Origin of the sequence: Halomonas sp. GD1P12, from assembly GCF_025725645.1 — a bacterium.
Classification (GTDB): Bacteria; Pseudomonadota; Gammaproteobacteria; order Pseudomonadales; family Halomonadaceae; genus Vreelandella.
Window position 1 is genome coordinate 2,153,772 of record NZ_CP107007.1, and the last position, 57,671, is coordinate 2,211,442.

Here is a 57,671-nt window from a genome sequence, read left to right on the forward strand (position 1 = left end):
TGGTTTCACCTGGCATGGCGCTCTCTTCATCGAGCGCCTCTTCCGGGTCGGCAGCCAGGGTATCTTCACCGGCCTGCACCTCTTCGCCGACCGTCGACTCGGCGCCTTCAGCGTCGAGCGCCTCGGCCTGTTCGAGCTCCTCAGCGGCCTGGCGCGCTTCGACGTCGTCCTCCATTTCACCGGCATCGGGCATGTCGGCGGCGTTCTCGGCGGCCAAGGGGGCCTCTTCGTTGTCGATGACCTCATCATCGGAGACGGCACTGTCCGTCGATTCCGGCTCGACGGTCGGCTCTTCCTGGCTATCACCGCAGGCGCTCAGCACGAGCGCCAGACTTGCCAGCAGCGGAATCCACAAGCGATTTACCATCGGGCGACTCTCCTTTGGTGGCCATGTGTAATGGCGCTATTGATGGCTCAATATGGGTTATCAGGGATGATCATTGGCGGACAGCAGCGTGCAGCCCTCGGGTAACAAAACGCTGAGCGCCAGCGGCACGACCTCGACACTAAAGCGTTCGTGATGACGGGCCTCGCCATCCAGGGTCAAGGGCCAGGGCGCATCGTCGGCTTTGGTCGTGACCGTGAGCTTCGTCGCGGTAAAGTAGCGTACGTAGCGCCCCTCGGCGGGAAAATTCTGCAGCTCGCCGATCAGCGTGGGCAGCTCCCATACCGATGAAAAATCCTTGACCAGCAGCACGTCGAGGCGGCCGTCATCAAGTCTGGCACGCGGGGCCAACACCTGGCCACCGCCGGACTGGCGGCCGTTACCCAGCGCCAACAGCAAAAGCGACTCGCTCTGCTCGTGCTCCTGCCAGTGCAGCGTGCCGCGATAGCTCTGGTGGCGCCAGGCTTTGAGCGCCCCCATCAGCGAGTAGGCCCCGCCTCCCAGCATGCGCTTGAGCATCTTGGGCGTGGTGGAGGTGATTTCGGCGCCGAAGCCGCCGGTGGTCATGTTGATATAGTAGCTAACGTCCGCCTCGCTGCCCTGCCCGGCGGTCATGCGCACCACGTCGATCGGTGCCCCCTCAAAAGAGAGCGCCGCCGACAGCGCCGGCCCCGGTTCCAACGGCAGCCCGACGGAGGTGGCGAAGTCGTTGGCGCTGCCCATCGGCACGATGCCCAGCGCCGGGCGACGGTCGTGAGCCACGCGCATCAGCCCGTTGACCACCTCGTTGACCGTACCGTCGCCGCCGGCGGCGATCACGTGAGTCATACCGTCATCGACGGCTTTTTCGGCGAACTCGGCGGCGTCACCGCCTTCCCAGGTCGCGCGCACCGTGATCTCTTTTCCCGCCTTCCGCTCGGCCAGGACCGCCTCGCGAAGCATCGGATCACCCGAGGATTTACCGTTCACGATCAGTAAGTAACGCTTTTGCGAGTCTGTCACCGGCGGTTTCCTTTCCATGGTTGGTTCGCCCTTTCAGGCCAGTGCCTTCTCCACCACTTCGAACACGTTGGAGGAGAGCGGCTCCCTGCTGATTCGTTTGAGCTCGTCGCGCATCAGCACCTTGCGTGGCTCATCGAAACGCTGCCAGCGCGTCAGCGGCGTGATCAAACGCGCGGCGATTTCCGGATTCAGGCGGTTGAGCTCGATGACTACGTCGGCCAAAAGCCGGTACCCCTGGCCGTCGAGACGGTGGAAGTTGATCCGGTTCTGGGTAAACGCGCCGATCAGCGCGCGCACCTTGTTGGGATTTTTGATCGAAAACGCCGGGTGGTCCATCAAATAACGCACGCGCTCGAGCACATCGGACTGCGGGCGCGTCACTTGCACCGTGAACCACTGATCCATCACCAGCGAATCGTGCGCCCACTGCTCGCCGAACGCCTTGAGTGCCGGGGTCGCCAGATCGTCGCGGTCGCTGTGTACCAAAAGCGTCAGGGCCTGGCGCACATCGGTCATATTGAGCCCCGCCTCGAACTGCGCCTGGCAGAGCGCGACGCCCTTCTCGTCCTCGATCGACATCAGGTAGGCAAGCGCGACGTTCTTCAGACTGCGCGTGGCGATCTGCTCCGGCGTCGGCGCGTAGGGTTCGTCCTGGGTGTTCGCTTCATACGTGGCGATGAACTCGTCGCGAAGCGCCAGCGCCAGCGACTGGCGCATGAATTCGCGGGCGTTATGGATGGCGTCGACATCGACGATGCGCTGCTGCTCGGCGATATAGGCTTCGGTAGGCAGTGTGAGCATCTCGGCCAGCACCGCCTTGTCGTTTTGCTCCTCGGTCAACAGCGCGCGAAACGCCTCGACCACCCGCGTATCCATGACCTTCTCGACACCGTTTCGATGCGCGGCGATCAAGTCGTCCAGCGCCAGCATCGACAGGCGCTGGCCGGCGTCCCAACGGTTGAAGCCGTCGCTGTCGTGGGTCAGCAAAAATGCCAGATCCTCGCGGGAGTAGGGGTAGTGCAGCGTCACCGGCGCGGAGAAGTTGCGTAAAAGCGACGGCACCGGCGCCTCGGCCACGTGTTCGAAGACGAACGTCTGCTCGTTTTCGGTCAAGTGCACCACGCCCTGCTTGCCAAGCGACTCACCGTTCAGAGTCAGCGTCAGATCCTGGCCGGACTTGGTGCCGACCAGGCCCATCAGCACCGGAATGTGCAGCGGCTGTTTGTCGGTCTGGCCAGGCGTTGCCGGCGTGCGCTGGCGAAGCGTGAGGTGGTACTCGCCGTGAACGTAGTCGTACTCGCCGAAGGCATCGATTTCCGGCGTGCCCGCCTGGCCGTACCAGCGCATGAACTGCGAAAGATCCTGGCCGGAGACCTCGGCCATGCAGCCGACGAAATCCTCGATGGTGGCGGCCTGGCCGTCAAAGCGCTCGAAGTAGAGGTCCGCGCCCTGGCGAAACGTCTCTTCACCGATCAGGTTACACAGCATGCGCACTACTTCCGCGCCCTTCTCGTAGATCGTCAGGGTGTAGAAGTTGGTGATCTCGATATAGTGGTCCGGGCGCACCGGGTGGGCGGTGGGGCCGGCGTCTTCGGCGAACTGGGCGGTGCGGAAAAACGACACGTCCTGAATGCGCTTGACCGGCGCGGAGTTGGTGTCCGCGGAGAAGCACTGATCGCGAAAGACGGTGAAACCCTCCTTGAGCGAGAGCTGAAACCAGTCGCGGCAGGTGACCCGGTTGCCGGACCAGTTGTGAAAATACTCGTGGGCGACGATGCTTTCGACGGTTTGAAAGGTTGCGTCGGTGGCGGTGTCCGGGTGGGTCAGCACCGCCGCCGAGTTGAAGATATTGAGCCCCTTGTTCTCCATCGCGCCCATGTTGAAATCGTTCACCGCCACGATCATGAACAGATCCAGGTCGTACTCGCGCCCGTAGGCCTGCTCGTCCCAGGCCATGGCGCGCTTCAGGGAGGCCATCGCGTGCTCGGTCTTGTTCAGGTTCTCCTCTTCCACCCAGATCTCGAGGGCCACTTCACGGCCGCTCAGGGTGGTGAAGCTGTCGCTCACCTTGTGCAGGTCGCCGGCGACCAGCGCGAACAGATAGCTTGGCTTGGGGTGCGGATCTTCCCACACCGCGAAGTGGCGCCCGCCTTCACAAGTGCCCTTCTCGACCGGGTTGCCGTTGGCAAGCAGTACCGGCTCGCGGGTTTCATCGCCGATGACGGTGACCTTGAACGTGGCCATGACGTCCGGGCGGTCCGGGTAAAAGGTAATTCGGCGAAAGCCCTGGGCTTCACACTGGGTGCAGTACATGCCGCTGGACTGGTAGAGCCCTTCGAGTGCGGTATTGCTTTGCGGGTCGATCTCGACCTCGCTTTGAAGACAAAACCGCGCCGGCACCTGAGCGATTGTGAGTGTTTCGTCAGTCAGCGCGTAGTCGTCAGGCGCAAGGACGCGGTCGTCGAGCGACAGTGACATCAGTTTAAGGTGTTCACCGTCGAGCACCAGCGGCGCGCTGTCAGCGGCGGTGGCGCTTCGCTCGATAAAAAGGCGGGCTTTGACACGGGTAGCAGCAGGGTCAAGATCGAACGTCAGCTCGGTGTGGGTCACGCTGTAATCGGGCGGCTGGTAGTCGCTTAGATAAACCGGCTGCGGATCGGACATGTTGCATAGCTCCTTGCTGGGTCATATCGCTGTTTTTGAAACATCCAGTATAGACGAGACGCGCTTTCGTGTTGGCGCGGCTCGGTCGACCCGGACGCGAATCAATTGCACGGGTCGGGACTTACAAGCCCTCTCTCATGGGCGCTAGTCGCGGAAGTTGTCGAACTGAAGCGGCAGGTCCGGGCCCTCTTCGCCACGCAACAGCGCCATGACGGCCTGCAGGTCGTCGCGCTTTTTACCGGTGACGCGCACTTTTTCGCCCTGGATCTGCGCCTGCACCTTGAGCTTACTGGCCTTGATGCGCTTGACGATATCCTTGGTTTGCGCCGCGTCCAGGCCCTGCTTGAGCGCCACTTCCTGACGCGCCTTGACGCCGGAGAGCACCGGGTCTTTCTCTTCCATGCAGCGGGCATCGATGCCGCGAGCGATCAGGCGGGCGCGCAGTACGTCGAGCATCTGCTTGAGCTGGAAATCCACTTCGGCCTCCAGCGCCACGTTGTCCCCTTCCAGGGCAAAGCTTGCGTCGACCCCCTTGAAGTCGAAGCGCGAGCCCACTTCGCGGTTGGCCTGATCCACCGCGTTGGCCGCTTCGTGGCGATCGAATTCGGAGACGATATCAAATGAGGGCATGGTGCGTTCCTTAACAAGAGGTTGCCCGCCATTCTAGAGCAGCCAGACGCCGGTTGCGATACGCCGGTCGTGATCCATTCGCCGCGATACACTTACCGCCGCAGCGACCGCCATACCCAACGCCGCCGCGATCCATTACCCTGAGCGAGCCTGACTATCGAAGGAAACGAACATGAGCGATCGCGAAAGCCGCCACAAGGCGTCGATGGAGAAACTCAAGGCCCGCGTGGATGAGAAAGTGGCCAGCGCCGATGAGGAGCGGGGGTTGATTCTGGTCAACACCGGTAACGGCAAGGGCAAGACCACCGCCGCCTGGGGCACGGTGACCCGGGCGCTGGGCTACGGCTACAAGGTGGGTGTGGTGCAGTTCATCAAGGGGCTCTGGGAGTGCGGCGAGCGCAACCGGCTGGAGGACGACCCGAACCTCCGTGTCGCCATCATGGCGACCGGCTTCACCTGGGAAACCCAGAACCGCGACACCGACACGCAGGCATGCCTTGAAGTGTGGGAAGAGGCCGAGAAAATGCTGGCCGACCCCGAGACCTACCTCGTCGTGCTCGACGAGATCACCTACATGCTTAAATTCGGCTATCTGGAGATCGGGCGGGTCAAGAAGGCGCTCGAAAATCGCCCCCGTGAGCAGACCGTGATCATCACCGGGCGCAACGCCCACCGGGAGCTGGTGGCCATGGCGGATACCGTCACCGAGATGCAGGAAACCCGCCACGCCTTCAACAACGGCCTGAAAGCGCGCCGCGGCATCGATTTTTGAGTCCTTGAGTCGGACTCATCGGCTAAACGCAAAACGCCGCCGGAAAGCCGGCGGCGTTTTCGAGCGGGCCCGGCGGGCCCGCGTTTCTCAGCGCGTCGCTTTAGACGTTACTGCTCATCGAACGGATTACGCAGCACGATGGTCTCGTTACGGTCCGGGCCTGTCGAGATGATGTCGATGCTGGTGCCCACCTGCTCTTCCAGGTAGCTGATATAAGCGCGAGCGTTGGCCGGGAGATCCTCGACCTTCTTGGCGCCGAGGGTCGACTCCTTCCAGCCCGGCAGATCGAAGTAGACCGGCTCGACGGCTTCGTAGCCTTCGGAATCGACCGGATTTTCCAGCACGTCGCCATCCTTGCTGCGATAGCCCACGCAGACGCGGATGTTCTCGAGCCCGTCGAGCACGTCGAGCTTGGTCAGGCAGATGCCGGAGACGGAGTTGATCTGCACCGCGTGGCGAAGCGCGACGGCGTCGAACCAGCCGCAGCGGCGCGCCCGGCCGGTGGTGGCGCCGAACTCGTGGCCGCGCTCGGCAAGATGCCGGCCGTGATCGTCAAAAAGCTCGGTCGGGAACGGGCCGGAGCCAACGCGGGTGGTGTAAGCCTTGGTGATGCCCAGCACGTAGTCGAGATACAAGGGCCCCACGCCGGAGCCGGTAGCGGTGCCGCCGGCGGTGGTGTTGGAGCTGGTCACGTACGGGTAGGTGCCGTGGTCGATGTCCAGAAGCGAGCCCTGGGCGCCTTCGAACAGGATGTTCTCACCGGCCTTGCGCAGATCGTGGACCTGGCTCACGGTGTCGCCGACCATCGGGCGCAGCTCGTCGGCCATCTGCATGGCGCTGTCGAGCACTTCCTGGAAATCGACCGGCGCTTCACCGTGGTAGTTCACCAGCACGAAGTTGTGGTAATCGAGCACTTCGCCGAGTTTCGAGGCGAAACGCTCGCGGTGGAGCATGTCGCCCAGACGCAGGCCGCGACGCGCCACCTTGTCCTCATACGCCGGGCCGATGCCGCGGCCGGTGGTGCCGATCTTGGCCACGCCCCGAGCCTTTTCGCGGGCCTGATCCAGGCGCACGTGGTAGGGCAGGATCAAGGGGCATGCCGGTGACAGGCGCAGGCGCTCGCGCACCGGCACGCCCTTGTCCTCGAGCTCGCGGATCTCCTTGATCAGCGCTTCCGGCGATAGCACCACGCCGTTACCGATGATGCAGGTCTTGCCCGGGCGCAGCACGCCGGAGGGAATCAGGTGCAGGACGGTTTTTTCACCGTCGATGACCAGCGTATGGCCGGCGTTGTGGCCGCCCTGAAAGCGCACGACCGCCGCTGCCGACTCGGTCAGCAGGTCCACGATCTTACCCTTGCCTTCGTCACCCCACTGGGTGCCCAGGACTACGACATTCTTACCCATTATGCACTCGTCTCTTGTGTCAGGGCCGTTGTCTGCCAACGACCGTCGATAAACTCGAGGCGGCGATCACAATCGTGCTCCGCCGGTTCACTGCGCTGCCCGGGCAGCGCTTGAATCACCCGCTCGCCCTGCTGGCGAAGCGACTCGATCGTCGCTTGTAGCGCCTCGTCGTCCGTTGACGGCGCCCAGATCAACCCCGGCTCCTTCGCGGCCGAGGCAAGCGTTGCCAGCTGCTTTAAATCCATCGAAAAGCCGGTCGCCGGGCGGGCCCGGCCGAAGGCGCGGCCGGTATCATCGTAGCGCCCGCCCTTGGCCAGAGCGTGGCCGTAGCCGGGCACGTAGGCGGCAAACATCATGCCGGTATGGTACTGGTAGCCCCTGAGTTCCGCCAGATCGAAATAGAGCGCCACATCGAAGTGGGCAAGCACCGTCCGGTTGAGCGCTTCGAGCTGATCGAGCGCGGCGGCGACCGACGCCGGGGCACCGGCAAAGCGCTCGCGGGCATCGGTCAGGATCGTGGCGTCGCCGTGAAGCTCGCCCAGCGCCAAAAACATGTCGGAAAGCACCGGGTCCTTGACATGAGCACTCACCTGACGCGAAAGCTCGCCCGGGGACTTGAGCGCCAGAGCGTCGAAGATTGCGCTCTCCTGGTCGCGGTCGAGGGCAGCAGCCTCGACCAGCGCGCGAAAGATGCCGATATGGCCCAGTGCCAGGTGGATCTCACTCGCCCCGGCGGCGGAAAGACTCGCCAGCGCCAGCCGGATGATCTCGCTATCCGCCTCGAGCCCGGCGTGGCCGAAGAGCTCGACGCCGACCTGAACCGGGCTGCGCCCGCCCTGATGCTGGTCGGCCTTGGCGCGTAGCACGTTGGTGCAGTAGCAAAGGCGCACCGGCCCCTGACGCTTGAGTGAGTGGGCGTCCATGCGCGCGACCTGCGGGGTCACGTCGGCGGAGGCGCCCATCATGCGCCCGGTCAGCTGGTCGGTCAGTTTGAAGGTTTGCAGATCGAGCTCGGTGCCGGTGCCGGTCAGCAGCGAGTCCAGAAACTCGACGGGCGGCGGCATCACCTGGTCGTAGCCCCAGACGTAATAGAGATCCAGCAGCGTACGGCGCAGCTCTTCCATACGGCTTGCCTGAGGCGGTAGCACCTCATCCATGCCGTCGGGCAGCAGCCAGCGGTCAGCGATGGTCATGTGAACAATCCTGCAAGACGATGAAGGCCCCGGGACTCGATGAAATCGTCGTTGGCACCCTGGCCAAAAACGCACCCGCGCCAAACGAGGGCCACAAAAAAACCGGGCGAACGCCCGGTTCAATTAAGTCTACCACGTTTGGCGGTCAGGTGAACCCCGCCGACTATCCGCCGGCGAGGCTCGACCCCCAACGCTTATTCGTCGCCCGCACCGGCGTTTTGGCTTGCGCCATTGTCCTGGTCGGGGCTTCGCAGGTAGCGGAAGAAGTCGCTATCCGGCTCCAGCACCAGCATGTTGCCATCGTCGGCGAAGCTCGTGCGGTAGGCGTCCAGACTGCGCCAGAAGGAGAAGAACTCCTGGTCCTGACCGTACGCCTGGGAGAAGATCGCCGCGGCTTCCGCATCGCCTTCACCGCGCAGGGTTTCGGCGCGCTCGTTGGCCTGAGCGAGCAGTACCTGACGGCGGCGGTCGGCGTTGGCGCGAATACGCTCCGCCTCTTCCTGGCCCTGAGCGCGCCACTCGCGGGCCTCGCGCTCGCGCTCGGAGCGCATGCGCTGGAAAACCGCCGCGGAAACGTCGTCGGGCAGATCGATTCGCTTGATGCGAATGTCGCGTATCGCCACGCCCAGCTCTTCACGCATGAGGTTGTCGAGCTCTTCGGTCGGACCGATCATCAGGTCATCACGGCGCTCGGCGATGATTTCCTGAAGGTTCAGTCGGCCAAACTCGTTACGCAGGCTCTCGTCCACGCGGGGCTGGATCAGGCGAATCGCCATCATCTCATCGCCGGCGGTGGCCTCGTAGTAGCGGGTCGGATTGACCACCTGCCACTTGACGTAGGAGTCGACGATGACCGCCTTCTGCTCGAGAGTCAGGTAGCGGCTGGTATCGGTGTCCAGCGTCAAAAGCCGGGTATCGAACTTGCGGATCGTCTGGGCGATCGGCATTTTCGCGTGCAGGCCAGGCTGAATGTTCTCCTCGACGACCTCACCAAAGCGCAGCTTCACCGCGCGCTCGGTCTCGTCCACTACGTAGAGGGTATTACTGGCAAGCCAGGCGATGGCGGCCAGGCCACCGACGATCAGCAGGGATCGGTTGTTAATCATTTAGCGGCCCTCCCTGCGAATGGTGCCATTGTTAGACGACGAACTGTTGCTGCTGCCCTGAGTGTTGCGCAGGGTTTCGAGCACCGACGGGTCGATCTGTTCATCGTTCTGGTTCGAGGTGCTGGCGGCACGGTTGCCACCGCCGCTGCCACTACGCAGCTGATCCAGCGGCAGGTACATCAAGGGCGCATTGTCGCTGACGTCCAAAAGCACCTTGGGCGTGTTGCCGTAGACCTCTTCGAGAGTGTCCAGATACATACGCTCACGCATGATCTCGGGGGCATTCCGATACTCGCCTACCAGTGCGGTGAAGCGGTTCGCCTGACCCTGGGCTTCGGCGACCACGGATTCACGGTAGCCCTGGCCCTGCTCGACGATACGCTGCGCCTGACCCTGAGCCGCCGGGATAATGGCGTTGGCATAGGCCATGCCTTCGTTGATCGTACGCTGGCGATCCTCGCGGGCACGAATGACATCGTCGAAGGCGTCGATGACCGGCGCCGGTGCGGAGGTCGATTCGATGTTGATGGTCTGCAGACGAATACCGGCACCGTAGGCGTCCAGATAGGTTTGCAGGCGGCTAGCCACGGAGCTGCCGAGAATCTCACGGCCCGAGGTCAGGATATCGATCATGTCGGTACCGCCCACGACGTGACGCAGCGAGGAATCCAGCGCGTTTTCGATCGAAAGCGACGGGTTACGCACGTTGAGCACGAAATCACGCGGGTTGGAGACCTGATACTGAGCGGATATCTCGACCTCGACGATGTTCTCGTCGCGGGTCAACATCGACTGGGTTTGCGATACCGAACGCACGCGGGTCACGTTGACCATACGCACGTCGTCGATCAAGGGCGGGTTCCACTGCAGGCCCGGCTCGACGATGCCCTGGTACTCACCAAAGCGAAGCACGACGCCGCGCTCGGACTGATCCACGAGATAAAACCCCATGGCCGCCCAAATCGCCAGTGCAAGTACGATCAACAGCCCCGGCAGCGCGAAGGAGTTGCGCGGCTTGCCGCCGCCACTTTGGCCGCCGCCGTTGCCGCTTTTCTTGCCGCTACCGCCGAGCATGCCGTTGAGCTTTTGTTGGAACTTCTTCAGCGCCTCGTCCAAATCCGGCGGTCCCTGATTGTTTCCGCCGTTATTGTTGCCGCCGTTGTTGCCCCCATTATTGCCGCCGTTACTTCCCCCGTTCGGGCCACGGTCATCCTTGCCACCGCGTCGGCCACCGCCACTCCAGGGGTCATGCTGGTTGCCACCACCAGGCTCATTCCAGGCCATACTTCGTCTCCACTAAGGTGTTCACCTGCACGCGGCCCCGCGTGAGAGCGAGGCCGCCGTGCTTATAATATTATTGCTTTAAAAAATCCTTGTGCCGTTTGCGTGGCGTCTATCGATACGCTACCACTCATCGGTCACTTGTAGCGACTCGGGCAAGTAGGTATTGGCACGCTCACCAAGCTGAGCCATTAGCTGATTGAAATCGCGCCTGGGCAGGCGAACATCCAACACCGAGCGGCCGTTCTCATCAAACGCTTCTTTGCGCACGGCGTTGAGCTCGTGAAGGCCCGCTCGAAGCTTACCCTGCTCCGGTGAGAGCGTCAGCGAAAATCCGATGACGTCGTCGGCCAGGCGCTGTGAAAGCGCTTCGTGCAAAAGATCGAGACCCTGGCCATTTTGCGCGGAGAGCCAAACCACTTCCGGGCGCCCGCTATCGTCGCGCTCGATGCGCGGGGCGCTGTCGAAGCGGTCGATCTTGTTCATCACCTTGAGCACCGGCACGTCGTCGGCGCCGATCTCCTTGAGCACGCGGTCCACCTGCTCGACGTTGAGCTCGCGATCCGGATCCGCCGCATCGATCACGTGAATCAAAAGCGATGCTTCGGCGGCTTCCTGGAGCGTTGCCTGAAACGCCTCGACCAGCTTGTGCGGCAAATGACGAATGAAGCCGACGGTATCGGCCATCACGATCGGCCCGACGTCGTCGATTTCCAAACGGCGCAGGGTGGGATCGAGCGTGGCGAAAAGCTGATCGGCGGCGTACACCTTAGCATCGGTGAGCACGTTGAAAAGCGTTGACTTGCCGGCGTTGGTATAGCCGACCAGCGAAACGCTGTGAATCTCGGCGCGAGAGCGCGCGCGGCGGTTCTGTTCGCGCTGGCTGCGCACCTTGTCAAGGCGCTTGTGAATCGCCTTGATACGACCTCGCAGCAGGCGGCGGTCGGTTTCGAGCTGGGTTTCACCCGGTCCGCGAAGACCGATACCGCCCTTCTGGCGCTCGAGGTGGGTCCAGCCGCGCACCAGGCGCGTGGACATGTATTCAAGCTGGGCAAGCTCGACTTGCAGCTTACCTTCGTGGGTACGGGCTCGTTGAGCGAAGATATCGAGAATCAAACCGGTGCGATCGAGCACGCGGCACTTGAGCTCGTGCTCGAGGTTACGCTCTTGCGAGGGACCCAGGCTGTGATTGAAGATCACAAGCTCCGCCTCGTGGGCGGCGAGCAAGGCTCTTAGTTCGTCGAGCTTGCCCGACCCGATGAACGTGCGCGGGTCAGGGCGCTGCCGGCTGGCCGTCAGCAGTGTCGCGGGTTCGGCTCCGGCAGAGCGTACAAGCTCGAGGAACTCACCCGGGTCTTCTCTGGCCTGTTCATCGTAAAAGTCAACGTGAACAAGCACCGCCGTTTCACCGGCGTCTGGGCGTTCAAAAAACAATCAATACCTCATGTCTTTCAGGCTATCCACCGCTTAGAGGTCCGCTTCAGGAGCGGCCGGGTCCTGGGCCGGCAAACGTACGTTGCGCGACGGCACCACGGTGGAAATAGCGTGTTTGTAAACCATCTGGCTCACGGTATTACGCAAAAGGATCACGAACTGATCGAAGGATTCGATCTGGCCCTGAAGCTTGATACCGTTGACCAGAAAAATAGAAACCGGAATACGTTCCTTGCGCAAGATATTCAGGTACGGATCCTGGAGGGACTGCCCTTTGGACATGCTGCTTCTCCCTAAAACTGTCTGGAGTGGGTTGTTAAATGGCGCGCCAGGGGCGCTACCGCAATCTTATTGCCCGAAAGGCTGGGTGTTACCACTAAATGCTACAACCGGGTATTAAAACCAGGCGTTACGAATGTCGTCGAGGGCTTTTAAAAACGCGCTCACGAAAACACTATCTTACGCTAAGCACCGCTTTCGCGCACGATTTTCAGCACCTTATCGTCAAGACCCAAAGCGCTTGAATCGATCCAGTGAAGTGACGGCCAGCTTCTCAACCAGGTTAGCTGACGTTTAGCGAGCTGGCGAGTAGCAATGATGCCGCGCTCGCAAAGCGTATGCTCGTCGTATTCACCTTCCAGGTGCTCCCAGGCCTGCCGGTAACCGACGCTCTTCATGGCCGGCAGGTCCTTGTGTAAGGTACCTCGCTTTCTGAGGGCGGCCACCTCGTCTATCAAGCCCTCGGACAACATTGTTTCAAAACGCCGCGCGATTCGCTCGTGCAGAACGCGGCGCTCGGCGGGCGCGAGACCTATCGACACCACGCGGTATGGAAAGTTTTCGACGCGCTGCTCGGCCCAGAGCGCGCTCATGGGCCGACCGGTAATGCGGTGCACCTCCAGCGCACGCAACAGCCTCTGAGGGTCGTTGGGGTGAATGCGCTGAGCGGAGACCGGGTCGACCTTTTCAAGCATCGCATGAAGGCCGCTCAAACCCAGCGCCTCGCGCTGCGCGTCCAGCTCCCGGCGCACGGTTTCATCCGCGGCGGGCAGATCCGCGACGCCTTCAAAAAGGCGCTTGTAGTAGAGCATGGTGCCGCCGACCAACAGCGGCACGCGCCCCGCCGCGGTAATTTGTCGCATCTCATTCAGGGCGTCGTCGCGAAAATCCCCCGCCGAATAGGGCGCTTCCGGTTCGCGGATATCGATCAGGCGATGCGGCGCGCGAGCAAGCTCCTGCTGACTCGGTTTGGCGCTGCCGATGTCCATGCCGCGATAGACCATGGCCGAGTCGACGCTGATCAGCTCGCAGCCCAGGCGCTCGTGTAGAGCGATCGCGGTGTCGGTCTTGCCCGCCGCGGTCGGACCCATCAAAAAAATCGCCAAAGGGCGTGTGTCGACCATGGCCGAAAGACTCCGTATCGAGGGCTACTGGCCGCGTAAAAAGAGCTTGTCCAGCGCCTTCATGCTCATTTGTGTCCAGGTGGGCCGGCCGTGATTGCACTGATCGCTTCGTTCGGTGCGCTCCATGTCGCGCAGCAGCGCGTTCATTTCATCGAGGGTCAGCCGGCGATTGGCGCGCACGCTGCCGTGGCAGGCCATGGTGGATAAAAGCGCGTGTAGCCGCGCCTCGACCTGGTGGCTCTGGCCAAAGCTTGAAAGCTCCTCGAGCACTTCGCGAATCAGTCCTTCCGGGTCGGCGCCGCTCAGCAGTGCCGGCAAGCTGCGCACCAGAAGCGTCTCCGGGCCTGCGATGTCGAGCTCCAGGCCCAGCGCGGCAATCGCCTCGTGCTCGCTCTCCGCGGTGGCCACCTCCTGACCGCTGGCGGCGAGCGACACCGGCACCAGTAGCGGCTGGGTATCCACCCCCTGGCGGGCCATCTGGGCTTTCATGCGCTCATAGACGATGCGCTCGTGGGCGGCGTGCATGTCCACCAGCACCAGTCCGTGAGCGTTCTGAGCCAGAATGTAGATACCGTGAAGCTGGCCCAGCGCGAAACCGAGCGGCGGCGCACTGGTCGGGTCGCTCTCCGGCATCGCCACCGGCGCTTCGCGCACCTGATAAGAGTCAGAGCGCTGCTCGGGAGACGGCTGCGGCGTGAGCAGGCTCTCTTCGTGATCCGGGTGCAGCGCCTGATAGCCCTGCATGAAGCGGCGCACGCGCTCGGCGCCGGGGTGGCGCGCGGGGCCCTCGCCGAGCGCCATGCCCTGCTGCTGCCAGCGCGGCGTTGGCTCATCTGGCGCGGCGGCATTACCGTCGGCCGTTGGCGACGCCTCAGGCGCCGGCGGCTCGTCGCCCTCGGCGCTGGCATCAAAGGGCTTCGAAGCCGCCAGGCAGTGGTGCAGGCTCGAGTAGAGAAAGTCGTGCACCATGCGCGAGTCGCGAAAACGCACTTCGTACTTGGTCGGATGGACGTTGACGTCGACCACGTCCGGGTCGAGCTCGAGATAGAGCACGAACACCGGGTGGCGGCCGTTGTAGAGCACGTCGCGGTAGGCCTGGCGCACCGCGTGGGCCACCAGCCGGTCGCGCACTACCCGCCCGTTGACGAAAAAGTACTGCTGATCCGCTTGGGCGCGCGAATGCGTGGGCAGACCCACCCAGCCGCTCATCTTGAGTCCGCCCGCCTCGCGCTCGATATAACGGGCGTGCTCGATGAAATTCTTGCCCAGAAGCGAGGCGATGCGCCGCTCCCGTGCGGCGGCGGAGTCGCCGGCGGGCAGCTGATGGACGGTTTTTTGATTGTGCCGCAGCACCCAGGTGACGTCGTAGCGCGACAGCGCCTGGCGGCGAAACGCCTCCTCGACGTGGGCGAACTCGGTCTTTTCGGTGCGCAGAAACTTGCGCCGGGCGGGGGTATTGAAGAACAGATCGCGCACCGCCACGCTGGTGCCCTTGGGGTGCGGCGCCGGGGCGACCCGCGCCTCCATGCCGCGCCCTTCGGCGACGACGCGAAAGCCGCGGGTCGGGTCGTCGCTGGCGTTGGAGACGAGCTCGAGGCGCGACACCGAGCTGATCGAGGCCAACGCCTCACCGCGAAAGCCGAGCGAACTCACGCCCTCCAGATCCTCGAGGCTCTCGATCTTGCTGGTCGCGTGACGGGCCAGCGCCAGCGGCAGATCCTCCTCGCCGATGCCGATGCCGTCGTCACGCACGCGCACCAGGCGCGTGCCGCCCTGCTCGATCTCGATTTCGATGCGTCGGCTGCCCGCGTCGATGGCGTTTTCCATCAGTTCCTTGGTCACCGACGACGGCCGCTCGACCACCTCGCCCGCGGCGATCTGGTTGGCAAGCCGCGGGTCGAGCACGTGGATCCGCGGGGTTCGACCTTGTTCAGACACTCATCACCTCACGTTCTCAAGCCTGGTTTTCACGCCAGGCTCTCAACTTACGCTCTCACTGCATTTTCTCAAGCCAGGTTCTCAGGAGCCGGGAATGCGCAGCACCTGACCCACGCGGATGACGTCGCCACTCAGGTCGTTGACCTGGCGGAGCTGGTTCACCGGCACGCCGTGGCGAAGCGCGATCGTCGAGAGCGTATCGCCGGACTGAATGCGGTACTCGTTGCCGGTCGGCGCGCGCTGGTTGTCGCGCTGCCAGGCAAGCAGACTCGCCGGCGGCGGGTTGCGCTCGAAGTGGGCGCGCAAGCCGCCAAAGATCGCCTGGGCCAGCGTGTGCTGGTAGGTCGGATCGCGTAGCTTTCGCTCCTCGTCCGGGTTGGAGATGAAGCCAGTCTCGATCAGAAGCGACGGGATGTCCGGCGACTTCAGCACCATAAAGCCTGCCTGCTCGACGCGCGACTTGTGCAGCCGGTTGATCCGCCCGAGCCGGTCGAGCACCTCACCACCGATGGCGAGCGAATCGTTGAGCGTTGCGGTCATGGTCAGATCCAACAGTACCCCGCGCAGCACCTGGTCCTTGTCGCGCAGCGACAGCGACCCGTCCACCCCGCCGATCAGGTCCGAGCGGTTTTCGCTGTCGGCAAGCCACTGGGCGGTTTCCGAGGTCGCGCCGCGCTGCGACAGCGCAAATACCGAACTTCCCTGAGGGCGCGGGCTGGAAAAGGCGTCGGCGTGAATCGACACGAAGAAATCCGCTTTCTGCTCGCGGGCGAGCTGGGTGCGCTGACGCAGGCCGATGTAGTAGTCGCTGTCGCGGGTCAGGACCGCCTTGAAGCCCTGGGTTGCATTGATGTCTGCAGCCAGGCGCTTGGCAATATCGAGTACGACGTCCTTTTCGCGGGTGCCGCTGGGGCCGATCGCCCCCGGATCTTCGCCCCCGTGACCGGCATCGACAGCAATGATGATGTCGCGACGCGGATGGGGCTGGGCGGGCTGGACCGCCGTGGGGGCGCGCTCGGCCACCGGCGCATCCGGCGGTGCGATCGCCTGGGCCTGAGCGGTGGCGCGCTGAGCCTGGATCTCCTGTTCGCGGATCATCGCCTCGATCGGGTCGATGGGGTTTTCGACCGCGCTTTCGCCGGGGTACTCCAGATCCACCACCAGCCGGTGGCCGTACTGATCGTTCGGCGCCAGCATGAAGTGGCGCGGGGTGATCGCCCGATTGAGCTCGAGCACGACGCGCAGCCCGCCGCCGTCGAGCCTTCCCGTACGTACCGCATCGATGGCGCTGTCATTAAGCGGCAGCGTCGAGGCGTCGGTGTCAAGCTGGGTGTCGTCGATATCGATGACCAGCCGTGACGGGTTGTCCAGCGAAAAGACGTCGGCGCTGGCGGCGCCGGAGAGATCGAACACCAGCCGCGCGTGGTCCGGCGCCGCCCACAGGCGCATGCTTTCGACCGTCGCGGCCTGAAGGGACGCCGATAGCGCCAAAGTGCCGAGCACGGTTGCCTTGAGCAGACGTTTGAATGGGCTACTCATTTCCATTGATTCACACCACTTTTGCGGTTTATCACGTAAACGCCTTCACGTTGGCGAGCACCTGCTCGCCCCACGGGCTCTTTGCCGTCAGCGTGGCCGTTCGTCCCTGGGCGGCCACGCTCAATTCGATGTGCACGTCGGCGCCGGGCAGCCAGCCGGCGCCGCGGCTGGGCCACTCGATCAAACAGAGCGCCTCGTCACTTAAAATGTCGCGACCGCCGATGAACTCGAGCTCTTCGGGGTCGCCAAGACGGTACAAATCGAGATGATACACGCGCCGGTCGTCGAACTCGTAGGGTTCGACCAGCGTGTAGGTCGGGCTTTTCACCGCGCCCTGATGGCCATAGGCGCGCAGGATGCCACGGGTGAGTGTGGTTTTCCCCGCGCCCAGCTCGCCTTCGAGATACACCCGCCCGCGCCCTTCGAGCGCGCGCCCCAGCGCCTCGCCAAAGGCGACATGGGCGTTTTCGTCATTCAACTGCACCTGCATGGAAGGCCTTCACGGGTTGATCAAAATGCGTGCATAGGATGCCAGATCGCTTGCCAGCAAGCCACGCTCGCCGTGCTCTTTTGCCGCCGCGTCGCCGGCCAGTGCGTGCACCATGACGCCCAGGCGCGTCGCAAGCTCGAGATCGTCGAACTGGGCGACGAGCGTGCCGAGCATGCCGCTGAGCACATCGCCCATGCCGCCACAGGCCATACCGGGGTTGCCAAACGGGCACACCACCAAGCCCCCAGGCCCCGCGATCAGGCTACCCGCGCCCTTGAGCACCACGATTCCGCCCCGGCTTCGCTGCAGCGCGCGTGCAGCCGCCGGCCGGTTGGCCTGCACCTCAGCGGTGGAGCAGCCCAAAAGCCTTGCCGCCTCGCCCGGATGGGGTGTGAGCACCCAGTTGTCGCGAGAAAGCCCCGGCCAGCGCGCCGCCAACACGTTGAGCGCATCGGCATCGACGACCAACGGCGCATCCGTCTTGAGCGCAGCCTGCAGCACCGCCTGCCCCCAGGCACCCTCGCCCATTCCCGGGCCAACCACGATGACGTCCGCCATACCCGCAAACGCGAGGGCATCGGCGCCGCCGGTCACGCTGCGGGCCATGACCTCCGGGCAGCGCGTCAGGCTTGCGCTAACGTGCTCGGCGGCGGTGGCCAGGCTGACCTTGCCGGCGCCCAGCCGCGCCGCCGCCTGGGAGGCCAAAAGCGCAGCGCCGCCAAAGCCCGGCGCGCCGCCCATCACCAGCACGTGGCCGAAAGCGCCCTTGTGCCCGGCGCGGGGCCGGGGCGCGAAGGCCGGCGCCAGCCAGCTCTCGTCCAGGCGCCAGGCGGCGGGCACGATATCGAAAAAGGCCTGGGCCTTGACCCCGAGCGCGCGAAAATCGATTTCGCCGGTGTAGCCCGGCGCATCGCCGGTGTGAAGGCCGATCTTGTCGCCGATGAACGTCACCGTGCAGTGGGCGTGCACCGCGGCGCCCTGTACCGCGCCGGTATCCGCCGCGATGCCCGACGGCACGTCCAGCGCCAGTACCGGTTGCCCTGCGCGATTGATGTCGTCGATCACCGCGCGCGCCTCGCCTTCGACCGGACGCGAAAGCCCGGTGCCGAACAGCGCATCGACGATCACCTCGCCGGTCAGCGCCATGCCTTCGCGGTAGCGCTCAAAGCCTACACCGGCGGCGCTGGCAAGCTCGGCGGCGCGGACAACGTCGTTTTCAAGCGACTCGAGCGCGCGGGTCGATATGCGCTGCACCTTGAGCCCGGCCTGCATGGCAAGCGCCGCGAGCACGTGGCCGTCGCCGCCGTTATTACCGCTGCCGCACACCACGGTGACGCTTTTCGCTTGGGGCCAGCGCGAGCGAAAGCTGTGCCAGGCGCTGGAAGCGGCGCGCTGCATTAGCGCAAAGCTTTCGATGCCGGCGGCGATGGTGCGCCGGTCGAGCTCGCGCACCTGGGCGGCCTTGTAAAGCGGGCGCAGGGCCTCGACGGTAAGCGCGGGGTTGAGCGTCTGACCTGAAATCGACACGAAAGCTCCTTATGCTATCGGTAAAGGGTCGGTGAACGGGGTCTGGCCCACAGTATTGATCGACACAGTATGGATCGAAATGCATGGCCGTGTCGTCAAAACGACTTATGGGGTAGCATAGCGCGCCCGCGCTTTGCCGTTTCATTCACCTGCCACACTCATCTACGTTGATCCACCATGGCGACACCCACCGCTTCACTCTCTGTCGATGAACTCGAACGTCTGGCGTCGCTGATCAAGACCTGGGGGCGCGAGCTCGGCTTTCAGCAGATCGGCATCACCGATACAGACCTTGGCGAGCACGAAGCGCATCTCGAGGCCTGGCTCGATAACGGCTATCAGGGCGAAATGGCCTACATGGCCAAACACGGCACCAAGCGTACCCGCCCCGCCGAGCTCGAACCCGGCACCCGACGGGTGATCAGCGCGCGCATGGACTACCTGCCGCCGGAGGTCGAAACCACCAGGGTGCTCGGCCAGGGTCGGCTTGCCTACGTCTCGCGCTACGCTTTGGGCCGCGATTACCACAAGCTGATCAGAAAGCGTCTGGCCACGCTTGCCAAGAAGATCGAGCAGGAGGTGGGCGCGTTTGGCTACCGGGCGTTCGTCGACTCGGCGCCGGTGATGGAGCGGGCGCTGGCGCAGAAGGCGGGGCTTGGCTGGTTCGGCAAGAACGCCATGCTGCTGAACCCGAAAGCCGGGTCGCTGTTTTTTCTTGGCGAGCTCTATACAGATCTGCCGCTGCCGGTCGATGCGCCTTTCGACACCGAGCACTGCGGGCGCTGCAACGCCTGCCAAACGGCCTGCCCTACCGGCGCCATCGTCGATGACAAAATCATCGACGCCAACAAGTGCATCTCGTATCTGACCATCGAGCTTCACGGCGCGATCCCGCTCGAGTTTCGCCGCGCAATGGGCAACCGGGTCTACGGCTGCGACGACTGCCAGCTGGTCTGCCCCTTCACCCGCTTTACCAGGGCGAGCGCGGAGGAGGACTTCGCCCCCCGCCACGACCTGGACCGCGCCTCGCTGATCTCGCTGTTCGCCTGGAGCGAAGAGGAGTTTCTCGACAAGACCGCCGGCAGTGCCATTCGCCGCATCGGCTTCGAGCGCTGGCTGAGAAACCTGGCGGTGGGGCTGGGTAACGCCCCCTGGAGCCGTGAGGTGGAAGCCGCGCTCAGGGCCCGGCGCGCCTACCCAAGCGCGCTCGTGCGCGAGCACGTCGCTTGGGCGCTCGCCGAGCAGCGACAAAAGCGCGGCGCGCGCATCGCCTCCGCCGTCTAGATTACTGCCCGGCGTCGGCTTTCAAGAACGTCTTGCGGTAGTGGGCAAGCTCGGCGATCGACTCCTTGATGTCATCCATCGCCAAGTGTACGTTCTTCTTGCCAAACCCTTCGAGCGCCTTCGGGTTCCAGCGCTTGGCCAGCTCCTTCACGGTAGAGACGTCCAGGTTGCGGTAGTGGAAAAACGCCCAGAGCGAAGGCATTTCGCGTTCCAGAAAGCGCCGGTCCTGGTGGATGCTGTTGCCACACATCGGCGAGGTGCCGGGCTCGACATAGCGGCTTAAAAACGCCAGCGTCTCGCGCTCGGCCTGGGCGGTATCCACTTGGCTTGCCTTGACCCGGGAGACGAGACCGGACTCGCCGTGGGTTTTCTGGTTCCAGTCGTCCATGCCGGCGAGCAGGCGATCACTCTGATTCACCGCGATCACCGGGCCTTCGGCGACCACGTTCAGGTCAGCGTCGGTGACGAGCGTGGCGACCTCGATGATGCGCTCCTTGTTCGGGTCGAGTCCGGTCATTTCCAGGTCGATCCAGACGAGCAGGTCGCGGCGCGGGGCAGTCGTGTCAGGCATGGTGTTCTCCAAAGCGAGGATCAGGGCGGCGGGGTCGTTACCCGCGCCACGTTAACAGGTACACTAATGCCATTGTACCGATCATCAGGTGGTCATGAGCAAACGTAAATTAAGCCGCCAGCAGCGCTGGCGGGTCGAGAAGATCCAGGCCGAGCGCGCCAACCGGGCGCAAAAGCGCGAAACCGACGATAGCGAAAAGCTCGCCGCCGGCGAATACGGCGCCGAGCAGCCCGGGCGCGTGATGGCGCATTTCGGTCGCACGCTCGAGGTCCGCGATGCCGAAGGCACCCCGGTGCGCTGCCACCTGCGCGCCAATCTCGAAGGCCTGGTCACCGGCGACCGGGTGATCTGGCGCGCCGGCCAGGAGGGCTCCGGCGTGGTGGTCGCCCGCGTAGAGCCTGAGAGCGTGCTCAAGCGCCCGGACGCCCGCGGGCTCTTGAAGCCGGTGGCGGCCAACATCGACCAGATTTTGATCGTTTTCGCCGTCGAGCCCGCCCCTCACCCCAATCTGATCGACCGCTACCTGGTCGCCGCCGAGGCGACCGGCATCGCGCCGGTGCTGGTGCTCAACAAGACCGACCTTTTACCCGATGACGGCGGCGAGCTCGGCGCGCTGCTGGAGCGCTACGCAGGCCTTGGCTACCCGGTGGTACGCACCACGACGGCCACGGACGAAGGCCTGAGTGCGCTTCGCGAACAGCTCAATGGCCGCACCTCGGTGTTCGTCGGCCAGAGCGGCGTAGGCAAGTCATCGTTGATCGATTTGCTGCTGCCCGAGGAGTCGCTCAGGATCGGCGCGCTCTCGGAGGATTCGCGCAAGGGCACGCACACCACCACTACCGCCAGGCTCTACACCATGAACGCCCGTGAGGTGGAGGATGGCGAGCTGATCGACTCGCCTGGCATTCGCGAGTTCGGGCTCGTTCACCTGAGCGAGCAGGAAGTGACCGACGGCTTCATCGAGTTTCATCCCTTTATCGGCCACTGCCGCTTTCGCGACTGTCGCCATCGCCAGGAGCCTGGCTGCGCTTTACTTGACGCCGTCGAGGCAGGCAAGATTCATCCTGAACGTTTTGCCAGCTACCGGCGCATACTCGATAGCCTAAGCGCCCCAGGCGCCCAATGACAGGAGCGGTTCATGAGTGCTGAACACCCATCCAGCGAAGCCAACGTGTTGCCCTTGATCGTCGAGCCAGGAGAGCTTGCGGCCAAACTGGACGCCCCCGGGCTTTTGATCATCGACGTGCCGGCCAACCCGGACAGCTACCGCCAGGGCCACGTGCCGGGCGCGGTGTATCTCGACTTTCGTTACCTGCTGCGCGGCGAGGGCCCGGTGCCCAACGACGTGCCGGACGTGGGCTTTCTCTCACAGCTGTTCAGCGCCCTGGGCCTGACCCGCGATACCCACGTAATCGCCTACGACGACGAAGGCGGCGGCTGGGCGGCGAGGCTTCTCTGGACGCTGGAGCTCATCGGCCACACCCGCTACTCGTACTTGAACGGCGGCATTCACGCCTGGCGCGACGAAGGCCTCGATGAGAGCCAGCAGCAGACTCTCCCCACGCCTTCCGAGTACCACGCCGAGATTCTCAATCCGCAGGTGCTGATCACCTGTGACGAGATCAAGGGCAAGCTCGAGGATCGAAATTTTGCGGTGTGGGATGCACGCTCCAGGGGCGAGTACGACGGCGAAAAAGGCAACAACAAGCACCTGGGCCACATTCCGGGCGCGGTGAACATGGACTGGGTCGACGCCATGGACCGAAAACGCGCGCTTCGCATTCGCGACTACGCCGAGCTTGTCACCGAGCTCGAGGCGATGGGTCTGACCCCGGACATGGAGATCGCCACCCACTGCCAGAGCCACCACCGCAGCAGTTTTACCTGGCTGGTCGGCAAAGCGCTCGGGTTCAACATTCGCGGCTATGCCGGCTCCTGGGGTGAATGGGGCAACCGCGACGACACGCCGATCGAAAAGTAGTGCCCGCCCCGCGCCGGGATGTTTGATCCTCTGACGAAAAGAACGCCACGTGACGCTATCTCAAAAAGCTTTTTCGCTGCTTCAGTACCCGCTTCCGCACCACGCGATCTCGCGGCTGACCGGCGCCTTCGCCCAAAGCGAAACGCCCTGGCTCAAGAACGCGCTGATCAAGGCGTTCATCAAGCGCTTCAACGTCGACATGAGCCAGGCGCTGGAACCCGAGCCGACGGCCTACCCCCACTTCAACGCGTTCTTTACCCGCGCGCTCAAAGCGGATGCCCGTCCGCTCGGCGACGGCCTTTTGAGCCCTGCGGACGGCGCGCTTTCGCGCCACGGGCGGATACAGGCTGGCCAGCTTTTGCAAGCCAAAGACCACACCTATTCGGCACAGACGCTTCTGGGCGGCGACGCGGTACTTGCCGAAGAGTTCATGGGCGGAAGCTTCGCCACGGTGTATCTGTCGCCAAGCGACTACCACCGCGTGCACATGCCCCTGACCGGCACGCTTCGCGAGATGATCTACGTGCCCGGGCGCATCTTCTCGGTCAATCAGGCCACGGCTCGCCATGTGCCGAACCTGTTTGCCCGCAACGAGCGGCTGGTGTGCATTTTCGATAGCCCCCAGGGGGCGTTTTCGATGGTGCTGGTCGGCGCGATGGTGGTGGCCGCGATCGAAACCGTGTGGGCGGGCCAGATCACGCCACTGGCAGGCACGCCGCAGCGCACCCGCTTCGAGCAACCGATCACCCTCGAGCGCGGCGAGGAGATGGGGCGGTTCAAGCTGGGCTCGACGGTGGTGATGTGCTTCGAGAACCCGGTCGATTTCGACGATCTGGCGCCGGAGACACCGGTCCAGATGGGCCAGCGTTTGGCCGATACGCCCGCTATCACGCCGGTCAGCGCCTGACACCCTCCAGAAAGATCGCTGCGCAGTGTCGGGCCCGGGCGTTGCAGCGCGCCTCGTCGATGGCCAAGTCCCGGCCGAGCAGCGCATTGATGTGCCACTCGCCCATTAACATGCCCATGAAAATGCCCGCCGCTTCCCGGGGCGCCTCGAGTGCCAACCTCCCCTGCTCGACCTGATCACTTAGATAGTCCGCCAGCGCCTCGCGGGTACGGTCCGGGCCGCGTACGAGAAACAGCTCGCCAAGCGCCGGGGCGCGCTCGGCCTCGAACGCAAGCCCGCGCATCAGCCGAATGACGCCGGGGTCGAACACCAGCATCAGCATGCGCCGGCCAAGTTCAAAAAGGACCTGCTCCGGCGCCTGGCGGTCGCGCCGCCCCGCCTCGATCACCGCCCAGGCGGTCTCGATATGGCGCTCCATCGCCGCGGTGAATAGCCCCTCCTTGCTGCCGAACTGCTTGTAGAGCGTGGCGAGCGACCCGCCGGCGCGGGCCACCACGTCGTTCACGCTAGCCCCGGCATACCCCTGTTCCAGAAACACGTCTCTTGCCGCATCCAACAGCCGCTCACGTCGTGCTACGCCCCGGGGGATCCGGGCATCACTATTTTCCTCTGCTTCCACTGTCCTTTCCGCTCCCATCGACTTGTTCTTTTCGCGACGCCTGGTCGGCACATTAAAGCTACCCGGCGCCACCGACAAAAAAACTGCGCTGATCTCGCAGCGCTGGATATGTAGTGTAGCATTCATTACACTATTGATCCTTATCCTTTCGGCACGCGGCCGAAACGTTCCAACTCAGGAGTAGCCATGGCTCAGGGCGACGTTCAAGGCGATACCGCCAACCTTTCCCACGGTGCGCCTACCGCGCAGGCCAAACCTAAAAAGCGCGGGCGACAATGGCTCTTGTTGGTCATCGGCCTGATCGCGCTGGTCGCGTTGGGCTGGTGGCTCGTCGGCTGGTGGCAGGTGGGCCGGTTCATGATCGACACCGACAACGCTTACATACGCACCGACAGCGTCGCAGTGAGCGCGGAGCTTTCGGCGCGGGTGGTCGATGTGGCGGTGATCGAGAACCAGGCCGTTGAGCAGGGCGATCTGCTCGTGCAGCTCGACGATGCCAGCTACCGCGACCAGCTCAACCAGGCCCGAGCGCAGCAGGCCGTGGCCGCGGCGTCGTTTGCCCAATCCCAGCGCCAGGTGGCGCTGCAGCAAGCCGCCATCGACCAGGCGCGCACTCAGGTGGATGCCGCCCAGGCCGACGTCGACCGTGCGCGCTCGCACCTTGCGCGCTCGTCGTCGCTGGCCGCCAACAACTACGGTTCGCGCCAACAGCGCGAGGACGACGAGAGCGCGCTGCGCGTGGCCGAGGCCAACCTGGCCAGCCGCCGCGCCGCCGTCGTTTCCGCCGAGCGCCAGCTGGCGGTGGCCGAAAGCGACGTTACCCGCGCCGAGGCAAGCCAGGAGGCCGCCGCCGCCGATCTGGCCTACGCCCAGCACCAGCTCGACAAGACCCGCCTCACCGCTCCGCGCGACGGCGTCATCGGCAACCTGCGGGTCAAAACCGGCGCGCTTGCACAGCCGTCGCTGACGCTGATGCAGCTCGTGCCCATCGAGTCGGCCTACGTCAGCGCCAACTACAAGGAGACCCAGCTCGAGCGCATCCGCCTGGGCCAACCTGCCGCCGTTCATCTGGACGCCTACCCGGACATCACCTTCGAAGGCGTGGTCGAGAGCCTGTCGCCGGCCACCGGCACCGAATTCAGCCTGCTGCCTCAGGACAACGCCACCGGCAACTTCAACAAGATCGTGCAGCGCGTGCCGGTGCGCATTCGCGTGACCGGGCCTCGTGAGTCACTCGGCCTTTTACGTGCCGGGCTTTCTGTGGTGCCCGAGATCGACACGCGTGATCTTGATCCCGAGCGCGACGATCGACAAACCAACGCCTCGTCCGACGTTCAAGCGACACCATGAGCACGACCTCCCCACCAGGCCGCCAGGGCGTCAGCGACATGCCGCCCTGGCCGCAGCGTATCGGCTTCATCGCCGCGGTATTTGGCATGTTCATGGCGATTCTGGATATCCAGATCGTCGCCAGTTCGCTCACCGAGATCCAGTCCGGGCTCTCGGCGAGCCAGGATCAGATCTCCTGGGTGCAGACTTCGTATCTGATTGCCGAGATCGTGATGATTCCGCTGTCCGGCATGCTGATGCGCATTCTCTCCACGCGGGTCGCCTTCACCCTCTCCTGTGCGGGATTTACCCTGGCAAGCCTGGGCTGCGCGCTGGCAGGCTCCATCGAGCAGCTGATCGTGCTGCGCGCCATTCAGGGCTTCATGGGCGGGGCGATGATCCCGATCACTCAGGCGATCAGTTTCTCGATCTTCCCGCGGCGGGTGATGGGCAGCGTGCAGGCGGTGATCGGCATGGTGGTGACCATGGCGCCATCGATCGGCCCGACCATCGGCGGCTACATCACTGAAACCCAGAGCTGGCACTGGCTGTTTCTGGCCAACGTGATTCCCGGCATTCTGGTGTGCTGGGCGGCCTGGAATTTTCTGGATATCGACAAGCCCAATCACGCGCTTGCACGCCGGCTCGACGTGATCGGGCTTGCCCTGATCGCGCTGTTTCTCGGCTCACTGGAGTTCGTGCTGGAAGAGGGCCCGGGCGAGGACTGGTTCGCCAGCCACGAGATCGTCCTGTTCAGCCTGCTCTGTTTGGTCACGGGCGTCTGGTTCTTTACTCGAACGCTGAGAAGCGCGCACCCGATCGTCGACCTGCGCGCCTTCGCCAACCGCAACTTCGCCATTGGCGCGGGCATGGGCTTTATCATCGGCATCGCGCTTTACGGGCTGGTCTACATCATGCCGCTGTTCTTCGGCTACGTGCGCGGCTATTCGAGCCTGCAGATCGGCCAGGTGATGTTCGTCACCGGGGTGACGATGTTCTTCTGCGCGCCGCTGGTCGGTAAGGCCACCAACCATCTGGACCTGCGCTTGTTGCTGTTCGCGGGCTTTCTGCTGGTCGGCGTCGGCACGATGATGAATGCGAACCTCACCGTGGAGTCCGGCTTTTGGCAGTTCTGCCTGCCGCAGATCGTGCGCGGCATGGGGTTGATCATGTGCATCATCCCCGCCTCACGCATTGCGCTCGGCACGCTGCCGGCCCAGGAAGTCGGCAACGCCAGCGGGCTGTTCAACGTGATGCGCAACCTCGGCGGCGCCGTGGGGCTGGCGCTCATGGATACGGTGCGCGACATTCGCGAGGACTTTCACTGGAATCAGCTGATTCCGGCCATCGATACCAGCCGCGAGGTGGTCGTGGCCGAAATCGCCAAATACGAGGCGATGCTCTCGGGCGCCGTCGCCGATGCCCACCAGGCGGCCATCGGACTGATCGCTCAGCGCGTCTCCCAGCAAGCCCAGGTGCTCGCCTTCAACGACATCTTCACCTGGCTGGGGCTTATCTACATCGTCACGGTACCGCTGGTATTTCTGCTCAAGCGCATCCGCGCCTGAGCTTTCAGCAGCGGGGCGTGGCGAACGCGAGCACCTCTTCCAGGCGGTGCTTGCCAAGCGCCAGCTGAATCAGCCGGTCGATGCCCAGCGCTACGCCGGCGCCTTCGGGCATGCCGTGTTCGAGCGCGGCTAAAAGCCGCTCGTCGATGGCCACCGGCGCAAGGCCGAGTCGCTCGCGCGCGGCGTTATCCTCGATAAATCGCGCGCGTTGCTCAGAGGCGTCCGTCAGCTCGTCGTAGCCGTTGGCAAGCTCCAGGCCCTCTACGTAGAGCTCGAAGCGCGAGGCGACCCACTCGCCGTCATCATCCTGGTGGCGGCGGGCCAGGGCCGCCTGGCTTGCCGGGTAGTCCATCACCACGCTGATTTCGTCACGACCAAGCGTCGGCTCGATCACCACGCTCATCAGTAGATCCAGACACGTATCGCGTGGCTCTGCCGCCAGATGCCCCGCCGGCATGTGGCCGCGCTGCTCGGCCAGCCGGCGCAGCCCATCGAGCGGCGCGGTGAACGGGTCCAGGCCAAGGTGACGCTGGAACAGCGCGCGGTAGCCGTAACGTGCAAGTGGCAGGTTGGGTGCGGGCAGCAGCGCCTTGATCAGCGCGGTCGTTTCCTCGATCAAATCGACCAGGGTGAAACCCGGGCGGTACCACTCGAGCATGGTGAACTCGACGTTATGGCGTGCGCCCACCTCGCCATCGCGAAAGCTTCGCGCCAACTGAAAGATCGGCCCGCTTCCCGCGGCCAAAAGCCGCTTCATGTGAAACTCCGGCGAGGTTTGGAGCCAGAGCGTGCGCGACTCCATGCCGGTCAGCGCGCGGGTCGAAAGCGACGCCAGATGCACGTCGGTGCTGCCGCCCTGACCGAGTACGGGCGTCTCTACCTCCAGCACGCCGCGCTCGGCAAAGAAGGCGCGTACTCGGGTCAGCAGGCGCGCACGCGCCTTGAGCGTTTCGATCTCCGCGCTGGGGCGCCACTCGATGGCCATTGCCGTATCCTTAAAAAATAAAAGCCACGCATCGGCGTGGCTTCAAGGTGAGGCTCGGCGAATGGACGACGAGCCGGGTAACATCACGCGCGCGAAACGTACTCGCCGGAGCGGGTATCGACTTTCAACACTTCGCCCTGGTTGATGAACAGCGGTACGCGCACCACGGCACCCGAGGAGAGCGTGGCCGGCTTGGAACCGCCCTGGGCGGTGTCGCCCTTCAGGCCCGGGTCGGTCTCGACGACTTCGAGCTCGATAAAATTGGGGGCCGATACGGCAATCGCTTTGTCATTCCACAAGGTAACGGTATAAGCCACCTGCTCTTTCAACCATTTGGCCGTGTCGCCCAGCGCTTTTTTCTCGACCGCGTACTGCTCGAAGGAGCCGTCGGTCTTCATGAAGTGCCACATGTCGCCGTCGGTGTAGAGATACTCCATCTCGAGTTCCATGACGTCGGCGCCTTCCAGCGATTCGCCGGACTTGAAGGTACGCTCCCAGACGCGGCCGGTCATGAGGTTACGCAGCTTCACGCGGTTGAACGCCTGGCCCTTGCCGGGCTTGACCAGTTCGTTGTCGACGATCGAACACGGGTCGCCGTCGAGCATTACTTTCAAACCGCCCTTGAATTCGTTGGTAGAATAGTTCGCCATGATCTCTCTCACTAATCGGTTGCTGAATAACGCATATCGACGCTGCGGTTAGGCACCTTTTTAGCGATGCCTTGAACAAGTGCGCGCATGATAACCCGAAGGAGGACTTTTTTGCAGGAGAACATGAGGATCCCGACCGCCCGCACCGACGACGGCCAGGATAATGCCCGCCCCCTTTGGCAGCGCCAGCTCTCACACGCGATTCGCGACCCCAGGGTTCTGCTCGAGCGCCTGGGGTTGGATGATCGGTGGCTGGCCGGCGCCCGCCAGGGCCACGCGCTGTTCGAGGTGCGCGTGCCCGAGGCGTATCTTTCGCGCATGGCCTATAACGCCCCGGCGGACCCGCTGCTGCGCCAGGTATTGCCACTGGGTGACGAAACGCGAATGTTCGAGGGTTTCGTTCAGGACCCGCTGGAGGAAGCCGAGCACCGCCCCGCCCGCGGCTTGATCCATAAATACCGGGGCCGAGTGCTCTTGATCGCCAGTCCCGCCTGCGCGATCAACTGCCGCTACTGCTTTCGCCGCCACTTCCCCTACGCCGAGAACTCGCCGTCGCGCGCTCAGTGGCAGGAAGCCCTCGACTACCTGCGCCAGGACGCCAGCATCCATGAGGCGATTCTCTCCGGCGGCGATCCGCTGGCGGCCAGCGACCGTCAGCTCGCTTGGCTTGTCGGCGAGCTCGAGGCGATCCCGCACCTCAAGCGCCTGCGTGTCCACACCCGCCTGCCAGTGGTGATCCCTGACCGCATCGATGACACCCTGCTCGCCTGGCTCTCGACCACGCGCCTGCAAAAAGTGATGGTGCTGCACATCAACCACGCCAACGAGATCGACCAGGCAGTGATCGACGCCTGCAAGCGGCTCACGCGCGCCGGGGTAACGCTTTTGAATCAAAGCGTACTGTTACGCGGCGTCAACGACGATATTCCGGTACTGGCCGCGCTCTCCGAGCGGCTGTTCGAAGCCGGCGTGCTGCCCTACTACCTGCATGTGCTCGACCCGGTGCAAGGCGCGGCGCATTTCGACGTGCCGGACGACGAGGCGCGCGCGCTGGTGGCTCAACTGCGCGCCCACCTACCCGGTTTTTTGATGCCACGGCTCGTTCGCGAGGTGCCAGGTGAAGTGAGCAAGACGCCGCTTTGAGGCGCTTCATGCGCTCTTGACTGCACCAAAACAGCGCCGTCGTTTTTTTTACGCACCAGCAAAGCGCGACCGCGTGGGTAGTGCTTCCAAGGACAAGCGCAACCCTAAACTCAAGCATCTGAATTAAAAGGATTAAAAAAAGGATGGCCGGCATCTTGTATTGAATTTAGCGTTGAATACGGGGTATCGGCAGCCAGCTGCCAGACAATCGAGTTTCCAATGGATCGCTAGGGTTCCGGCACCGTCATAGATACGCCCCGACGGTGTGACTGGTCCGAGAGCGATCGACCCTGCAAGCGCAGGGTTACACGGCGGGATAAAAGCCCGGGAGGATAAGGCACAGAAATGCGCCGATGCCCCCGATATTTTATTTAGCCGCTGGAGGCTCTCATGACCCGCTACGTTTCAATCGCCGCCGCTTCTGCTGTAAAAAACCCTTTTCCCATAAAACGTCTGCGCTTGACAGCTTTTCCCTCCGCCGTGCTGGCGACCACACTTGCGCTCTCCACCGTTTCTCCCCCTGCCGCAGCTCAGGAGCGCGATAGCTTCAGCGTCTGCTGGTCGATTTACGCCGGCTGGATGCCTTGGGCCTACGCCGATGTCGAGGGCATCGTCGATAAATGGGCGGATGAATACGGCATTACGATCGATGTCGTCCAGATCAACGACTACGTCGAATCGATCAATCAGTACACCTCGGGCAATGTTGACGGCTGTGCCATGACCAACATGGATGCCCTCACCCTTCCCGCCGCCAGCGGCGTGGACTCCACCGCCCTAATCGTTAACGACTACTCCGACGGCAACGACGGCATCGTGCTCAAGGGCAGCGACAGCCTGGCCGATATCGAGGGCCGCCAGGTCAATCTGGTGCAGTTCAGCGTGTCGCACTACTTCCTCGCCCGGGCGCTCGAAAGTGTAGGCCTGACCGAGCGAGATATCGAAACCGTCAACACCGCCGATGCCGATATCGTCGGCGTCTTCGCCAGCGCGACTACCGAGGCGGTGGTCGCCTGGAACCCGCAGCTCGGCACCATCGCCGACATGAACGATGCCAGCGTGGTGTATACCTCGGCGGAAATTCCCGGTGAGATCCTGGATCTAATGGTGGTCAACACTCAAACGCTTGCCGACAACCCGGCACTCGGCCATGCGCTGGTCGGCGCCTGGTACGAGGTCATGGGGCTCATTGAGCAGGGCGATGAAGCGGCCCTTTCGACGATGGCCGATGCCGCGGGCACCGATCTCGACGGCTACCGCGAACAGCTCGCTGCTACCTACCTCTACACCGACCCCGCCGAGGCGGTCGAGCTGATGGAGAGCCCGGCGCTGTTGGAGAACATGGAGCGGGTCGCCGAGTTCAGTTTCCGCCACGGGCTGCTGGGCGAAATGGCGCCGGACTACGACATCATCGGCATCGAAACTCCCAGCGGCGTCTTCGGCGATGAAAACAACGTGCAACTGCGTTTCGACCCCACCTTCACCCAGGCGTACATGGACGCTCGCTGAGCCGCCCCGACGTGCACCGCCCGGCGGCGGGTTGAAAGCCGCCGCCACTCTGGACTCACCCCTGGACGGACACTGCCATGAAGCGCCTTATCAATTTAACGCCTCCGCGAGGCGGCCGCTGGCTGCTGGGGCTGGTGCCTTTTGCACTGCTCGCCATGCTCTATATCAGCCTGTCGAGCGAGCGCCTGGCGAATAACCCCAATGATCGATTGCTGCCGGCACCCGCCACCATGGCCCAATCCTTCTACCACCTGGCGAGCGCCGAGAACGTCCGCACCGGCGAGATCACGCTCTGGACCGACACCTTTGCAAGCCTCGAGCGACTGCTGATCGGCGTTGGTATCAGTGCGCTGCTGGGCCTTCTAATCGGCATTCTGACCGGCGGGCTGCCGATCCTTCGCGCCAAACTCTCGCCACTAGTCACGGTGCTTTCGCTGATTCCGCCCATGGCGATTTTGCCGATTCTGTTCATCGCCTTCGGGACCGGTGAAGCCTCGAAGATCGCGCTCATCGTGATCGGCGTCACGCCCTTTCTGATTCGCGACCTGCAGGGTCACGCACTGCGCCTGCCCGATGAACAGCTGATCAAGGCCCAAACCCTGGGCGCCAGCTCCTGGCAGGTACTGCTGCGCGTTCTTCTGCCGCAGCTGACACCGCGGCTTCTCAACGCCACGCGCCTGGCGCTCGGCACCGCCTGGCTGTTTCTGATTGCCGCCGAAGCCATCGCCGCGCAGGAAGGGCTGGGCTATCGCATCTTCCTGGTACGCCGCTATCTCTCCATGGACATCATCCTGCCTTATGTCGCCTGGATCACGCTGCTCGCCTTCGTGCTCGACCAGCTGTTGGCATGGACCTCAAGGCTCGTTTTCCCGTGGTACCACGCCGGTGAAGGAGACAAGTCATGAGTCTTTTAACCGCCAAGCGACTGGAAAAACACTATGGGCACCACGTGGTGCTCGAGAACCTCAACTTCGAGGTCGATGAAGGCGAATTCGTCACTCTGGTAGGCGCCTCGGGCTGTGGCAAGACCACCTTTCTCAAGATGCTGCTGGGCACCGAAAATGCCTCGAAGGGCGAGCTTGCCCTCGATGGCTGCCCGATTCCCAACGAGCCTGGCCCGGACCGCGGCGTGGTGTTCCAGAAGTACTCGGTTTTTCCGCATTTGACAGTACTGGGTAACGTCATGATGGCCGAGGAGCTCGAGGCCTCGCCTCTGCTTGGCAAGAGTTTCGGCCGCGCCCGGCGCCGTGCCATCGAAAACGCCCGCGCACGGATCGATGAGGTGGGCTTGAGCCACGCTCTTAACAAGTATCCTCACGAACTCTCCGGCGGCATGCAACAGCGCTTGGCGATCGCCCAGGCACTGATGATGCGCCCGCGCATTCTGCTGCTCGACGAACCCTTCGGTGCGCTCGACCCGGGCATCCGCCAGGACATGCATGCATTGATCACCAAACTCTGGGCGGAGCAGAAACTGACCATTTTCATGATCACCCACGACCTCAAGGAGGCCTTCGAGCTGGGCACGCGGCTCTGGGTCTTCGACAAGACGCGCCACGACCCTCAGGCGCCAGAGGCCTATGGCGCCACCATCACCTACGACCTGCCGATATCGCGCGAGCGCCCGGCCACGGCCCTTACCGAGGCACTGACGCGAGGTGGCGTGAAAACCCATATCGAGGAGACTCTATTATGACAAGCGACCCCGCCTACACCACCCATCTGCCCGGCGGGCATCACTGGTCGCTGCGTGTGCGCCGCCACACGACGCTGACGCTGACCGCCCGCGACGCCGACACGAACGTGGGCCTGCTGTGCTACAACCCGGAAAACCTGCTGGAACGGCTGAACCTGCCGGACACCCTGAAGTGCCAGCACACCTTCAAGCTGACCGAGGGCCACTGCCTTTACTCCGACATGGGCCGCATCTTCGCCTCTATCACGAAAGACGAGCTGGGCTGGCATGACAGCGTCGGCGGCAACCTGATGGCGCAACACCTGAAGGCCAAGGGCTGGGCACACCAAAGTTACCAGAAGGCGCGCAATCAGTGGACTCGTACAGGTGTGGATGCCTTTCTCGTCGAGCTTGCCAAGTACGGGCTGGGCCGGCGCGACATGGCGGCCAACCTAAACCTCTTCTCGCGGGTGGAAAGCGACAACGAAGGCCGGCTCCGCTACGTGTCCGGCCACTGCCAGCCCGGCAGCCGCGTGACGCTGCGCTTTGAGATGGATACCCTCGTGCTGCTGCACACCTGCCCGCACCCGCTCGACCCGGCAAAGGAGTACCCGCATCGCGGCGTCGATATCGCGCTCGATACCGCCGCCGCGCCGACGATCGACGACCCGTGCTTCCAGTCACGCCCGGAAAACGCTCGAGGGTTCGCCAACAACCGTCTTTATCATCTCGGCCTATAAGGAGAGCGCCATGATCACCGACAGTCCCCTGAATCCAGACACTGCGCTCAGCCGCACTCGGATCGACGCCGGCGACCACTACATCGGCACCGTCAAGCGCGGCCAGACCCTGCGCATTCTGGATCTCGAAGGCAACCAAGCCGCCGACACGCTCTTTTTCAGCGCCGAGGACAGCGCAGAGCGCTACAGCGCGATGGACACCGTGCGTGAACAGCAGGCGGTCTATCTCACCACCGGCTCGCGTCTGATCTCAAGCGAGGGCCGCGTGATGCTGACCATCACCGCCGACACTTGCGGTCGCCACGACACCCTGGGCGGCGCCTGTTCGAGCGAAAGCAACACGGTGCGCTACGACCTGGAGAAGCGCCATATGCACTCCTGCCGCGATAACTGGATGGAAGCGATCGCCAACTATCCGGAGTTCGGACTCACCAAGCGCGACATCACCCACAACATCAATTTCTTCATGAACGTGCCGGTGACCGCCGACGGTGGGCTGACCTTCGAGGATGGTATTTCCGCTCCGGGCAAGTACGTCGAGATGGTCGCCAATATGGACGTCACCGTACTGGTCTCCAACTGCCCGCAGCTCAACAACCCCTGCAACGGCTACAACCCTACCCCGATCGAACTGATCGTCTGGGAAGACTGACACGCAGCGAGAGGCCCGGGGACGACCCCGGATCGCCTGAACTTACGCGGGACGACCCGCCTTGCTGGTAGGCCGCCATGACACACGCTACCTCTTTCACCAAAGTTTTGATCGCCAACCGCGGCGCCATCGCGACACGGCTTTTGCGCACGCTGCACCGCCTCGGTATCCAGAGCGTCGTCGTATATGCCGACGCCGACCGCGACGCCCCGTACGTCCACCAGGCCGATGAGGCATATTCACTCGGCGAAGGCGGCGCCACCGACACCTACCTCGCTATCGATAAACTGATCGCCATCGCCCGCCAGAGCGGCGCCCAAGCGGTGCACCCGGGCTACGGTTTTTTATCCGAAAATACCCGCTTTATCGAGGCCTGCGACGCTGCAGGCATTACGTTTCTCGGCCCGACCGCCGAGCAGATTCGCCAGTTCGGTTTGAAGCACGAAGCGCGCGCGCTGGCCGAACGCGCCGGCGTACCACTGGTGCCGGGATCAAAGCTTCTGAAAAGTCTCGATGAGGCACACGCCAGCGCCGAGCGTATCGGCTACCCGGTAATGCTCAAATCTACCGCCGGCGGCGGCGGCATCGGCATGCAGGTTTGCCGCGACCCGGCCGAGCTCTCCCGCGCGTTTGAGTCGGTCAAGGGGCTGGGTGAGCGCAACTTCGGCGACGACGGCGTGTTTCTGGAAGCCTATATCGCCAGCGCCCGCCACTTGGAGGTGCAGCTTTTTGGCGATGGCAGGGGTACGGTCATCGCACTCGGCGAGCGCGACTGCTCCACTCAGCGCCGCCATCAGAAGGTAATCGAAGAGTGCCCGGCACCCAACCTGCCCGAGTCTGTGCGTCAGGCGCTGCACGCCACCGCAGTCAAACTGGGCGAAGCCGTCGCCTACCGTAGCGCCGGCACTGTCGAGTTCATCTACGATACCAACCGTGAAGCCTTCTACTTTCTCGAGGTCAACACCCGCCTGCAGGTCGAGCACGGCGTCACCGAGCTGGTGTACGGCGTCGACATCGTAGAGTGGATGGTGCGGCTGGGCGCGGGCGAAGCGCTCGACTTGAAAGCACTGGCCGCCGCGCTCGCCCCTCTCGGCCACGCCATGCAAGTACGCCTCTACGCCGAAGACCCGGCCCACGACTTCCGCCCAAGTGCAGGGCTTCTTACCGAGGTTCACTTCCCAGAGCGCGCCGGGCTCCGGGTCGATCACGCCATCGAATCGGGGCTGGAGGTCTCAGCGCTATTCGATCCGATGCTCGCCAAGGTGATGGTGCACACCGACAGTCGCGAACACGCCATCAAGGAGCTCGCCGCCACCCTCGAAGCATCGTCAGTGTATGGCATCGCTACCAACCGCACTTGGCTCTCTCACGTGCTGCGCGCCGAGCGCTTCAAGACGGCTGCCATCGACACCCACTGGCTGACCACGCTGGACTGGGCGCCGCCGGCCATCGAGGTGCTGGCGCCGGGAACGCTGACCACGATTCAGGACCACCCGGGCCGCCAGGGCCACTGGGACGTGGGCGTGCCACCCTCAGGTCCCTTCGATGACTGGTCGTTTCGCCTGGGCAACCGCCTGCTCGACAACCCAGCCGAAGCCGCCGGGCTCGAGATTACTCTCAACGGCCCGACCCTGCGCTTTCATCGCGCCACGCAAATCGTGCTGGCCGGCGCACCGCTTTCCGCCTCGCTCGACGGCAACCCGGTAGATTTCTGGCAGGTACTGGACGTACCGGCCGGCGCCACCCTGGCCCTTGGCAAGGCCAGTGCCGGCGCACGCGCCTACGTGCTGGTGCGCGGAGGCATCGACTGCCCACGCTATCTGGGCTCGCGCAGCACTTTCACCCTGGGCCAGTTCGGCGGCCACGGCGGGCGGGCACTACGCAGCGGCGACCTGCTGGATCTGCCTGCACTCGAACCCACGTCTCACCAGACGCTGGACCCCGCACTGATACCTGCCATCGACGACCCGGCCAGCGTGGTCGAAATCGCGGTGCTTTACGGCCCCCACGGCGCGCCGGACTTTTTTACCGACCAGGATATCGAGCAGTTCTTCGCTCACGAGTGGGAAGTGCACTACAACTCGAGCCGCACCGGCGTGCGCCTGATTGGCCCGCGTCCGGAGTGGGCGCGTACGGACGGCGGCGAGGCGGGTCTACACCCCTCCAACATTCACGACAACGCCTATGCCTTTGGCACCATCGACTTCACCGGCGACATGCCCGTAATTCTGGGCCCGGATGGCCCATCGCTTGGCGGCTTCGTCTGCCCGGCGACCGTCGTGCGCGCCGAGCGCTGGAAGCTGGGCCAGCTCACCGCCGGAAGCAAGGTACGCTTCGTGCCGGTCACGCTCGAAAGCGCCCGCGCACTCGATGAACGCCAGTGCGAGCAGCTCGCCTCGCTCAGCGCCGCCGGCCAGATCGATATCGAGCGCGACGCCTCGAGCCCGATCCTGCGCGAGGTTGGCGCCGAGCAGGCCGGCGAGCGCATCGTCTACCGTCGCGCGGGAGATGACTTCCTGCTGATCGAGTTTGGCCCCATGACGCTGGACATCGCCCTGCGCTTTCGCGCCCATGCCTGGATGCTCTGGCTGCGCGAACATACCCTGCCCGGACTCATGGAGCTGACGCCCGGCATCCGCTCGCTGCAGGTTCACTACGATCCAAATACCCTGAGCCTTGCAGCGCTACTTGCGCACTTGGCCCGCGCCGAGCACGAACTTGCCGACATCGAATCGCTCGAGGTCGAATCCCGCGTGGTGCATCTGCCGCTCTCCTGGGACGACCCGGCCTGCCAAGAGGCGATCGACAAGTATCAGCGCAGCGTGCGCCCTGACGCACCCTGGTGTCCGAGTAACCTGGATTTCATCCGCCGCATCAACGCGCTCGACAGCGAGCAGCAGGTGCGCGACATCGTCTTCAACGCCCGCTATCTGGTCATGGGGCTGGGGGATGTCTATCTGGGCGCGCCGGTCGCCACGCCGCTCGACCCGCGCCAGCGTCTGGTAACCACCAAGTACAACCCGGCGCGCACCTGGACGGCGGAAAACTCCGTCGGCATCGGCGGCGCCTATCTATGCGTCTACGGTATGGAAGGGCCCGGGGGCTATCAGTTCGTCGGCCGAACGCTTCAGATGTGGAATCGTTACCGCACGACCGAGCACTTTACGAACCCGTGGCTGCTGCGCTTTTTTGATCAGTTGAGCTTTTACGACGTTAGCCATGACGAACTGATGCAAATTCGTCGCGATTTCCCCCATGGCCGCTTTGATCTTTCCATCGAAACCACTCGCTTTCGCTTGGCCGACTACCAGGCCGAAATCGACAAGAACGTCGAGGCCATCGAGGCGTTTCGCCGCAAGCGCGACGAAGCGTTCCAGGCCGAAATGGCCGCCTGGCGCGCCAACGGACAGTTCACCTTCGAGGATCAGGTGCCCGCCAGCGCCGAGGTGGGAGCGCTCGATGAAAATGAGCGGGGCGTCGAAAGCCCGGTGACGGGCAGCCTATGGAGACTGCTGGTGAAACAGGGCGACCTGGTGGAAGCGGGCCAGCCCGTGGCACTGGTCGAATCCATGAAGATGGAAGTAGAGATCAGCGCTCAAAGCGCCGGACGCGTGGCTCGCTTACCCCTGGCCGAAGGAGGCGCGGTGGCGCCGGGCCAGCCGTTGATCGTTCTCGAGGACCCGGTGGATGTCGACTCATAAGCGTTACGCATGCAACACCGCCTCGACACCCACTCCATCACCCAAGGAGCCGCTCATGACCGCCTTGCGCCCGCTGGACATCAAAAGTCTTCATCAAGCCTATTCAAGCGGTGAGCTGACGCCTGCCAGCTTGATCGACGAGTTGTTGGACCAGGCTGAACGTCTCGGTCCAAATTCCGCCTGGATCACTCGCCTAACCCGCGAGCAGTTAACGCCCTACCTTCAGAAGCTAGAGGAAGAGTCTCCCGCTACGTTGCCGCTTTACGGCGTTCCGTTTGCCATCAAGGATAATATCGATCTGGCGGGCGTACCCACTACGGCGGGAAGCCCTGCCTACGCCTACACGCCTGACGAGCACGCCTTCGTGGTCCAACAGTTGATCGATGCCGGGGCCCTTCCCTTGGGCAAGACCAACCTGGACCAGTTTGCCACAGGGCTGGTGGGTGAACGGGCGCTGGATGTGTACGGCACACCGGCCAACGCCTTCGACCCGACATTCATTCCCGGTGGCTCCAGTAGTGGTTCGGCGGTGGTGACCGCGGCGGGTATGGTGAGCTTTGCGCTGGGCACCGATACCGCGGGCTCGGGGCGCGTGCCCGCCTGTTTCAACAACCTTTACGGCGTCAAGCCGAGCCTTGGGCTTCTGAGCACCCGCGGCGTCGTCCCTGCCTGCGCCACGCTCGATACCATTAGCCTGTTTACCCTGACCTGCGACGACGCCGCCGCTCTGCTGGCGCTAACTGCGGTGTACGACGAGCAGTGCGCTTGGTCGCGTCGCTTCGATTTCGCCGTGCAGGGCCAACGCTACGGTCAGCCGCCTGCGGCGTTTCGTTTCGGGGTGCCGCTAGAATCACAGTGGCAGACCGATGCGGCCTATACCCAAGGCATGCACCAGGCGATTACAAAGCTTGAAGCGCTGGGCGGTGAAAAGGTCGAGCTCGACTGTACTCCGCTTCTGGCCGCTGCCCGCCTACTCTACGAAGGACCTTGGGTCGCCGAGCGCTACCATGTGATCCAAAAGCTCATGGCCGAAAGCCCAAAGGCCGTGCATCCAGTGACGTTTCAGATCACCCAGGGCGGAGCAACGCCGCTGGCGGTGGACGCCTTCGATGCTCGCTACAAGCTCGCCGAATACAAACGTCAGGCCGATGCGTTGATCCAGCAAGTAGACGTCATGCTCTCACCGACGACCGTCACGCATCCGAGTAAGGCCGAGGTCGCCAAGGATCCGATCGGCGCCAATTCGCGCCTGGGTATTTGGACCAACTTCATGAATCTTCTGGACTACAGCGCGCTGGCCGTGCCGATCGGTTTTACCGAGCGCGAGTTGCCGGTAGGCGTGACGCTCTTCGGTCCGGCCTTCGCCGACCTGCAGCTTTTGTCGCTGGCGCGCGCACTCGAGGCGCGCACTCGGCTTCCGCTGGGCGCCAGCGGAATCGAGAGACCCGCCATCGAGCCACTGGCGACACCGGCTCAAAACGGCACCATGGAGATCGTGGTCTGCGGCGCGCACCTGGAAGGGCTGCCGCTCAATCATCAGTTGACCGAGCGCGGCGGTATCAAGGTGGAGAGCACCCAAAGCGCACCGCGTTACAAGCTCTATGCCCTTGCCGGCGGGCCACCCGCGCGCCCGGCGATGGTGCGCGATGAGCAGGGCCAAGCGATCGAGGTGGAAGTATGGCGCCTGCCCATCGATACCGTAGGCAGTTTCCTGGCGGGCATCCCCGTCCCGCTGGGCCTTGGCCAGGTCGAGCTCGCGGACGGAAGCTGGAAGTGCGGCTTCATCTGCAGCGCCGGCGCGCTCAACGAGCCCGGCCCCGCCAGGGACGTGAGTGATTACGGCGGCTGGCGGGGGTGGTTGAAGCAAGCGAAATAAACACTGGATACAGTTGCAGCGATACCTTTTCACTGTCCCTTTCACTGTATAACGAGCCTTTCTAACCTACCGGTAAGCGACTGTAGTGGAGTCCTAGGCTGCTTACCGGCTAGCGCACGGCGGGCAAATTCTCCGAAAAATAGATTTCCATGGCCACGGTGCCGGTGGTTTCAGCCATTTCGCCGCTGGCGATCTCCATCGCGCGGGCGTAGATGGCGCTGGGGCTTTGGGTGATGACCATGTCCATTGTCCCGTCCACCAGCATGGTGCGCGTATCCGGCGTGAGCCCGTGGCCCATGAAGTAGACCTCCTTGTCTCGTCTCGATTCTCGCAGGGCGCGGCCGATACCGTCGGAGGAGCCGCCCACGTTGTAGATACCCACGATATCCGAATGCTTGGCCAACAGGCGGCTTGCGTTAACGTAGTTTTCATCCCGATTGTCGTGACCTTCCTGGGGGCCGATCACCGTCAGGTGGGGAAAGCTCTCTTCGATCAGCGCCAGAAAGCCCATTTCGCGCTCCATGTGAGCGCGGTAGGCGCGGCTTGCGGCCACCAGCGCCACCTTTCCCGAGGCGGCGCGGCAAAAACGCCCCATCACTTTGGCGGCCGTGCGCCCGGCGGCGAAGTTATCGATGCCGATGTAGGCGTTTCGACTCGAGGTAGGCAAGTCGGAAATGATGGTCACCACCCGCTTGCCAAGACTGGTCAACTCGTCGATCACCTGGCGCACTCTGGGGTGCTCAATGGCCATGAAAACCACCACATCCGAGGGTTTTCCGTAGCGGCGCAGCGCCTGTACCAGCGCTTCGGGATCAAAACTTTCGATGAAGTGGCTGCTGACTTTCAAGGGTTCGACGGAGAGCTTGGCCATTTCGCGAACGTAGCGGTTGAGCCCGGTGAGATAGGGATTGCTGCCCTGAGGCAATAGAAAGACCACCTTGGCGAAAGTGGGTCCGAGCCGCCGGTTCATGTCCGCTGCGTCCAGATAGCCCACCTCGACGGCGGCCTTGAGTACTCGGGTCAGCGTCACCTTTCGCACGCCAGGGCGACGATTGAGCACGCGATCCACGGTTGCCGTCGACACCCCGGCGGCAGAGGCGATATCAGGAATCAGCGGGCGTTTTACATCAAAAACCATCATGAATTCCTCATTGCCCAAGCACCCCGAGCTGCCCTAGCCTCAAACCTGCGGGTGGGTGAAAAACGCCTGGCTGCAAAACAATAAAAAACCATCAGCAGGAGAATAACAATGCTAGCCAAACTGGTACGCACTAGCCATCTCACGTTACTGGCCGGCGCTCTCGGATTGAGCGTTGCCACTGCCTCGGCTCAGGAAGTCACGCTGCGCTACGGGCACATGCACACGCCCACCTCCATCGCCGGCATGCAGGCCGAATGGCTGGCAGAGGCCATCGAGGAGAAAACAGGCGGCGAGGTGAGCGTCGAAATGTACCCGAACTCCCAGCTTGGTCGGCTTCAGGAGCTTGCCGAGGCGGTCTCGACGGGGTCAATTGCGCTCTCCCATAACACCGCCGGCGCTATTGGCTCGCTCTATGCCCCCTTCGCCGCCTTTGATACACCCTACCTTTATCGTGATGTCGATCACCTGATGGCGGTGATGGATGTCGACTCGCCGGTCATGAGCGAGCTCAACGAGGAGCTCGCCGCGGCCTCCGGCGTGCGCCTTCTTTACGCTTTCTATTTCGGCACCCGTCACCTGACGGCGAATCAGGAAATTCTGACGCCCGAGGATCTCGACGGCGTCAAGATTCGCTCGATCCCCTTCCCCATCTATATGGCCACCGTCGAAGGCATGGGTGCCATTCCGGTGCCCGTCGACTGGTCGGAAGTGCCCACTGCGCTTGCCACCGGCGTGGTCGAGGGGCAGGAGAATCCGGTCAACGTCGTAGTCACCGCCAAGCTCAACGAAGTGCAGAGTCATCTGATGCTGACCGGCCACATCAGCGCCGCCCAAGTCGTTGTGGTCAGTGACGATACCTGGCAGTCGCTGTCGCCGGAAAACCAGGCAGCGATCGCCGAAGCCGCTCAGGAAGTACGCCAGCGCGCCACCGACGCCATGCTGGAGGCCGAAGCCAGTGACCTTGCAACGCTTGCCGAGGCGGGCATGCAGATCGTCGGGCCGGAGCAGGGGCTGGACGTAGAGGCCTTTAAAAGCCGCGTTCAAGCGCGCATTGCCGAAGAGTTTGACGAGCAGTACGGCGATCTCTACCAGCTGATTCGCGAAACGCGCTAAGCCATGAGCACCGAAAACACTCTATCGACGCGAAGCCTTGGCCGGCTGACCGAGCTCTGTCTGGGGATCGCGATGACGCTACTCGTCATCATCACAGTACTGGTAGTCGCCCAGGTCATTGCTCGCAACCTGTTCAACACGGGACTTCCCTGGGCGGACGAGGCGGCGCGCTTTGCGGGCATCTCGATGGTGTATCTGGCCACACCCTACTTGCTCTTTCACGGCCAGCACGTGGCGGTAACGATGCTGGCGGACGCCCTGTCGGGGGTAAAACGCAGGTTATGCCTGGCATTAGGTGAACTTGCCACCCTCGGCTTCTGCGCGCTGACGCTCTACGGCTTCTACCGGTTTTTGCTACGCGCCGGGCGCTTCGCCTCACCGGCGCTGAGCATTCCAAACCTGTGGCTCTACATGCCGGCGCTGGTCAGCATCGCACTGCTGGCAGTGGTCTCGCTTCATCGCCTTTCGCGGCTGGCTCACCGGGAGACACCCTCATGTCCCTGACGCTACTGCTGATCTTTGCGGCCAGCCTGCTGTTCGGCGCGCCGGTGGCAGTCAGCCTGGGGCTCTCCGCCGGCGCGGTCATTTTTCTCTATGACCTGCCGTTCACGGTGATGGCTCAGCGAGCGATCAATACCCTGGACAGCACGCCGCTTCTGGCGGTACCGCTATTCATACTTGCAGCGTCTCTATTGGGCGCGACCGGCGTCACTACGCATCTATTCGAGCTGATGCGCATGGTGGTCGGGCGCATTCGCGGCGGAATGGCCCACGTCAACGTGCTCACCAGCCTGATCTTTTCCGGCATGTCCGGCGCGGCGCTGGCGGACATCGGCGCGCTTGGCGGCATCCAGATTCGCCAGATGGAGCAACAGGGCTATACCAAACGGTTCGCTGCGGGCCTGACCATCGCCGCGGCGACGATTGGCCCGATCTTTCCACCCTCGATACCGCTGATCATCTTCGCAACGGCAGCGGAGGTATCGACCATTCGGGCGCTGCTGGCCGGGGTGCTTCCGGCCATTGTCGTGGCGATCGCGCTGATGGTGCAGATCGGCCTCATGGCAAGGCACTACAAGCTCCCCCGGGACGACGTGCAGCCGAGTCTCGAGGCGCTGGGTAGAAAAACGCTGATTTCGCTGCCTGCGCTTCTGGCACCGGTGCTGCTGGTGGGCGGCATGATCAGCGGCTACTTCGGGCCAACGGAAGCGGCGGGCGTCACGACGGCCTACGCCCTGCTGATCGGCGTGCTCGTCTACCGCTCGTTGAGTGTGCGCTCGTTTCTGGAATGTACCCGTGAAACCGTGCTGTCGACGGCGAACGTGCTGTTCGTGGTGGCCTCGGCGGCGCTGTTTGCCTGGGTGCTGACCATGGACCGCATCCCGGCCCTGGCCGGCGAGTGGCTTTTGAACGTATCGGATAACCCGCTCGTCTTGCTGCTGCTATTGAATCTTCTACTGCTGGTCGTGGGCATGTTTCTGGAGGCGATCGTGGCCATATTGATCATCGCACCGATCGTCACCCCGGCACTTTTGCAGGCGGGGGTGGCGCCAGAGCAGCTTGGGGTGGTGTTCGTGCTCAACCTGATGCTCGGACTCTTGACGCCGCCGGTGGGCATGAGCCTCTACATGGTGTCGATCATCACCAAAATGCCGCTTTCGGAGATCATTCGCGGCGTCGTCCCCTTTTATCTCTCACTTTTCGCAGCCCTGGCGCTGGTCACTCTGGTGCCCGCCCTGTCCACCTGGTTGCCCAACCTTGTCATGTAGGAAACGTCATGAGCCAATATCTTGGAGCGCTTCGCCAACTGGGTTACGTGGTCACCGATATCGAAAAAGCCATGGCCTACTGGACCGATGTGATGGGCGTGGGGCCCTTTTTCTACAACCCTCGCGTGCCGATCGAAAACTATCTCTACGAAGGGGAACATTACGAGGTGCACAACTCGGTGGCGTTGGCCAACGCCGGCTTCATTCAGGTAGAGCTGATCCAGGCGCGCAACGATGCTCCCTCGATGTACCGCGATTTTCTTGAAGCGGGTAACACGGGCCTGCAGCACGTTGCGTTCTGGACCGAAACCTTTGATGCGGATCTGGCCGCCATGCAGGCTCGCGGCTATCGCGTCAAGATGAGCGGCGAAGTGGGCCGTAACGGCCGTTTCGTCTATTTCGACCGCGAGTACCACCCGGGCACCGTCATCGAGCTTTCCGAAGTGCTCGGCCCCAAGGGACGGATGTTCGAGATGATTCGTGAGGCGTCAGAAAACTGGGACGGCAGCGACCCAATACGTTCTTTCCCCGATCTTTCGGAGCCCCGGAAATGATTCGCGCCACCTATCATCTGGAAACGCCCCTCGACCCGCACCAGGTGGCAGACATGATGGCCGGTGAACAGAGCTGCGCCACTTTCGTCAGGCTCGAGAGCGAAACCGACGCCCTACGTGAACGCTTCCGGGCGCGCGTGACGAGGCTCGAAGTGCTCGAGGAACGGGAGGCGCCCACGCTTTACAGCGCCTATCTGGCGCGCAAAAACGTGCGCGGCCCCTGGAAGAAGGTAGCGGTCGACATCGAGTACCCCGAGGACAACGTCGGGGTGAACCTGCCGACCCTGGCGGCAACGGTGGCCGGCAATCTGTTCGATCTGGGCGAGCTGACCGGGCTTCGTCTGATGGCGATTGCGCTCACCCCTGAGTACCGCGACCGCTACCCGCGGCCGGCGCTGGGGGTGGCGGGTACTCGCGAGGCCGTGGGGGCGTTCGAGCGCCCGCTCTTTGGCACCATCCTCAAGCCCAATATTGGCATGACCCCGGAGGAGACCGCCGATCTGGTCGAGCGGCTTTGCGAAGCGGGGGTGGATTTCATCAAGGATGACGAAATCGCCGGCAATCTTCCTCACGCCCCGGTCGAGGCGCGGGTTAGCGCGGTGATGCCGCGCCTCAAACGCTACCAGGAGCGCAGCGGGCGCAACGTCATGGTGGCGTTCAACATCACCGACGAGCTCGACGCCATGCGCCGCCACGCCGACCACGTCCAAAGAGAGGGCGGCCACTGCGTGATGGCGAGCCTCAACTGGTGTGGGCTCTCGGCGATGCAGACCCTGCGCGCCTCGACGGAGCTCGCCATTCACGGCCACCGCAACGGTTTCGGCGCTTTCGCCCGCCACCCGGCGCTGGGCATCGACTTCAACGCCTATCAGACGCTTTACCGCCTGACCGGGATTGATCACATGCACGTGCACGGCATGAACGGCAAGTTCGCCGACGCCACCGAGGAGGTAGCCCAGGCGGCCAAACTGTCGCTCATGCCTCTCGGCGCCACCGACGATCGCGTGATGCCGGTGTTCTCCTCGGGCCAGTGGGCGGGCACGCTGCCCTTCACCGTCGACAAGACCCAAAGTGCCGACTTCATGTTTCTTGCCGGTGGCGGCATTCTAGCCCACCCCGGCGGTGCGGCGGCGGGAGTCGCAAGCCTTAAAGAAGCCTGGCAGAGCATCGAGGCCGGTGAGCCGCTGTCCTGCACTCACCGTCCGGCGCTGGCCGAGGCGCTCGACTTTTTCGGCAGCCGTTAGCCATGCGCTACGTCTTCATCGCCGATGACTTTACCGGCGCCTCGGATACGCTGGCCACTCTGTGCCGCGCGGGGCTGCGAGCACGGCTCTATCTCGCCCCCCCCACAGTGGACGAGGTGGCCGACCTGGACGCCTTCGGCATCGCCACCTCGGCACGCAGCATGGATCAATCGCGCCTTGCCCAAAAGATGCGCCGTTTGGGCGAACAGCTGCGTCCTCACCACCCGGATATTCTTCATCTGAAGGTGTGCTCCACCTTCGACAGCAGCGAAACGACCGGCAACATCGCCGTTGCGATCAGAGTGCTGAGCGCCGAGCTCAAGCCCGCGACGACGCTGATCATCGGCGGCCAGCCGAGCCTGGGACGCTATTGCGTCTTCGGGACTCTTTTCGCCAGGGCAAGCGACGGTCACACCTACCGCATCGACCGTCACCCGGTCATGCAGCGCCATCCGGTCACGCCCATGAACGAGGCGGACCTGCGCCGTCATTTCGACGCCATGGGGCTTGCAAATGTCACGCTGCTCGATCGCGCGAGCCTTGAAAGCGATCAGGCGCTGCCCGCCGGCCCACTTCTTTGCGACGCTCTGGAGCAGCGGGATCTCGAGCGGATCGGCCAACGTTTTAGCTCCGAGCCCACGCCCCAGCTCTGGGTCGGGGCGAGCAGCGTCGCCCAGGCGTTGTACCCCGAGCAACGGACGCTGCCTTCCCCCACCCAGCTGCCCGGCCCGCTGCTCGTATTTGCCGGCAGCCGCTCCGCCGTGACAGCCGAGCAGGTCGCCGCCGTTCGGCAGTTTGAATGCCTTTCGATTTCGACGCGCAGCCTGGCAGATAATGAAAAGCCCGATCGCGAACGCATCGCGCGCCGTTTGCAGGAAGGCCAAAGCGTGCTGGTCGCCCTGGACGCCGACACCACCCACGCCATGAGCCCGCTTGAGGTAGCAAAGCGCTGCGCCGAACTGATCGCCTCGCTGGTGGCGGCCACGCCGGTCGGCACGCTGCTGATTGCCGGGGGCGATACCTCGAGTTTGGCGCTTCGCCAGCTTGCGCCGAAAAGTATCGATTATCTCGGCCCTTTCGATACCGGCGTTCCCATCTGCGTGGCGAACCTGGCGGACGGGCGTACGCTTCCCGTCATCATGAAAGGCGGCCAGATGGGCGCGGTGGAGCTATTCGATCGGGCGTTTCGAATGACGCATCAGCAGGGCGAGGCTCCATAAAAGCGGCGCCAGCACCCACCGCCACACAAACCGCACCACGATCAATAAAGGCAGCAGCACGATCAGCCAGATCGCGAACTGGCCAAGCCAGGCGGGCAGGCCCAGCCACTTTGCCAGGTTGGCGCCCAGGGCGCTGACCAGCGACGGGTGGCGGATCACCACCACGGCGGTGGCGGTGAAGGCAGCTACTTTCGCCACTCGTGGGAGCGTGGCAAAGCGGGCGGTGCCGGCAAACGCGCCGGAGCGCGCGCCCGCTTGGGCGCCGCGGGCTTCCACGCTGCCTACCCGGGCACCGCGGGCCAAGCGACCGGCGCGCAGTACCTTCACGGTGCTCGCCATCAGCAAGAGATCGACCCCGGCCCAGCCGACGTCCGCCGCGCCGATCGCCTCGTCGCGGCGCCACTGCCCTTCCAGCCCGCGTACGCAGCCGGTGAAGAAGTCCCCCACCCCGGTGACGATACGCTCGCCTTGCAGCCAGTGGATGTCACCGCTCGAGTCCACCGCGAACTGGTTCAACAGCGCGTGGCCACCTTCACCAAGTAGCGCAATGCCCATCAGTCCGCGCTGATCCGGGCTCCACTCGGCGGTCTCGACCGGCGTGTCATCGGCTTCGTTCCACCAGCGGCTGGCCTCGCGGTAGCGCTCGCCCAGCCAGTGCCGGGCTTTGAGCGTTGCGACATCGTGTTCGCGATAGTAGGCAATCGGCAACAGCGCCTGCGCCCCGAAGCGTGCCAGCACGTCCTGAAAAGCGGGAAGATAGGCATAGGCGAGCAGCGCCTCACGGGCGGCGGAGCCAAAACGCTCCAGCGCCAGGTGCGCGTTCATCCAGAGCGCGGGGGTGTCGGCGTAGTGCAGAAACACCGCGTTGATCTCGGCGCTCTCCTGGACGAGTGACGCGTCGATCGAGGGCAGCGCGCGCTGCGCCTCCAGCCGTACCAGGCGCGGCTCGAAGGCCTCACTCGAGGCCAGCGCGGTCAGAAACCCGGCAAGCCCCACGGCCAGTGCAAGAATGATGCGTGCCGGGTTCATGGGCGCTCCTCCAGGGTGGCCAAAGCGCCCATTAAAGACGAACGCGGCGAAAACTCAAGATGAAAGGCGGCGCGCGGGAGCGAGCCGCCTTGACGGGCGGGCGTTAGAAGTCGTAGCTCAGGGTCGCCATGACGTTGGCGGGCGCGCCCGGCATGTTGAAGGTGTTCACGCCGCCGACCCGGTTGTAGTACTCGCGATCGAAGATATTGTTGAAGTTCAGCTGGCCGCTGACGTTGTCGTTGAAATCGTAGCCAATCATCGCGTCGAACACGGCGTAGCCCGGCGCCTCGACGCCGCTGCTCGAGTTGAAGTCGCTCATCGCCGTCATGCCGGCGCCCACGCGCAGTCCGCCAAGCGCCTCGCCGGCAAAATCGTACTGGGTCCAGAGGTTGACGACGTTTTGTGGCATCAGCAGAAAGATGGCGTCCTCACGATCATCACCACTTTGCTGCACCTCGGTGTCGAGATAGGTGTAGCCGGCGATCACGTCCCACTGGTCGGTGACGCTGCCGGTGACTTCGAACTCGGCGCCCTGGATGCGCATCTTGCCGATCGGCACTGCGTAGCTTGCGCCGGTATCTGGCGGGGTGCCTGCGCGGTTATCGTCATACAGCCGGAAGGCGCTGAGTCGGGCGTTGAGGTCGCCGCCCAGGTAGCTACCCTTTACGCCGACTTCGTACTGATCGCCTTCGCGCGGCTCGATCAGGTTGCCGTCCGGGCCCTCGGCGGTCTGCGGCTTGAACACCTGGGAGTAGCTGGCGTAGAGCGAGTGATTGGCGTCGACGTCGAACACCACCCCGGCGTAGGGCGTGGCTTCGGTGCCGCTGCGATCCTGGTCATTGTCGGCGGCCAGGTCTTCGAAATCGACGGCGTAGTGGCTCACTCGGGCGCCGGCGATCAGCGCGAGCGGGTCCACCGGGCGCAGCGTCAGCTTGCCGTAGAGGCCGCTCTCCTCCAGCCGGGTATCGGTATGGGCGTAGCCTCTGCCGGTGGCACGCGCGGCGCCCAGTACGTCGACGTAGCTTATCTCGTTGAGCTCGCCTCGGGTCACGCGGCTGCCGGTCAGGCTACGCGAACGCCCGGACTCGGTATCGGTATCGAAGCGCTTGTAGTCGGCGCCGAGCACGAACTCGCTGACGCTATCGAAAGCGGCGAAGGGTTGGCTGTAGCTGGCGTCCAGCGCGACCGCCTGCTGGTCGATACGACTGCCGATGCCGGCGACCGTCAGGCGCTCGTTCTGGTCCAGGGCGCTGCCGCCGAAGGCGTAGTTATAGCCGGCGTTACGATCGGAGTAGCGCGCCGCGAGGCGCCCGAAGCCGCCGCCGTCGAAGCGGTGGGTCAGCTCGGCGATCCAGTCGTTGGCATAGCTGTCGAAATCATTCCAGTTTGCGCCATAGAAATCCGAACGCGAGCCGTAGAGCAGTTCGCCGCTGGGCCCGACCGGGTGGCCGTTGTTGACGCGGATGTCCTTGCTGTTGTGAATGTAGCCAAGCCCGAAAGTGGTCGCGTCATCCAGGTCGACATCGATCGCCGCGTAGATATCGTTCTGGCGATTGGTGTTGCGATCGACGAACTCGCCGTGGTGGGTCCGATCGATCACCAGCCGCCCGCGCACGCGGCCGTCATCGCCGTCGATGGGGCCGGAGACGTCCACCTGGGCGGCGCGCTGCTGGTCGGTGCCGGCGCCGACGCTGATACGCCCTTGCGGGTCATGGGTGGGCCGCTTGCGCACCAGGTTGACGATCCCGCCCATCTCGCTGGTGCTGTTGAAAAGCCCGGACGGCCCGCGCATGATCTCGACCCGGTCAAACGCCGCAAGCGTTGGCACCGACCCTGTAATGCTGGTCATCGGCGCGGGCAGCCCATCGATGTTGTACTCGTCATACTCGAAGCCGCGGGCATAGATCGAAGAGCGGCCGTTGTCGTTGGAGAGCACGCGAAGCCCTGGCGTGCGCCGGCCAAGCTCATCGAGGGTGGTGAAGTTCTGATCCTCGATCGCCTCACGGGTGACGACGCTGACCGACTGCGGAATGTCACGCAGCGATGCCGGCGTTTTCGTGCCTACCGTGGCGGCATCGACGCTATAACCGCCGGTCACTTCCGAGGGCAGCATCTGGTAAAGGTGATTGCCCTGAACCGTGACCGTCTCAAGCCGTGTGGCTTCGGCGCTCGCCTGGGCCAGTGCATTCGGTGCCCATCCCAGCAGCAGCGCAGCGCTGCCCGCGGCGGCCACACCTTGATAAATACGCGCTCTATCGAACGTCATGTCAGCTCTCTCTTGATCCCTTGAAATTGGTCACGCAACCGGCGTTTTCTTTGCGAATGAGAATACGTTGCAATAAAATTCGAGGCAGCGGATTATGGCAGCTCGCAACGCCTTTAACCTTTGCAGGCGCGTCATATTGCTATGCGAAAACGTTGCTATGCATAAACGTTGCTACGCGTAAACGGTGCCATGCAGAAACAGCCAACCCGGTAAGCGGGCTTACCAACAGGACCAGGGACGTGGATAGCGAAGGCGATAAAGGACAAATCAGCACCACCGACCTGCACGAACACTCGGTGCAGCTCGTCAAACGCCCGCGCTTCGAAGCGCCCAGCTGGGACCAGCGCGCGCCGCCGCTACTCGGGCGCCTGTGGGTCAGCGAGCTTGAGCCAGGCATGAAGCTGCGCCTGGCGGATGTCGAGGACCGCTTCGGTCTCAAGAGCCAGGCGCTGCTACCGGCGGGCGTGAAGATCGCGCTGGTCATGGAGGGGGGCGCCCAGGTGCGCTACGGCGAGTGCGATGCACGCCTTGGGCCCGATGAGCCCGACCGCGCGCTCATCGTCGCGTTGCCGGATAAAACCGCCTTCACGCGGTCCGGGCGTGTGGGCGCGCGCGAGCGCACCTTGACACTGTCGCTCTCACCTCACTGGCTTTCCCGCCACGGCTACGCGTCGTCGTCGGTCACCTGCGAGCTTCGCCGCTGGACGCCCTCACCGGGGCTTCTGGCGCTGGGCGATGCGCTCTTCGCCCAACGGTTCGATGCCATGACGCCGGCGACGCGTTTGATGCTTGGCGGGTTTGCCCGGCTTCTGGCCGGTGAGGCGCTTTCGCTTGCGCCTGTCGAGGCCCCCGCGCCGCGTCAGCGCCGGCTCGACCCCCTCATGGCCCTCATCGACCGGGGCGAGGTGCGCGGGCTCGATCAAAAAGCCCTGGCCAAACGCCTTGGCATGAGCCTGAGCACTCTGCAGCGGCGCTTTTATCAAGCCCACGGCGAGGCACTGGGGCAGTTTCTGCGCCGCCACCATCTGACGCTTGCCCGCGAGGCGCTGGAGCGCGGTGCCGCGGATGTGGAAGCGGCCGCGACCCTTGCCGGCTACAGCAGCGCCACCAACTTCGCCACGGCATTCAAGCGCGAATTCGGCGCCTCCCCGAACGGCTATCGACGCCGCGCGCTTGCCATGGCGCAACGCGGCCGCTGATTTTTTCCGAACACTCGACCAGACCTTTGCTAAGCTAAGGCAGCCTCATGGGCCTACCCATTGATCAATTCAGGAGTTGCACGCGCGATGGATGACGCATCGAAACGCCGCCCGGGCGTTGGAATTTTACTGGTGGCAAGCCTGGTGGGCGCGGGCCTTGCCCTGTACGCCTACCTGACGCCGCTGACCGGCGTGACCGGAACGCTGGGGGCGCTGACAGCGCTTTTTGGCTGTATTGCACTTGCCGTGGCCGCGCTTTTACTTTTCAAGTGGCGCCGGGGAGCCGGTGCCATCGCGCTTCGCGTGCTGGCGCTGATCGGGCTTTTAGGCACCGGGTTCGCCGCGCTGCTGCTACATCAGTGGTGGCTCTGCGCGGTGCTGATTCTGGGCCTTCTGGGGCTTTTGATCGACACGTTTTCTCGATCGTCATCTTCCACTTCTGACCGCCGGTGAGCCGCTTTATGTCGACCACGAATAGTCATCGTTTGCGCCCGACCGACGCGTTATCGAAAAGCCTGCCCCGGCTCGGCCTTGCCACCCTTTTGCTGCCACTCCCGCTGTTCGCCCAGCCGTCGCCGCCCGCCGACGGTGAAGCACAGGCCAGTGAAGCCGCCGCCTCTCCGATTCCTCTGGTACCAGAAGGTGCGGTGTGGGATGGCTTTCACGGCCAGCTAAACGCCCAGAAATACAGCCCGCTGGACCAGATCAACGTCGAAAACGTGGGTGATCTCGAAAAGGCCTGGGAGTTTCATACCGGCGACGTCTCGGACGGCTCCGGCGATACCGCGCCCTCGGTCTGGTCCGCCACGCCGGTGTTCGCCAACGACACGGTTTACATCGGCACGCCCATGTATCGCGTCTTTGCCCTGGACCCGGCCACCGGCGAAGAGCGCTGGCAGTTCGACACCCAGTCGTCTCAAGAGGCGCTGACCCAGCCGGCGCTGAAAAGCCGCGGGGTGGCCTACTGGGAGGCGGATGATCCGGTCGAAGGCGAAGCCTGCCAGAAGATCGTTTATTTTGGCACCATGGATGCTCAGCTCTTCGCACTCGATGCCGACACCGGCGAGCTGTGCGAGGATTTCGCCGACGGCGGCGTATTGAACGTCAATAGCTGGAACAACATGCCGGAAAACTGGCCCCTGTCGCTACTGCAGCCGCCCACGGTGGTGGGTGACCGGCTGATTCTCGGCTGGGCGGGCAAGGATTGGGCCGAGAGCGTGGCGCCTGCGGGCACGGTGTTTGGCATCAACGCGCGCACCGGCGAGCGCGAATGGACGTTTGAGGCACTTTCTGATGAAATGCGCGAGCGAAGTGGCACCACCAATGTCTGGACGCACATGAGCGCCGACGAGGAGCTGGGGCTCGTGTATCTGCCCGTGGCCTCGCCTTCGCCCAACTTCTGGGGCGGCAACCGCACCGAGGAAGTGCCGCTTGCCACCTCGACCACCGCGCTCGATATCGACACCGGCGAAGTGGTCTGGTCGCGCCAGTGGGTGCACCACGACATCTGGGACTACGACATCAACTCTGCCCCCACGCTGATGGACATCACCGTCGACGGCGAAGAGATTCCCGCGCTGATGCAGGCCACCAAGATGGGCTTTCTGTTCGTGGTCAACCGCGAAACCGGCGAGGACGTCTGGCCGATCGAGGAGCGCGAGGTGCCCGGTGGCGATGGCAACGTGGAAGGCGAAGTCTACGCGCCTACCCAGCCCTTCCCGACGCTGCCCGCCCCACTGCTCGATCAGTCCGAGAAGCCCGACATCTGGGCGCTGGCGGATGCGGTGAGTTTCGGACAGTGCTCCGCGCTCTGGGACGATCTCTGGTACGAGGGCATGTATACCCCACCGACCACCGAGGGCGAAGGCACGCTTGCCTACCCGGACAGCGCCGGCGGCGTTCAGTGGGGCGGCGTGGCCTTCGACCCGGCAAGCCAAACGGCGGTGGTCAACACCTCGCACATCGTGCAGTACGTCAAGCTCTTCGATCGCGAGGCGTATGAAGAAGCCGACAGCGGCTCGGGTAACGAGAGCGGCTTCGCGCCTCAACAGGGCGCACCCTACGGTATGCGTCTTGAAGTAGCGCGCAACTGGCTGGGCATGCCCTGCTGGGAGCCGCCCTTCGGCGAACTGGTGGCCATCGACATGACCACCGGTGAGGTGAAATGGCGCGGCCCGGTCGGCGCCTCTCAGCAGTTCGGCTTCTTCATGCCCGAAAGCTGGGGCTCGCCGACCATTGGCGGCCCGGCGGTCACCGCCGGTGGCCTGATCTTCATCGGTGCCTCCATGGATGCCAAGGTGCGTGCCTACTCGCTCGAGACCGGCGAGCAGCTCTGGTCCGACCAGGCGCAGGCCCCCGTGGTCGCCAACCCGGCGGTCTACGAGTATGAGGGCCGCCAGTACGTGGCCTTCGTGGCCGGCGGTAACACCATCCTGAAGGACCACGTGGGCGACCAGGTCGTGGTTTACGCGCTGCCGGAGTAACGCCGGCACTCGTCAAAGGGCGGCCTGCGGGTCGCCCTTTTTTTATAAGAACGCCAAAAAAACCAGCCAAAACAGGATAAAACGGCTGACCGTCAACGCAGTGTCATCTTCGATCACCACAATGGGCGCGCATCGCCCCTCACGTGGAGAAAAAATGAAGACAACGCTGCCACTTCTGGCCCTCGTCGCTCTTGCCCCGATAGCCGCCTCGGCCCTTGCACAAAATGAGGCCGTGCGTATCGAAACAGTCACCCTGGGCGAGCTGCGCCCTACCCAGCCGGCGCTTGGCTACCGCCAGATGGATTACAAGCAGGGCCGCTTCGCCCAAGACCGGGAAAAACTCTTCGACGAGTACTGCGAAACCGCCGGCCAGAGCGAAATCGCGCGCTTCGACGACGCCTCAACGCTTGAAGATCTAGCGAGCTTCGACTGCGTCGACGCGCCAGGCAGCCACCCCGAAGACATGAAGACGGCCGTGATCGCCCCAGGCGGCGAGTTCTACCTGACCGATGGCCACCACACGTTCAGCAACTTCATTACCTTGCAGGGCGATGCCTTTCGCATGCCAGTGCTGATCACCGACGACTACAGCGACCTTGCGGATAGGCAGACGTTCTGGAACACCCTGCAGGCCGAGCGCCAGGTATGGCTCGAAAGCCCCTATGGCCCTATTACCGTCGATGAGCTGCCCAAACGGCTCGGTCGCGCGCATCAGGTCGACGACGCTTACCGGTCGCTGGTCTATTTCACTCGCGGTGTGGGTTACGACAAGCCGGAGACGCCGCCGCCGTTTCTCGAATTCTACTGGGGGCAGTGGCTCGAAGAGCGCATGGCGCTGGCGAATTTTGATCTGGAGAGCCTTGATGGCTACGCCGAGGCGGTGGAGCACGCGGCGCGCCTGATGGTGAACGCCCCTGCAGACACGGTTATCGCCGAGACGGCCAGCGGCCCCCTGACCGCCGAGCAGATGGGCCGGCTCGAAGCCTTCGACCAGCCGGCGCTCGACAAGCTGCTCTCCCCTCGTGGCAAGCTCACCTACGCGTTTTCTACCGAGTAAAAAGCCGCGCCTCGGCGGGTGCCGAGGCGCGGCTCATCGGTGACGCAAAATGAACGGCGTTACTGTCCGGACACTGGCCGGTCGGCATTCGAGCCGTCGCGCTGGCCAGTCATCGCCGCCTCCATACGGTCGAGCTGCGCCTGAAGTTTTTTGACGTCGCCGCGTAGCATCGATATCTCCGCCTCTTCGCCCTCGCCGTTATCCAGCGCCATCTGGGCGCTCTCCTTTTGCATCACATCGAGCACGATGCCGATCATCATGTTCAGAAATACGAAGGCGTTGAGGAAGATGAACGTCAGAAAGTAGATCCAGGCGTAGGGAAACTGCTCCATGGTGGGATACAGCACGGCCGTCGCCCAGCTCTCGAAGGTGGCGACCTGGAAAAGCGTGAGCATGGCCAGCGCAATGTTGCCCCAGAGCTGCTCGTCCACCGTATGAAACAGAAAGCTTCCGATCGCGGCGTAGATGTAGAAGATGATGAACATCAAAAGCGCGACGTAGCCCATTCGTGGAATCGACTTCACCAGCGCCGAGAGCAGCATTTGGAGCTCGGGAATCATCGACACCAGTCGCAGCACGCGGAAAATGCGCAGAAGCCTGGCCAGCAGCACCATCTCCGACTCATCCATCGGGATCAAACTTGCCGTGACGATCAAAAAGTCGAAGACGTTCCAGCCCTTTTTGAAGAAGTCGCGCAAGCGCGGCTCGGCGGCCATGCGAATCAGCACCTCGACCAGAAAGAACAGCGTGACCGCTACGTCCAGATAGCCCAGCCACCGCTCGAATCGGCTCACCTCGTCGTAGGTGCGCGCACCGATCACCAGTGCCGACAGCACGATGATCGAGATCACGAAGGTTTCGAAGACCTTGTTACTGCGCAGCTTCTCGAAGCGCGCCTGCCAGGTACTCAGGGAAGCACTCATCTAAACCTATACGCCTTTAAGCCAGGGAAGAAAGAGCACGCGCCGGGCGCGAGCGCTGGCATTCTACCCTAAAATACGCGTTCGATAGAGCAGACGATATTGATACGACGTTGGAAGTCACGGCTTTTCGTGTCGCAAAAACGCAACGAAAAAGTGCCAGAATGGGGCAGAGAAGAAACAGGAGCGTAAGGCGTGCAGGCGGCGGCGTTCAGTAGCCGCTGAAATGGCCTTGAAGCGGGCAAAAAAAAGCCCCCTTGCGGGGGCGACGGGCTGCCATCATGGCATCATGCATTCATCCGTGAACGCGATATCCGTATCCAGAAGCGGCGTCCTGCCGCGAACGACTTAAAGTTATACCAGCCATGTACAGAATGCAAGAAAATGTGCAAACGAATGGCGTAAAAAACGCGTTGGCGAATGGGCGTTCGATTACTATAATCCGCCTCGATCGTTTAAATGATGCTCATCCGTTCATCTAACATCATGCTTTGGCTAAGGAAAGCCCCATGACCAGGCACCGCGACGTGATCGATACCACGCAACGAATACCTCGCAAGGATCTCGAAGTTCTCGTCAACGACCGTATAAGCATGGGCGATGTCGTGGCGATTCCCACCGGGCTTTTCCCCGTCGACCGTGCCCACGGCTGCGGCGGCTACTCCGTCGAAGTACTCGAGGTCGACGAAAGCGACTACAGCTTCAGAGTCATCGGCACGCTTTAAAGCGTTCTTGTCCCCGCCGCGGTTGAATGGACGAAATTGACACCAACGTAGGCGGTCATTTTAAGTGTGCGTCTCAGACCAAAGCCGCAAGCCTCCCCGTTAGTGGTATCCTCTTTCGGTTTGTTTACGCTGAGCTGGCTTTAAAGCCCGAATTCGTTCGAAAGCGCTAAAGGCGCTCGCCACGATTACACCTGTGCTGGATGCCCCGATGACATTGCTCTGGATTGCTTTACTTCCGCTTTTGGGAGTGTTGGTGCCTCTCATGGCGGGACGGCGCTCCCGCTTGACGTGTTCGCTCGCCACCATGGTCGCGCCCGCGATCGCCCTGGGCCTGACGCTCTGGCAGATTCCTTCGCTCAACGCGGGGGAGTCGCTTCGGTTTTTCGCCGACTGGCTACCTGAGCTTGGCCTTGCGCTGGCCTTTCGCCTGGACGGCCTGTCGCTGCTGTTCAACCTCTTGATTCTCGGCATCGGGCTTTTGATTCTGCTTTACGCCCACTTCTATCTCTCCGAAGAGGAGCCGGTGGGGCGTTTTTACAGCTTTTTGATGCTGTTCATGGCTTCCATGGTCGGTATATCGCTGTCCAACAACCTGCTCTTGCTGTGGCTTTTCTGGGAACTGACGAGCCTTTCGTCGTTTCTGCTGATCGGCTTTTGGTCGCACCAGAACGACGCGCGCAAGGGCGCGCGCATGGCGCTGACCGTGACCGGCGCCGGCGGCCTTGCGCTATTGGCGGGGGTTTTGCTGTTAGGCGATATCGTCGGCAGCTTCGACATGGACCAGGTGCTGGCAAGCGGAGCGCTGATCGTCGAGGATGCGCGCTACCCGGTCATGCTCACGTTGGTGCTGTTGGGCGCGTTCACGAAATCCGCCCAGTTTCCGTTTCAGTTCTGGCTACCCAACGCCATGGCCGCCCCCACGCCGGTGTCCGCGTATCTGCACTCGGCGACCATGGTCAAGGCGGGCATTTTTTTGATGGCGCGCCTGCAT

50 protein-coding genes and 1 riboswitch (2 of these 51 cut by a window edge) are annotated in these 57,671 nt (G+C 63.4%); of the genes, 27 read left to right on the top strand and 23 right to left on the bottom strand.

Going from position 1 to position 57,671, the window contains the following annotated elements; all coding sequences use genetic code 11:
* From OCT39_RS10080 to OCT39_RS10095, 4 genes are all read right to left on the bottom strand, one after another.
* Window positions 1-367, bottom strand: the start of a protein-coding gene (locus OCT39_RS10080) for a hypothetical protein (protein ID WP_263584338.1). It extends 1,022 nt beyond the left edge of the window; only the first 367 of its 1,389 coding nucleotides appear in the window; it begins with the start codon at window positions 365-367; its stop codon lies off the left edge, out of view.
* 60 nt (window positions 368-427) lie between these two features.
* Window positions 428-1,387 (bottom strand): lipid kinase YegS, encoded by a 960-nt coding sequence (gene yegS, locus OCT39_RS10085; protein WP_263587326.1) that lies wholly within the window; start codon window positions 1,385-1,387, stop codon window positions 428-430.
* A 33-nt stretch (window positions 1,388-1,420) separates the two neighbouring features.
* Window positions 1,421-4,051 carry an aminopeptidase N gene (gene pepN, locus OCT39_RS10090; protein ID WP_263584339.1) on the bottom strand — a complete coding sequence of 877 codons (2,631 nt, stop codon included), beginning with the start codon at window positions 4,049-4,051 and terminating at the stop codon, window positions 1,421-1,423.
* A gap of 144 nt (window positions 4,052-4,195) precedes the next feature.
* On the bottom strand, window positions 4,196-4,681 hold the full coding sequence (locus tag OCT39_RS10095; protein ID WP_263584340.1) for a YajQ family cyclic di-GMP-binding protein: 486 nt from the start codon (window positions 4,679-4,681) through the stop codon (window positions 4,196-4,198).
* Window positions 4,682-4,853: 172 nt separating this feature from the next.
* Here OCT39_RS10095 and cobO point away from each other — a divergent pair, with 172 nt between their 5' ends.
* Window positions 4,854-5,453: a cob(I)yrinic acid a,c-diamide adenosyltransferase gene (cobO, locus tag OCT39_RS10100; protein WP_263584341.1), complete on the top strand. Its 600-nt coding sequence runs from the start codon at window positions 4,854-4,856 to the stop codon at window positions 5,451-5,453.
* A 107-nt stretch (window positions 5,454-5,560) separates the two neighbouring features.
* Here cobO and OCT39_RS10105 read toward each other — a convergent pair whose 3' ends face one another.
* The 11 genes from OCT39_RS10105 to OCT39_RS10155 form a co-directional block, all read right to left on the bottom strand.
* A complete protein-coding gene (locus OCT39_RS10105) occupies window positions 5,561-6,859 on the bottom strand; it encodes an adenylosuccinate synthase (RefSeq protein ID WP_263584342.1) in 1,299 nt (432 codons plus the stop codon).
* A complete protein-coding gene (locus OCT39_RS10110) occupies window positions 6,859-8,052 on the bottom strand; it encodes an ATP phosphoribosyltransferase regulatory subunit (protein WP_263584343.1) in 1,194 nt (397 codons plus the stop codon). Before OCT39_RS10110 ends, OCT39_RS10105 begins: the two co-directional genes overlap by 1 nt.
* Before the next feature lie 194 nt (window positions 8,053-8,246).
* Entirely contained in the window at window positions 8,247-9,158 is a 912-nt protein-coding gene (gene hflC, locus OCT39_RS10115; RefSeq protein ID WP_263584344.1) for a protease modulator HflC, read from the bottom strand.
* A complete protein-coding gene (gene hflK, locus OCT39_RS10120; protein ID WP_263584345.1) occupies window positions 9,159-10,442 on the bottom strand; it encodes an FtsH protease activity modulator HflK in 1,284 nt (427 codons plus the stop codon).
* A 120-nt stretch (window positions 10,443-10,562) separates the two neighbouring features.
* Complete coding sequence (gene hflX / locus OCT39_RS10125) at window positions 10,563-11,873, bottom strand: ribosome rescue GTPase HflX (RefSeq protein ID WP_263584346.1); 1,311 nt, start codon at window positions 11,871-11,873, stop codon at window positions 10,563-10,565.
* A 33-nt stretch (window positions 11,874-11,906) separates the two neighbouring features.
* Complete coding sequence (gene hfq / locus OCT39_RS10130; RefSeq protein WP_263584347.1) at window positions 11,907-12,155, bottom strand: RNA chaperone Hfq; 249 nt, start codon at window positions 12,153-12,155, stop codon at window positions 11,907-11,909.
* Window positions 12,156-12,337: 182 nt separating this feature from the next.
* A complete protein-coding gene (gene miaA / locus OCT39_RS10135) occupies window positions 12,338-13,276 on the bottom strand; it encodes a tRNA (adenosine(37)-N6)-dimethylallyltransferase MiaA (RefSeq protein ID WP_263584348.1) in 939 nt (312 codons plus the stop codon).
* 24 nt (window positions 13,277-13,300) lie between these two features.
* On the bottom strand, window positions 13,301-15,214 hold the full coding sequence (mutL, locus tag OCT39_RS10140) for a DNA mismatch repair endonuclease MutL (protein ID WP_263584349.1): 1,914 nt from the start codon (window positions 15,212-15,214) through the stop codon (window positions 13,301-13,303).
* 81 nt (window positions 15,215-15,295) lie between these two features.
* Window positions 15,296-16,753 (bottom strand): N-acetylmuramoyl-L-alanine amidase, encoded by a 1,458-nt coding sequence (locus tag OCT39_RS10145; RefSeq protein WP_263584350.1) that lies wholly within the window; start codon window positions 16,751-16,753, stop codon window positions 15,296-15,298.
* Between the two features lie 31 nt (window positions 16,754-16,784).
* The gene (gene tsaE, locus OCT39_RS10150; RefSeq protein ID WP_263584351.1) at window positions 16,785-17,243 is read right to left on the bottom strand and encodes a tRNA (adenosine(37)-N6)-threonylcarbamoyltransferase complex ATPase subunit type 1 TsaE; all 459 of its coding nucleotides are present in this window, start codon (window positions 17,241-17,243) and stop codon (window positions 16,785-16,787) included.
* A 9-nt stretch (window positions 17,244-17,252) separates the two neighbouring features.
* The gene (locus OCT39_RS10155) at window positions 17,253-18,770 is read right to left on the bottom strand and encodes an NAD(P)H-hydrate dehydratase (RefSeq protein WP_263584352.1); all 1,518 of its coding nucleotides are present in this window, start codon (window positions 18,768-18,770) and stop codon (window positions 17,253-17,255) included.
* 177 nt (window positions 18,771-18,947) lie between these two features.
* On the opposite strand from OCT39_RS10155, the gene queG reads away from it, so the two are divergent.
* Complete coding sequence (gene queG / locus OCT39_RS10160; RefSeq protein WP_263584353.1) at window positions 18,948-20,054, top strand: tRNA epoxyqueuosine(34) reductase QueG; 1,107 nt, start codon at window positions 18,948-18,950, stop codon at window positions 20,052-20,054.
* A gap of 1 nt (window position 20,055) precedes the next feature.
* Here the strand turns inward: queG and orn are convergent, their stop codons facing one another.
* Window positions 20,056-20,625, bottom strand: coding sequence for an oligoribonuclease (gene orn / locus OCT39_RS10165; protein WP_263584354.1), 570 nt, complete (start codon window positions 20,623-20,625; stop codon window positions 20,056-20,058).
* Between the two features lie 94 nt (window positions 20,626-20,719).
* On the opposite strand from orn, the gene rsgA reads away from it, so the two are divergent.
* Genes rsgA through asd form a run of 3 tightly spaced genes read left to right on the top strand, consistent with a single transcriptional unit; the run spans window position 20,720 to window position 23,513 of the window.
* Window positions 20,720-21,751 carry a small ribosomal subunit biogenesis GTPase RsgA gene (gene rsgA / locus OCT39_RS10170; RefSeq protein WP_263584355.1) on the top strand — a complete coding sequence of 344 codons (1,032 nt, stop codon included), beginning with the start codon at window positions 20,720-20,722 and terminating at the stop codon, window positions 21,749-21,751.
* 12 nt (window positions 21,752-21,763) lie between these two features.
* A complete protein-coding gene (locus tag OCT39_RS10175) occupies window positions 21,764-22,606 on the top strand; it encodes a sulfurtransferase (protein ID WP_263584356.1) in 843 nt (280 codons plus the stop codon).
* A 49-nt stretch (window positions 22,607-22,655) separates the two neighbouring features.
* Window positions 22,656-23,513, top strand: a complete 858-nt coding sequence (gene asd / locus OCT39_RS10180) for an archaetidylserine decarboxylase (protein WP_263584357.1) — start codon at window positions 22,656-22,658, stop codon at window positions 23,511-23,513.
* Here asd and OCT39_RS10185 read toward each other — a convergent pair.
* Window positions 23,503-24,258, bottom strand: coding sequence for a TetR/AcrR family transcriptional regulator (locus OCT39_RS10185; RefSeq protein ID WP_263584358.1), 756 nt, complete (start codon window positions 24,256-24,258; stop codon window positions 23,503-23,505). The genes asd and OCT39_RS10185 overlap by 11 nt on opposite strands.
* Before the next feature lie 60 nt (window positions 24,259-24,318).
* Here OCT39_RS10185 and OCT39_RS10190 point away from each other — a divergent pair, with 60 nt between their 5' ends.
* Complete coding sequence (locus OCT39_RS10190; RefSeq protein WP_263584359.1) at window positions 24,319-25,482, top strand: HlyD family secretion protein; 1,164 nt, start codon at window positions 24,319-24,321, stop codon at window positions 25,480-25,482.
* Window positions 25,479-27,029: a DHA2 family efflux MFS transporter permease subunit gene (locus tag OCT39_RS10195; protein ID WP_263584360.1), complete on the top strand. Its 1,551-nt coding sequence runs from the start codon at window positions 25,479-25,481 to the stop codon at window positions 27,027-27,029. Before OCT39_RS10190 ends, OCT39_RS10195 begins: the two co-directional genes overlap by 4 nt.
* A gap of 4 nt (window positions 27,030-27,033) precedes the next feature.
* On the opposite strand, the gene epmA is transcribed toward OCT39_RS10195, so the two are convergent.
* Both epmA and efp read right to left on the bottom strand, forming a co-directional pair.
* Window positions 27,034-28,014: an EF-P lysine aminoacylase EpmA gene (gene epmA / locus OCT39_RS10200; RefSeq protein WP_263584361.1), complete on the bottom strand. Its 981-nt coding sequence runs from the start codon at window positions 28,012-28,014 to the stop codon at window positions 27,034-27,036.
* 83 nt (window positions 28,015-28,097) lie between these two features.
* Window positions 28,098-28,664 carry an elongation factor P gene (gene efp / locus OCT39_RS10205; protein WP_263584362.1) on the bottom strand — a complete coding sequence of 189 codons (567 nt, stop codon included), beginning with the start codon at window positions 28,662-28,664 and terminating at the stop codon, window positions 28,098-28,100.
* 123 nt (window positions 28,665-28,787) lie between these two features.
* On the opposite strand from efp, the gene epmB reads away from it, so the two are divergent.
* The 8 genes from epmB to atzF all read left to right on the top strand — a co-directional run bounded on the left by epmB (window position 28,788) and on the right by atzF (window position 39,960).
* Window positions 28,788-29,807 (top strand): EF-P beta-lysylation protein EpmB, encoded by a 1,020-nt coding sequence (gene epmB / locus OCT39_RS10210; protein WP_263584363.1) that lies wholly within the window; start codon window positions 28,788-28,790, stop codon window positions 29,805-29,807.
* A gap of 216 nt (window positions 29,808-30,023) precedes the next feature.
* Window positions 30,024-30,140: riboswitch (guanidine-I (ykkC/yxkD leader) on the top strand.
* A 126-nt stretch (window positions 30,141-30,266) separates the two neighbouring features.
* Window positions 30,267-31,316: a putative urea ABC transporter substrate-binding protein gene (locus tag OCT39_RS10215; protein WP_263584364.1), complete on the top strand. Its 1,050-nt coding sequence runs from the start codon at window positions 30,267-30,269 to the stop codon at window positions 31,314-31,316.
* Window positions 31,317-31,393: 77 nt separating this feature from the next.
* Window positions 31,394-32,221: an ABC transporter permease gene (locus OCT39_RS10220; RefSeq protein WP_263584365.1), complete on the top strand. Its 828-nt coding sequence runs from the start codon at window positions 31,394-31,396 to the stop codon at window positions 32,219-32,221.
* Window positions 32,218-33,012: an ABC transporter ATP-binding protein gene (locus OCT39_RS10225; protein ID WP_263584366.1), complete on the top strand. Its 795-nt coding sequence runs from the start codon at window positions 32,218-32,220 to the stop codon at window positions 33,010-33,012. Before OCT39_RS10220 ends, OCT39_RS10225 begins: the two co-directional genes overlap by 4 nt.
* Complete coding sequence (locus OCT39_RS10230; protein ID WP_263584367.1) at window positions 33,009-33,731, top strand: urea amidolyase associated protein UAAP1; 723 nt, start codon at window positions 33,009-33,011, stop codon at window positions 33,729-33,731. The genes OCT39_RS10225 and OCT39_RS10230 overlap by 4 nt, the downstream gene beginning before the upstream one ends.
* A gap of 10 nt (window positions 33,732-33,741) precedes the next feature.
* Window positions 33,742-34,383 (top strand): urea amidolyase associated protein UAAP2, encoded by a 642-nt coding sequence (locus tag OCT39_RS10235; protein WP_263584368.1) that lies wholly within the window; start codon window positions 33,742-33,744, stop codon window positions 34,381-34,383.
* Window positions 34,384-34,460: 77 nt separating this feature from the next.
* The gene (gene uca / locus OCT39_RS10240) at window positions 34,461-38,084 is read left to right on the top strand and encodes an urea carboxylase (RefSeq protein WP_263584369.1); all 3,624 of its coding nucleotides are present in this window, start codon (window positions 34,461-34,463) and stop codon (window positions 38,082-38,084) included.
* A gap of 55 nt (window positions 38,085-38,139) precedes the next feature.
* Entirely contained in the window at window positions 38,140-39,960 is a 1,821-nt protein-coding gene (atzF, locus tag OCT39_RS10245) for an allophanate hydrolase (protein ID WP_263584370.1), read from the top strand.
* 109 nt (window positions 39,961-40,069) lie between these two features.
* Here atzF and OCT39_RS10250 read toward each other — a convergent pair whose 3' ends face one another.
* A complete protein-coding gene (locus OCT39_RS10250) occupies window positions 40,070-41,101 on the bottom strand; it encodes a LacI family DNA-binding transcriptional regulator (protein WP_263584371.1) in 1,032 nt (343 codons plus the stop codon).
* Between the two features lie 108 nt (window positions 41,102-41,209).
* Here OCT39_RS10250 and OCT39_RS10255 point away from each other — a divergent pair, with 108 nt between their 5' ends.
* Genes OCT39_RS10255 through OCT39_RS10280 form a run of 6 tightly spaced genes read left to right on the top strand, consistent with a single transcriptional unit; the run spans window position 41,210 to window position 47,001 of the window.
* Window positions 41,210-42,214: a TRAP transporter substrate-binding protein gene (locus OCT39_RS10255; protein WP_263584372.1), complete on the top strand. Its 1,005-nt coding sequence runs from the start codon at window positions 41,210-41,212 to the stop codon at window positions 42,212-42,214.
* 3 nt (window positions 42,215-42,217) lie between these two features.
* Window positions 42,218-42,718, top strand: a complete 501-nt coding sequence (locus OCT39_RS10260; RefSeq protein ID WP_263584373.1) for a TRAP transporter small permease — start codon at window positions 42,218-42,220, stop codon at window positions 42,716-42,718.
* Window positions 42,709-43,983, top strand: coding sequence for a TRAP transporter large permease (locus OCT39_RS10265; RefSeq protein ID WP_263584374.1), 1,275 nt, complete (start codon window positions 42,709-42,711; stop codon window positions 43,981-43,983). Before OCT39_RS10260 ends, OCT39_RS10265 begins: the two co-directional genes overlap by 10 nt.
* Before the next feature lie 8 nt (window positions 43,984-43,991).
* The gene (locus OCT39_RS10270) at window positions 43,992-44,537 is read left to right on the top strand and encodes a VOC family protein (protein WP_263584375.1); all 546 of its coding nucleotides are present in this window, start codon (window positions 43,992-43,994) and stop codon (window positions 44,535-44,537) included.
* Complete coding sequence (locus tag OCT39_RS10275) at window positions 44,534-45,781, top strand: RuBisCO large subunit C-terminal-like domain-containing protein (protein WP_263584376.1); 1,248 nt, start codon at window positions 44,534-44,536, stop codon at window positions 45,779-45,781. The genes OCT39_RS10270 and OCT39_RS10275 overlap by 4 nt, the downstream gene beginning before the upstream one ends.
* Window positions 45,782-45,783: 2 nt before the next feature.
* Complete coding sequence (locus OCT39_RS10280) at window positions 45,784-47,001, top strand: four-carbon acid sugar kinase family protein (protein WP_263584377.1); 1,218 nt, start codon at window positions 45,784-45,786, stop codon at window positions 46,999-47,001.
* Here the strand turns inward: OCT39_RS10280 and OCT39_RS10285 are convergent.
* Together OCT39_RS10285 and OCT39_RS10290 are read right to left on the bottom strand one after the other, a co-directional pair.
* Window positions 46,951-48,030: a hypothetical protein gene (locus OCT39_RS10285; protein ID WP_263584378.1), complete on the bottom strand. Its 1,080-nt coding sequence runs from the start codon at window positions 48,028-48,030 to the stop codon at window positions 46,951-46,953. The two genes, OCT39_RS10280 and OCT39_RS10285, sit on opposite strands and share 51 nt — an antisense overlap.
* A 103-nt stretch (window positions 48,031-48,133) precedes the next feature.
* Window positions 48,134-50,296 carry a TonB-dependent siderophore receptor gene (locus OCT39_RS10290; protein ID WP_263584379.1) on the bottom strand — a complete coding sequence of 721 codons (2,163 nt, stop codon included), beginning with the start codon at window positions 50,294-50,296 and terminating at the stop codon, window positions 48,134-48,136.
* A 239-nt stretch (window positions 50,297-50,535) separates the two neighbouring features.
* On the opposite strand from OCT39_RS10290, the gene OCT39_RS10295 reads away from it, so the two are divergent.
* The 4 genes from OCT39_RS10295 to OCT39_RS10310 all read left to right on the top strand — a co-directional run bounded on the left by OCT39_RS10295 (window position 50,536) and on the right by OCT39_RS10310 (window position 55,035).
* Window positions 50,536-51,495, top strand: coding sequence for an AraC family transcriptional regulator (locus tag OCT39_RS10295; RefSeq protein WP_263584380.1), 960 nt, complete (start codon window positions 50,536-50,538; stop codon window positions 51,493-51,495).
* An 87-nt stretch (window positions 51,496-51,582) separates the two neighbouring features.
* Complete coding sequence (locus tag OCT39_RS10300) at window positions 51,583-51,948, top strand: hypothetical protein (RefSeq protein WP_263584381.1); 366 nt, start codon at window positions 51,583-51,585, stop codon at window positions 51,946-51,948.
* An 8-nt stretch (window positions 51,949-51,956) separates the two neighbouring features.
* Window positions 51,957-53,978, top strand: a complete 2,022-nt coding sequence (locus tag OCT39_RS10305; RefSeq protein ID WP_263584382.1) for a pyrroloquinoline quinone-dependent dehydrogenase — start codon at window positions 51,957-51,959, stop codon at window positions 53,976-53,978.
* Window positions 53,979-54,132: 154 nt separating this feature from the next.
* Window positions 54,133-55,035 (top strand): ParB/Srx family N-terminal domain-containing protein, encoded by a 903-nt coding sequence (locus tag OCT39_RS10310; protein WP_263584383.1) that lies wholly within the window; start codon window positions 54,133-54,135, stop codon window positions 55,033-55,035.
* Window positions 55,036-55,094: 59 nt separating this feature from the next.
* Here the strand turns inward: OCT39_RS10310 and OCT39_RS10315 are convergent, their stop codons facing one another.
* The gene (locus OCT39_RS10315) at window positions 55,095-55,958 is read right to left on the bottom strand and encodes an ion transporter (RefSeq protein ID WP_263584384.1); all 864 of its coding nucleotides are present in this window, start codon (window positions 55,956-55,958) and stop codon (window positions 55,095-55,097) included.
* A gap of 506 nt (window positions 55,959-56,464) precedes the next feature.
* On the opposite strand from OCT39_RS10315, the gene OCT39_RS10320 reads away from it, so the two are divergent.
* Complete coding sequence (locus OCT39_RS10320; RefSeq protein ID WP_263584385.1) at window positions 56,465-56,680, top strand: hypothetical protein; 216 nt, start codon at window positions 56,465-56,467, stop codon at window positions 56,678-56,680.
* Window positions 56,681-56,888: 208 nt separating this feature from the next.
* On the top strand, window positions 56,889-57,671 hold the 5' portion of the coding sequence (locus OCT39_RS10325; protein WP_263584386.1) for a monovalent cation/H+ antiporter subunit A. The gene runs 2,043 nt beyond the window's last position; the window shows 783 of its 2,826 coding nt (coding positions 1-783); its start codon is at window positions 56,889-56,891; the stop codon falls past the right edge of the window.

Bases quoted from the DNA above. Each gene is read 5' to 3' on its own strand.
- pepN (WP_263584339.1), bottom strand. From the start codon at position 4,051: ATGTCCGATCCGCAGCCGGTTTATCTAAGCGACTACCAGCCGCCCGAT.
- epmB (WP_263584363.1), top strand. From the start codon at position 28,788: ATGAGGATCCCGACCGCCCGCACCGACGACGGCCAGGATAATGCCCGC.
- OCT39_RS10315 (WP_263584384.1), bottom strand. From the start codon at position 55,958: ATGAGTGCTTCCCTGAGTACCTGGCAGGCGCGCTTCGAGAAGCTGCGC.
- miaA (WP_263584348.1), bottom strand. From the start codon at position 13,276: ATGGTCGACACACGCCCTTTGGCGATTTTTTTGATGGGTCCGACCGCG.
- OCT39_RS10235 (WP_263584368.1), top strand. From the start codon at position 33,742: ATGATCACCGACAGTCCCCTGAATCCAGACACTGCGCTCAGCCGCACT.
- OCT39_RS10260 (WP_263584373.1), top strand. From the start codon at position 42,218: ATGAGCACCGAAAACACTCTATCGACGCGAAGCCTTGGCCGGCTGACC.
- OCT39_RS10270 (WP_263584375.1), top strand. From the start codon at position 43,992: ATGAGCCAATATCTTGGAGCGCTTCGCCAACTGGGTTACGTGGTCACC.
- OCT39_RS10105 (WP_263584342.1), bottom strand. From the start codon at position 6,859: ATGGGTAAGAATGTCGTAGTCCTGGGCACCCAGTGGGGTGACGAAGGC.
- OCT39_RS10265 (WP_263584374.1), top strand. From the start codon at position 42,709: ATGTCCCTGACGCTACTGCTGATCTTTGCGGCCAGCCTGCTGTTCGGC.
- hflK (WP_263584345.1), bottom strand. From the start codon at position 10,442: ATGGCCTGGAATGAGCCTGGTGGTGGCAACCAGCATGACCCCTGGAGT.
- hfq (WP_263584347.1), bottom strand. From the start codon at position 12,155: ATGTCCAAAGGGCAGTCCCTCCAGGATCCGTACCTGAATATCTTGCGC.
- OCT39_RS10300 (WP_263584381.1), top strand. From the start codon at position 51,583: ATGGATGACGCATCGAAACGCCGCCCGGGCGTTGGAATTTTACTGGTG.
- epmA (WP_263584361.1), bottom strand. From the start codon at position 28,014: ATGGCCATCGAGTGGCGCCCCAGCGCGGAGATCGAAACGCTCAAGGCG.
- OCT39_RS10190 (WP_263584359.1), top strand. From the start codon at position 24,319: ATGGCTCAGGGCGACGTTCAAGGCGATACCGCCAACCTTTCCCACGGT.
- OCT39_RS10185 (WP_263584358.1), bottom strand. From the start codon at position 24,258: ATGAATGCTACACTACATATCCAGCGCTGCGAGATCAGCGCAGTTTTT.
- OCT39_RS10285 (WP_263584378.1), bottom strand. From the start codon at position 48,030: ATGAACCCGGCACGCATCATTCTTGCACTGGCCGTGGGGCTTGCCGGG.
- OCT39_RS10250 (WP_263584371.1), bottom strand. From the start codon at position 41,101: ATGATGGTTTTTGATGTAAAACGCCCGCTGATTCCTGATATCGCCTCT.
- OCT39_RS10110 (WP_263584343.1), bottom strand. From the start codon at position 8,052: ATGACCATCGCTGACCGCTGGCTGCTGCCCGACGGCATGGATGAGGTG.
- OCT39_RS10280 (WP_263584377.1), top strand. From the start codon at position 45,784: ATGCGCTACGTCTTCATCGCCGATGACTTTACCGGCGCCTCGGATACG.
- rsgA (WP_263584355.1), top strand. From the start codon at position 20,720: ATGAGCAAACGTAAATTAAGCCGCCAGCAGCGCTGGCGGGTCGAGAAG.
- OCT39_RS10195 (WP_263584360.1), top strand. From the start codon at position 25,479: ATGAGCACGACCTCCCCACCAGGCCGCCAGGGCGTCAGCGACATGCCG.
- tsaE (WP_263584351.1), bottom strand. From the start codon at position 17,243: ATGCAGGTGCAGTTGAATGACGAAAACGCCCATGTCGCCTTTGGCGAG.
- OCT39_RS10145 (WP_263584350.1), bottom strand. From the start codon at position 16,753: ATGAGTAGCCCATTCAAACGTCTGCTCAAGGCAACCGTGCTCGGCACT.
- OCT39_RS10230 (WP_263584367.1), top strand. From the start codon at position 33,009: ATGACAAGCGACCCCGCCTACACCACCCATCTGCCCGGCGGGCATCAC.
- OCT39_RS10255 (WP_263584372.1), top strand. From the start codon at position 41,210: ATGCTAGCCAAACTGGTACGCACTAGCCATCTCACGTTACTGGCCGGC.
- OCT39_RS10275 (WP_263584376.1), top strand. From the start codon at position 44,534: ATGATTCGCGCCACCTATCATCTGGAAACGCCCCTCGACCCGCACCAG.
- OCT39_RS10310 (WP_263584383.1), top strand. From the start codon at position 54,133: ATGAAGACAACGCTGCCACTTCTGGCCCTCGTCGCTCTTGCCCCGATA.
- OCT39_RS10175 (WP_263584356.1), top strand. From the start codon at position 21,764: ATGAGTGCTGAACACCCATCCAGCGAAGCCAACGTGTTGCCCTTGATC.
- orn (WP_263584354.1), bottom strand. From the start codon at position 20,625: ATGCCTGACACGACTGCCCCGCGCCGCGACCTGCTCGTCTGGATCGAC.
- OCT39_RS10305 (WP_263584382.1), top strand. From the start codon at position 51,957: ATGTCGACCACGAATAGTCATCGTTTGCGCCCGACCGACGCGTTATCG.
- OCT39_RS10225 (WP_263584366.1), top strand. From the start codon at position 32,218: ATGAGTCTTTTAACCGCCAAGCGACTGGAAAAACACTATGGGCACCAC.
- uca (WP_263584369.1), top strand. From the start codon at position 34,461: ATGACACACGCTACCTCTTTCACCAAAGTTTTGATCGCCAACCGCGGC.
- queG (WP_263584353.1), top strand. From the start codon at position 18,948: ATGGCGACACCCACCGCTTCACTCTCTGTCGATGAACTCGAACGTCTG.
- atzF (WP_263584370.1), top strand. From the start codon at position 38,140: ATGACCGCCTTGCGCCCGCTGGACATCAAAAGTCTTCATCAAGCCTAT.
- OCT39_RS10220 (WP_263584365.1), top strand. From the start codon at position 31,394: ATGAAGCGCCTTATCAATTTAACGCCTCCGCGAGGCGGCCGCTGGCTG.
- OCT39_RS10290 (WP_263584379.1), bottom strand. From the start codon at position 50,296: ATGACGTTCGATAGAGCGCGTATTTATCAAGGTGTGGCCGCCGCGGGC.
- cobO (WP_263584341.1), top strand. From the start codon at position 4,854: ATGAGCGATCGCGAAAGCCGCCACAAGGCGTCGATGGAGAAACTCAAG.
- OCT39_RS10095 (WP_263584340.1), bottom strand. From the start codon at position 4,681: ATGCCCTCATTTGATATCGTCTCCGAATTCGATCGCCACGAAGCGGCC.
- hflC (WP_263584344.1), bottom strand. From the start codon at position 9,158: ATGATTAACAACCGATCCCTGCTGATCGTCGGTGGCCTGGCCGCCATC.
- efp (WP_263584362.1), bottom strand. From the start codon at position 28,664: ATGGCGAACTATTCTACCAACGAATTCAAGGGCGGTTTGAAAGTAATG.
- OCT39_RS10320 (WP_263584385.1), top strand. From the start codon at position 56,465: ATGACCAGGCACCGCGACGTGATCGATACCACGCAACGAATACCTCGC.